The organism is Methanoregula sp. (assembly GCF_050010295.1).
Lineage (GTDB): Archaea > Halobacteriota > Methanomicrobia > Methanomicrobiales > Methanospirillaceae > Methanoregula.
Genome location: NZ_JBEKLH010000003.1, coordinates 115344 through 171445, shown reverse-complemented (window position 1 = coordinate 171445; position 56102 = coordinate 115344). Strand labels below are relative to the sequence as shown.

The 56102-nt window shown below is 57.7% G+C and carries 61 protein-coding genes (2 of these 61 cut by a window edge); 42 read left to right on the top strand and 19 right to left on the bottom strand.

Annotated features, from left to right (window positions below; all coding sequences use genetic code 11):
* The 8 genes in view from mmp11 to ABSB80_RS05860 are tightly spaced (each overlapping or abutting the next) and all read left to right on the top strand, a layout consistent with a single transcriptional unit that may run on beyond the window.
* Nucleotides 1-150, top strand: partial view of a methanogenesis marker protein 11 gene (gene mmp11 / locus ABSB80_RS05895; RefSeq protein ID WP_428369107.1) — the final stretch only. The gene continues 747 nt to the left of window position 1, outside the view; the window shows 150 of its 897 coding nt (coding positions 748-897); the start codon falls outside the window, past its left edge; it ends in the stop codon at nucleotides 148-150.
* A complete protein-coding gene (locus ABSB80_RS05890; RefSeq protein WP_428369105.1) occupies nucleotides 132-1100 on the top strand; it encodes a radical SAM protein in 969 nt (322 codons plus the stop codon). Before mmp11 ends, ABSB80_RS05890 begins: the two co-directional genes overlap by 19 nt.
* Nucleotides 1097-2368 carry a thiamine pyrophosphate-dependent enzyme gene (locus ABSB80_RS05885; protein ID WP_428369103.1) on the top strand — a complete coding sequence of 424 codons (1272 nt, stop codon included), beginning with the start codon at nucleotides 1097-1099 and terminating at the stop codon, nucleotides 2366-2368. The genes ABSB80_RS05890 and ABSB80_RS05885 overlap by 4 nt, the downstream gene beginning before the upstream one ends.
* Nucleotides 2349-3482: a homocitrate synthase family protein gene (locus ABSB80_RS05880; protein WP_428369101.1), complete on the top strand. Its 1134-nt coding sequence runs from the start codon at nucleotides 2349-2351 to the stop codon at nucleotides 3480-3482. The genes ABSB80_RS05885 and ABSB80_RS05880 overlap by 20 nt, the downstream gene beginning before the upstream one ends.
* Entirely contained in the window at nucleotides 3483-4694 is a 1212-nt protein-coding gene (locus tag ABSB80_RS05875; protein WP_428369099.1) for an aconitase/3-isopropylmalate dehydratase large subunit family protein, read from the top strand.
* On the top strand, nucleotides 4694-5164 hold the full coding sequence (locus ABSB80_RS05870; RefSeq protein WP_428369098.1) for a LeuD/DmdB family oxidoreductase small subunit: 471 nt from the start codon (nucleotides 4694-4696) through the stop codon (nucleotides 5162-5164). The genes ABSB80_RS05875 and ABSB80_RS05870 overlap by 1 nt, the downstream gene beginning before the upstream one ends.
* Nucleotides 5161-5961 carry a DUF7714 family protein gene (locus ABSB80_RS05865; protein WP_428369096.1) on the top strand — a complete coding sequence of 267 codons (801 nt, stop codon included), beginning with the start codon at nucleotides 5161-5163 and terminating at the stop codon, nucleotides 5959-5961. Before ABSB80_RS05870 ends, ABSB80_RS05865 begins: the two co-directional genes overlap by 4 nt.
* Entirely contained in the window at nucleotides 5958-6926 is a 969-nt protein-coding gene (locus tag ABSB80_RS05860) for an isocitrate/isopropylmalate dehydrogenase family protein (protein WP_428369094.1), read from the top strand. Before ABSB80_RS05865 ends, ABSB80_RS05860 begins: the two co-directional genes overlap by 4 nt.
* Nucleotides 6927-7001: 75 nt before the next feature.
* Here ABSB80_RS05860 and ABSB80_RS05855 read toward each other — a convergent pair whose 3' ends face one another.
* Entirely contained in the window at nucleotides 7002-7556 is a 555-nt protein-coding gene (locus ABSB80_RS05855) for a hypothetical protein (protein WP_428369092.1), read from the bottom strand.
* Nucleotides 7557-8054: 498 nt separating this feature from the next.
* On the opposite strand from ABSB80_RS05855, the gene ABSB80_RS05850 reads away from it, so the two are divergent.
* The 8 genes from ABSB80_RS05850 (at nucleotide 8055) to dinB (ending at nucleotide 14593) form a co-directional block, all read left to right on the top strand.
* Nucleotides 8055-8597, top strand: a complete 543-nt coding sequence (locus ABSB80_RS05850; RefSeq protein ID WP_428369090.1) for a DUF2179 domain-containing protein — start codon at nucleotides 8055-8057, stop codon at nucleotides 8595-8597.
* Nucleotides 8598-8674: 77 nt separating this feature from the next.
* Nucleotides 8675-9145, top strand: coding sequence for a peptide-methionine (R)-S-oxide reductase MsrB (gene msrB, locus ABSB80_RS05845; RefSeq protein WP_428369088.1), 471 nt, complete (start codon nucleotides 8675-8677; stop codon nucleotides 9143-9145).
* A gap of 17 nt (nucleotides 9146-9162) precedes the next feature.
* On the top strand, nucleotides 9163-9318 hold the full coding sequence (locus ABSB80_RS05840) for a hypothetical protein (RefSeq protein WP_428369086.1): 156 nt from the start codon (nucleotides 9163-9165) through the stop codon (nucleotides 9316-9318).
* A gap of 89 nt (nucleotides 9319-9407) precedes the next feature.
* Nucleotides 9408-10367 (top strand): PEGA domain-containing protein, encoded by a 960-nt coding sequence (locus ABSB80_RS05835; RefSeq protein ID WP_428369084.1) that lies wholly within the window; start codon nucleotides 9408-9410, stop codon nucleotides 10365-10367.
* A 215-nt stretch (nucleotides 10368-10582) separates the two neighbouring features.
* A complete protein-coding gene (locus tag ABSB80_RS05830) occupies nucleotides 10583-11644 on the top strand; it encodes an RMD1 family protein (protein ID WP_428369082.1) in 1062 nt (353 codons plus the stop codon).
* A 9-nt stretch (nucleotides 11645-11653) separates the two neighbouring features.
* Complete coding sequence (locus tag ABSB80_RS05825; protein ID WP_428369197.1) at nucleotides 11654-12139, top strand: YkgJ family cysteine cluster protein; 486 nt, start codon at nucleotides 11654-11656, stop codon at nucleotides 12137-12139.
* A gap of 143 nt (nucleotides 12140-12282) precedes the next feature.
* Entirely contained in the window at nucleotides 12283-13458 is a 1176-nt protein-coding gene (locus ABSB80_RS05820; RefSeq protein WP_428369080.1) for an Nre family DNA repair protein, read from the top strand.
* A 1-nt stretch (nucleotide 13459) separates the two neighbouring features.
* The gene (gene dinB, locus ABSB80_RS05815; RefSeq protein ID WP_428369078.1) at nucleotides 13460-14593 is read left to right on the top strand and encodes a DNA polymerase IV; all 1134 of its coding nucleotides are present in this window, start codon (nucleotides 13460-13462) and stop codon (nucleotides 14591-14593) included.
* Between the two features lie 7 nt (nucleotides 14594-14600).
* Here dinB and ABSB80_RS05810 read toward each other — a convergent pair whose 3' ends face one another.
* Nucleotides 14601-14918 (bottom strand): hypothetical protein, encoded by a 318-nt coding sequence (locus ABSB80_RS05810; RefSeq protein ID WP_428369076.1) that lies wholly within the window; start codon nucleotides 14916-14918, stop codon nucleotides 14601-14603.
* A gap of 265 nt (nucleotides 14919-15183) precedes the next feature.
* On the opposite strand from ABSB80_RS05810, the gene ABSB80_RS05805 reads away from it, so the two are divergent.
* From ABSB80_RS05805 to ABSB80_RS05795, 3 genes are all read left to right on the top strand, one after another.
* Nucleotides 15184-15705: a DUF6125 family protein gene (locus ABSB80_RS05805; protein ID WP_428369074.1), complete on the top strand. Its 522-nt coding sequence runs from the start codon at nucleotides 15184-15186 to the stop codon at nucleotides 15703-15705.
* 42 nt (nucleotides 15706-15747) lie between these two features.
* Entirely contained in the window at nucleotides 15748-16029 is a 282-nt protein-coding gene (locus tag ABSB80_RS05800; RefSeq protein WP_428369072.1) for a DUF1294 domain-containing protein, read from the top strand.
* Between the two features lie 65 nt (nucleotides 16030-16094).
* On the top strand, nucleotides 16095-16580 hold the full coding sequence (locus ABSB80_RS05795) for a deoxycytidylate deaminase (RefSeq protein ID WP_428369070.1): 486 nt from the start codon (nucleotides 16095-16097) through the stop codon (nucleotides 16578-16580).
* Between the two features lie 62 nt (nucleotides 16581-16642).
* Here ABSB80_RS05795 and ABSB80_RS05790 read toward each other — a convergent pair whose 3' ends face one another.
* Together ABSB80_RS05790 and ABSB80_RS05785 are read right to left on the bottom strand one after the other, a co-directional pair.
* Nucleotides 16643-17143 carry a hypothetical protein gene (locus ABSB80_RS05790; protein WP_428369068.1) on the bottom strand — a complete coding sequence of 167 codons (501 nt, stop codon included), beginning with the start codon at nucleotides 17141-17143 and terminating at the stop codon, nucleotides 16643-16645.
* Nucleotides 17144-17298: 155 nt separating this feature from the next.
* A complete protein-coding gene (locus ABSB80_RS05785) occupies nucleotides 17299-18009 on the bottom strand; it encodes a superantigen-like protein SSL4 (RefSeq protein WP_428369066.1) in 711 nt (236 codons plus the stop codon).
* A gap of 153 nt (nucleotides 18010-18162) precedes the next feature.
* On the opposite strand from ABSB80_RS05785, the gene ABSB80_RS05780 reads away from it, so the two are divergent.
* From ABSB80_RS05780 to ABSB80_RS05740, 9 genes are all read left to right on the top strand, one after another.
* Complete coding sequence (locus tag ABSB80_RS05780) at nucleotides 18163-18444, top strand: hypothetical protein (RefSeq protein WP_428369064.1); 282 nt, start codon at nucleotides 18163-18165, stop codon at nucleotides 18442-18444.
* 250 nt (nucleotides 18445-18694) lie between these two features.
* The gene (locus ABSB80_RS05775; RefSeq protein ID WP_428369062.1) at nucleotides 18695-19204 is read left to right on the top strand and encodes a hypothetical protein; all 510 of its coding nucleotides are present in this window, start codon (nucleotides 18695-18697) and stop codon (nucleotides 19202-19204) included.
* Between the two features lie 57 nt (nucleotides 19205-19261).
* The gene (locus ABSB80_RS05770; protein WP_428369060.1) at nucleotides 19262-19663 is read left to right on the top strand and encodes a hypothetical protein; all 402 of its coding nucleotides are present in this window, start codon (nucleotides 19262-19264) and stop codon (nucleotides 19661-19663) included.
* Nucleotides 19664-19666: 3 nt separating this feature from the next.
* The gene (locus tag ABSB80_RS05765) at nucleotides 19667-19984 is read left to right on the top strand and encodes a hypothetical protein (protein WP_428369058.1); all 318 of its coding nucleotides are present in this window, start codon (nucleotides 19667-19669) and stop codon (nucleotides 19982-19984) included.
* Nucleotides 19981-20202: a hypothetical protein gene (locus tag ABSB80_RS05760; protein ID WP_428369056.1), complete on the top strand. Its 222-nt coding sequence runs from the start codon at nucleotides 19981-19983 to the stop codon at nucleotides 20200-20202. Before ABSB80_RS05765 ends, ABSB80_RS05760 begins: the two co-directional genes overlap by 4 nt.
* A gap of 1 nt (nucleotide 20203) precedes the next feature.
* The gene (locus ABSB80_RS05755) at nucleotides 20204-20560 is read left to right on the top strand and encodes a hypothetical protein (RefSeq protein WP_428369054.1); all 357 of its coding nucleotides are present in this window, start codon (nucleotides 20204-20206) and stop codon (nucleotides 20558-20560) included.
* Nucleotides 20511-20813 (top strand): hypothetical protein, encoded by a 303-nt coding sequence (locus ABSB80_RS05750; RefSeq protein ID WP_428369052.1) that lies wholly within the window; start codon nucleotides 20511-20513, stop codon nucleotides 20811-20813. Before ABSB80_RS05755 ends, ABSB80_RS05750 begins: the two co-directional genes overlap by 50 nt.
* An 836-nt stretch (nucleotides 20814-21649) precedes the next feature.
* Entirely contained in the window at nucleotides 21650-21916 is a 267-nt protein-coding gene (locus ABSB80_RS05745; RefSeq protein ID WP_428369195.1) for a DUF504 domain-containing protein, read from the top strand.
* Between the two features lie 35 nt (nucleotides 21917-21951).
* A complete protein-coding gene (locus ABSB80_RS05740) occupies nucleotides 21952-22887 on the top strand; it encodes an N-formylglutamate amidohydrolase (RefSeq protein ID WP_428369050.1) in 936 nt (311 codons plus the stop codon).
* A gap of 251 nt (nucleotides 22888-23138) precedes the next feature.
* Here the strand turns inward: ABSB80_RS05740 and ABSB80_RS05735 are convergent, their stop codons facing one another.
* The 3 genes from ABSB80_RS05735 to ABSB80_RS05725 all read right to left on the bottom strand — a co-directional run bounded on the left by ABSB80_RS05735 (nucleotide 23139) and on the right by ABSB80_RS05725 (nucleotide 26280).
* The gene (locus ABSB80_RS05735) at nucleotides 23139-23855 is read right to left on the bottom strand and encodes a YkgJ family cysteine cluster protein (protein WP_428369049.1); all 717 of its coding nucleotides are present in this window, start codon (nucleotides 23853-23855) and stop codon (nucleotides 23139-23141) included.
* A gap of 190 nt (nucleotides 23856-24045) precedes the next feature.
* On the bottom strand, nucleotides 24046-24546 hold the full coding sequence (locus ABSB80_RS05730; RefSeq protein WP_428369047.1) for a hypothetical protein: 501 nt from the start codon (nucleotides 24544-24546) through the stop codon (nucleotides 24046-24048).
* 135 nt (nucleotides 24547-24681) lie between these two features.
* Entirely contained in the window at nucleotides 24682-26280 is a 1599-nt protein-coding gene (locus ABSB80_RS05725; protein ID WP_428369045.1) for a DEAD/DEAH box helicase, read from the bottom strand.
* A 102-nt stretch (nucleotides 26281-26382) separates the two neighbouring features.
* Between ABSB80_RS05725 and ABSB80_RS05720 the strand changes: the two genes are divergently transcribed.
* A complete protein-coding gene (locus ABSB80_RS05720; protein ID WP_428369043.1) occupies nucleotides 26383-26958 on the top strand; it encodes a flavodoxin family protein in 576 nt (191 codons plus the stop codon).
* A gap of 7 nt (nucleotides 26959-26965) precedes the next feature.
* Here ABSB80_RS05720 and ABSB80_RS05715 read toward each other — a convergent pair whose 3' ends face one another.
* A complete protein-coding gene (locus ABSB80_RS05715) occupies nucleotides 26966-27709 on the bottom strand; it encodes an MBL fold metallo-hydrolase (RefSeq protein WP_428369041.1) in 744 nt (247 codons plus the stop codon).
* A 109-nt stretch (nucleotides 27710-27818) separates the two neighbouring features.
* On the opposite strand from ABSB80_RS05715, the gene ABSB80_RS05710 reads away from it, so the two are divergent.
* The 6 genes from ABSB80_RS05710 (at nucleotide 27819) to ABSB80_RS05685 (ending at nucleotide 36734) form a co-directional block, all read left to right on the top strand.
* On the top strand, nucleotides 27819-28685 hold the full coding sequence (locus ABSB80_RS05710) for a hypothetical protein (protein WP_428369039.1): 867 nt from the start codon (nucleotides 27819-27821) through the stop codon (nucleotides 28683-28685).
* 135 nt (nucleotides 28686-28820) lie between these two features.
* Entirely contained in the window at nucleotides 28821-29048 is a 228-nt protein-coding gene (locus ABSB80_RS05705; RefSeq protein WP_428369037.1) for a hypothetical protein, read from the top strand.
* Entirely contained in the window at nucleotides 29045-29974 is a 930-nt protein-coding gene (locus ABSB80_RS05700) for an MBL fold metallo-hydrolase (protein ID WP_428369035.1), read from the top strand. Before ABSB80_RS05705 ends, ABSB80_RS05700 begins: the two co-directional genes overlap by 4 nt.
* Before the next feature lie 144 nt (nucleotides 29975-30118).
* Nucleotides 30119-30337 (top strand): hypothetical protein, encoded by a 219-nt coding sequence (locus ABSB80_RS05695; RefSeq protein WP_428369033.1) that lies wholly within the window; start codon nucleotides 30119-30121, stop codon nucleotides 30335-30337.
* Nucleotides 30330-33323, top strand: a complete 2994-nt coding sequence (locus ABSB80_RS05690; RefSeq protein ID WP_428369031.1) for a PAS domain S-box protein — start codon at nucleotides 30330-30332, stop codon at nucleotides 33321-33323. Before ABSB80_RS05695 ends, ABSB80_RS05690 begins: the two co-directional genes overlap by 8 nt.
* A 972-nt stretch (nucleotides 33324-34295) precedes the next feature.
* Nucleotides 34296-36734 carry a PAS domain-containing protein gene (locus tag ABSB80_RS05685; RefSeq protein WP_428369029.1) on the top strand — a complete coding sequence of 813 codons (2439 nt, stop codon included), beginning with the start codon at nucleotides 34296-34298 and terminating at the stop codon, nucleotides 36732-36734.
* Between the two features lie 167 nt (nucleotides 36735-36901).
* On the opposite strand, the gene ABSB80_RS05680 is transcribed toward ABSB80_RS05685, so the two are convergent.
* From ABSB80_RS05680 to ABSB80_RS05670, 3 genes are all read right to left on the bottom strand, one after another.
* On the bottom strand, nucleotides 36902-37261 hold the full coding sequence (locus ABSB80_RS05680) for a metal-dependent hydrolase (protein ID WP_428369027.1): 360 nt from the start codon (nucleotides 37259-37261) through the stop codon (nucleotides 36902-36904).
* 95 nt (nucleotides 37262-37356) lie between these two features.
* Entirely contained in the window at nucleotides 37357-37710 is a 354-nt protein-coding gene (locus ABSB80_RS05675; protein WP_428369025.1) for a GlpM family protein, read from the bottom strand.
* 183 nt (nucleotides 37711-37893) lie between these two features.
* A complete protein-coding gene (locus ABSB80_RS05670; protein WP_428369194.1) occupies nucleotides 37894-38328 on the bottom strand; it encodes a YfcE family phosphodiesterase in 435 nt (144 codons plus the stop codon).
* Nucleotides 38329-38444: 116 nt separating this feature from the next.
* Here ABSB80_RS05670 and ABSB80_RS05665 point away from each other — a divergent pair, with 116 nt between their 5' ends.
* Together ABSB80_RS05665 and ABSB80_RS05660 are read left to right on the top strand one after the other, a co-directional pair.
* Nucleotides 38445-38792, top strand: coding sequence for a hypothetical protein (locus tag ABSB80_RS05665; protein WP_428369023.1), 348 nt, complete (start codon nucleotides 38445-38447; stop codon nucleotides 38790-38792).
* 85 nt (nucleotides 38793-38877) lie between these two features.
* Entirely contained in the window at nucleotides 38878-39717 is an 840-nt protein-coding gene (locus ABSB80_RS05660) for a deoxyribonuclease IV (protein ID WP_428369021.1), read from the top strand.
* 3 nt (nucleotides 39718-39720) lie between these two features.
* On the opposite strand, the gene ABSB80_RS05655 is transcribed toward ABSB80_RS05660, so the two are convergent.
* Genes ABSB80_RS05655 through ABSB80_RS05630 form a run of 6 tightly spaced genes read right to left on the bottom strand, consistent with a single transcriptional unit; the run spans nucleotide 39721 to nucleotide 46988 of the window.
* On the bottom strand, nucleotides 39721-39924 hold the full coding sequence (locus ABSB80_RS05655; RefSeq protein WP_428369019.1) for a DUF2997 domain-containing protein: 204 nt from the start codon (nucleotides 39922-39924) through the stop codon (nucleotides 39721-39723).
* Between the two features lie 19 nt (nucleotides 39925-39943).
* On the bottom strand, nucleotides 39944-41566 hold the full coding sequence (locus tag ABSB80_RS05650; protein WP_428369017.1) for an Hsp70 family protein: 1623 nt from the start codon (nucleotides 41564-41566) through the stop codon (nucleotides 39944-39946).
* Between the two features lie 5 nt (nucleotides 41567-41571).
* Nucleotides 41572-44379, bottom strand: coding sequence for a hypothetical protein (locus ABSB80_RS05645; protein WP_428369015.1), 2808 nt, complete (start codon nucleotides 44377-44379; stop codon nucleotides 41572-41574).
* A gap of 5 nt (nucleotides 44380-44384) precedes the next feature.
* Nucleotides 44385-45944 carry an AAA family ATPase gene (locus ABSB80_RS05640; RefSeq protein WP_428369013.1) on the bottom strand — a complete coding sequence of 520 codons (1560 nt, stop codon included), beginning with the start codon at nucleotides 45942-45944 and terminating at the stop codon, nucleotides 44385-44387.
* 1 nt (nucleotide 45945) lies between these two features.
* Nucleotides 45946-46344, bottom strand: coding sequence for a DUF1257 domain-containing protein (locus ABSB80_RS05635; protein ID WP_428369011.1), 399 nt, complete (start codon nucleotides 46342-46344; stop codon nucleotides 45946-45948).
* A complete protein-coding gene (locus tag ABSB80_RS05630; RefSeq protein WP_428369009.1) occupies nucleotides 46323-46988 on the bottom strand; it encodes a 4Fe-4S single cluster domain-containing protein in 666 nt (221 codons plus the stop codon). Before ABSB80_RS05630 ends, ABSB80_RS05635 begins: the two co-directional genes overlap by 22 nt.
* Before the next feature lie 307 nt (nucleotides 46989-47295).
* On the opposite strand from ABSB80_RS05630, the gene endA reads away from it, so the two are divergent.
* The 4 genes from endA to pheT are packed head-to-tail and all read left to right on the top strand — an operon-like array spanning nucleotide 47296 to nucleotide 52644.
* Complete coding sequence (gene endA / locus ABSB80_RS05625; protein ID WP_428369193.1) at nucleotides 47296-48306, top strand: tRNA-intron lyase; 1011 nt, start codon at nucleotides 47296-47298, stop codon at nucleotides 48304-48306.
* 9 nt (nucleotides 48307-48315) lie between these two features.
* On the top strand, nucleotides 48316-49572 hold the full coding sequence (locus ABSB80_RS05620; protein WP_428369007.1) for a tryptophan--tRNA ligase: 1257 nt from the start codon (nucleotides 48316-48318) through the stop codon (nucleotides 49570-49572).
* 1 nt (nucleotide 49573) lies between these two features.
* Nucleotides 49574-51016, top strand: coding sequence for a phenylalanine--tRNA ligase subunit alpha (gene pheS, locus ABSB80_RS05615; RefSeq protein ID WP_428369005.1), 1443 nt, complete (start codon nucleotides 49574-49576; stop codon nucleotides 51014-51016).
* Nucleotides 51016-52644, top strand: a complete 1629-nt coding sequence (pheT, locus tag ABSB80_RS05610) for a phenylalanine--tRNA ligase subunit beta (RefSeq protein ID WP_428369003.1) — start codon at nucleotides 51016-51018, stop codon at nucleotides 52642-52644. Before pheS ends, pheT begins: the two co-directional genes overlap by 1 nt.
* Here pheT and hisF read toward each other — a convergent pair.
* Entirely contained in the window at nucleotides 52613-53419 is an 807-nt protein-coding gene (gene hisF, locus ABSB80_RS05605) for an imidazole glycerol phosphate synthase subunit HisF (RefSeq protein WP_428369001.1), read from the bottom strand. The two genes, pheT and hisF, sit on opposite strands and share 32 nt — an antisense overlap.
* A gap of 161 nt (nucleotides 53420-53580) precedes the next feature.
* Here hisF and ABSB80_RS05600 point away from each other — a divergent pair, with 161 nt between their 5' ends.
* A complete protein-coding gene (locus tag ABSB80_RS05600) occupies nucleotides 53581-54807 on the top strand; it encodes an adenosylhomocysteinase (protein ID WP_428368999.1) in 1227 nt (408 codons plus the stop codon).
* Nucleotides 54808-55378: 571 nt separating this feature from the next.
* Here ABSB80_RS05600 and ABSB80_RS05595 read toward each other — a convergent pair.
* A protein-coding gene (locus tag ABSB80_RS05595; protein ID WP_428368997.1) for a DNA-3-methyladenine glycosylase family protein crosses the window boundary here: on the bottom strand, nucleotides 55379-56102 show its 3' portion. It continues 125 nt past the right edge of the window; the window shows 724 of its 849 coding nt (coding positions 126-849); its start codon lies off the right edge, out of view; its stop codon occupies nucleotides 55379-55381.

The window sequence follows — 56102 nt, the reverse complement described above, 5'->3', positions numbered from 1 at the left end:
GGGGAAGTAGAGCCCGGACTCTTGGAAAATCTCAGAGATGATAACCTCCGAATCATCATGAAGGGGCGGGGGATCATAGGGGCAGTCGCGGCCATACCCTTCTCCACCAACTATATAGAGGCACTCGAATTATGCAATGGAAGGATGTAAAAGCCCGGCTCCTTGCCGCAGGATCAGCCCGGCTCACCGGAGAACCTGCGGACACGTTTATTGCACGCTCCGCTGCGGGACCGGGCGCCGGCGGAAAGGGATCGGTTTTCTTTGCGATGGGGGGCCACCGGGTAAAATTCGCCCTCGACCCCGCAAGCGGCATTGAGATCGCCCACCGGGGCAATGGCGTGGCGGACCTGTATTTCGAGGGACAGATTTTCCCCGGCCGCCTCCTCGAGCCCGGGTTCCACTGCCCTGACCAGGCCTTCATCACGGTGACGGGCAGCTGCATATTCAGGTGCCGGTACTGTAATGTGCCGGGAATCGGGGGCAGGCGCAAGACGATCGAAGAGATAATGGACATGGTTGAATCGGTGAGGCACCGCATCCATGCGATCTCCATAACAAGTGGAGTCCTTTCAAGCATCGGGGAAGAGGAAGCCTATGTTCTCGAAGTCGTAAAACACCTGACGTTTTTCGGGCTCCCCATCGGTGTTTCCATATATCCGACCGAAAAGACGCCCGATCGCCTGCACCAACTCGGAGTTGCGGAAGTGAAGTTCAACCTTGAGGCGGCAACACCGGAGCTCTTTGAACGGATGTGCCCCGAGCTAGACTACGACAGGCTCTGGCGCGTGCTGGACCGCTCCGTTGAACTCTTTGGCAGGGGACGGGTTTTTTCCAATGTTATCATCGGACTTGGCGAGACTGATGAAGATTTGGAAGCTTGCATCCGTACACTGACCGGCTACGGCGTGATCCCGGTGCTGCGCCCGCTCAACCCGGTCGCGGAATTCAGCGGAACAACCCGCCCATCCGCCGACCGACTGAAGAAAGCCTTTACGATACACAGCAGGGCTCTCGCTGATGCCGGCCTCGATACACGCCAAGCGCTCACGATGTGCACGAACTGTGCTGGCTGTGACTTGGTTCCCGGGAGGGATGAATGAAGGGAGTTACCGGCCTGGCCGATGCCGTCCTCCGGTATACCGACCGCCGGTATACCGTCCCGGGGTTCCCGATCACCAACCTTGGCGATCTGACAAAGGCTGAGATGGTAATCAACGAGAAGACGGCACTTGAGTATGCCCTCGGGGACTCCATTTCCAGACGACGTGCCGCGGTGATCATCAAGAATGTCGGGGTGAATGCCTGTGCCGACCCGCTCCTCCAAGCGACGGCACAGGGCCTCATCGGCGGGGTCGTTCTCGTGGCAGGCGATGACCCTGACTCCATCGGGTCCCAGACCGCCCAGGACTCGCGATATTACGGTGAACTGGCGGAACTCCCGGTGATCGAGCCGGATGAAAACACCTGTTATGCGGCCGTGGAGTCCGCGCTTGAGGCTTCGGAAAAATTCTCCCGCGTAGCAATCCTCCGCCTGACCCCTCAGATACTTGACGCTGAGATCGCTTCGCATATCGTCCCCCGTCGGGACCGGAAGGGCAGGCTTTCAGAGCGCACCTGGACCATGAACGGGCGGATCACGGCGGCAGAACAGCTCTACCGGGAGATGTTTGCCTGGTCGGACAAGTCTCTCCTGAACACCTGGAACGGGGAACCGGCAGGTGCCGGTGCCGCACCGGGCAACACCCGGATCGTGACGGTTCATCCCCTGCCGGGACGGGCAGGAGAGATCCGGGACATTCGCGAGTTCGGCCGTACCTTTGTCCGCGACCACCGCGGTCTCCGGCCCCCCTTTCCAAAGGAACGCCCGGAGGCAATGGAGGACCGGGGTTACTACCGCACATTCTGTGTTGACTGCCCGTTCAGGCCAATGATGAACATTCTCAGGGAGCGGGGGTTGAAGCTCATCTGCGATGCCGGGTGTTCAGTCCTCGGGATGACACCCCCGTACGAACTGGGGGTGGCCAGTTATGGCATGGGTGCGAGCATCGCCGTTGCTGCACAGAGCACCGGGGTCGCCCTTATCGGGGATTATGCGCTGCTCCATTCCGGCCTGAATGCCCTGATCGATGTCTACGAAAAACGCCGGGCTCTCCTGTGCATAGTAATGAAGAACAACTGCACGGCAATGACCGGCAGACAGCCGGTCTGTGACCCCATCCCCTACCTTTCGTGGGCGGACCCGGTCATCTGCCGCGCCGAAGACGAAGGGGTTCTGGAAGAGGAACTCGTGGCCGGGGACGGGCCGCGGACAGTTGTCGTTGAAGGGGAATGTCCGGAGGGAAGCCACCATGAAACCGTGGAATGTTGAGATCTGTGATGTAACGCTGAGGGACGGGGAACAGACGCCGGGAGTCTCGTTCTCGTGCAGGGAGAAGGCGGATATTGCCAGCACGCTGGATGCGATAGGGATTGAAGTCATCGAAGCGGGTTTTCCTGCGGTATCTGCGAACGAAAAGGAGTGCGTGACAACGATCGCCGATCTCGGGCTCGACGCCCGCATCTGTGGTTTTGCCCGGGCCCGGGAAGGTGACATACAGGCGGCGATAGACTGCGGGGTGGACATGGTGAGCATTTTCATCCCGACATCCGAACTTCACGTCCGGCTCAAGTTCAGGAAGCCCCGGGAGCAGGTCCTCCAGGATGCGCTGAAGATGATCGATTATGCGAGGGAACAGGGTGTTCAGGTCCGGTTTGCAGCCGAGGACGCATCCCGGACCGATCTGCCTTTTCTCAGGGAAGTCTACCGCGGTGCGGCGGATCATGGGGCCGTCCTCCTCAGTTTTGCCGACACGGTAGGCTGCCTCATCCCAAGCGAGATGCGGACTGTGATGGCGGACCTCGTAGCATCGGTCGACCGCCCATTCTGCGCCCACTGTCACAATGACATGGGCTGCGCCGTGGCAAACACGATTACAGCGGCTGAGGCCGGGGCCTTCCAACTCCACACCACGGTCAACGGGATCGGGGAACGTGCCGGGAACGCATCCCTTGACGAACTGCTGGTCGCGCTGAGGATGAAAGGAGGTGTTGACCGGTATGACCTCTCGCACCTCAAAGACCTCTCCCTCATGGTAGAGAAGTATTCCGGGATAACCCTCCCCCGGAACAAACCTGTAACCGGGGAACTCGCCTTTTCGCACGAGAGTGGCATCCACATCGCGGCGATTCTCGAAGACCCGCTCGCGTACGAGTACTTCCCGCCCGGACTTGTTGGCGGAGAACGGCACTTCATTCTCGGCAAGCACACCGGAAAAAAGGCGCTCGAGCATGTGGTGGCTTCCATGGGCTGCGAGCTCTCGGAAACACAGATCTGCCGTGTTCTCGACATGGTTAAGGACCATTCGGAGCACAAGTGTAACATTACGCCGGAAGTGCTGAAAAAACTGATCCGGAAAGCACAACATGAACAGGAGAATGCCTGAATGAGTACCCTTTCGGAACGGATCCTTGGTGCATCAGCTGGTGAGTATGTGGACCGGAACGTGGACAGGGCCTATACCCACGATGGTACAGGCGTCCTCGCCCTTGAAGCATGGAAGAACATGAGCGGCAGCCGGCTCGCAAAAGCGACCGAGCTCTACCTGCAGTTTGACCATATCGTCCCGGCAAACAACAGTACCACCGCCACGCTCCAGCACGAGCTCCGTGAATTCGCCCGCAGTTCGTTCATGCACTTCTCCGATATTGGCGGAGGCATCTGTCACCAGCTGATGAGCGAGGGGGTCGTCTTGCCTGGCGAGATAGTGGTCGGTGCCGACTCGCACAGTGTCACCCTTGGGGCATTCGGCGCATTCGCGACCGGGGTCGGAGCTACGGATATGGCAGCGATCTGGCTGACCGGTGAGACCTGGTTCCGGGTGCCGGAATCGGTCGGGATCCACCTCTCAGGAAGGTTTACCGGAGCTGCGGAAGCCAAGGACCTCGCCCTTACCTATGTCGGAAAGCTCGGGACGGACGGTGCAACGTACCAGGCGCTCGAGTTCGTGGGCGAGGGGATGCGGCATCTCTCTATGGACGAGCGGCTCGTGCTCTCCAACCTCTCGGTGGAAGCCGGGGCCAAGGCAGGGCTGTGCTATGCGGACGATATCACCGCCCGCTATCTCAGGGAACAGGGGCACGCGGTGTCAGCCCAGCTCCCTGAATCCTGCACGTACGCACAGGAACTGGAGATCGATCTCTCCGACGTCGTCCCGCTTGTTGCCGTACCCCACCGTGTGGATACGGTGAAACCCGTCTACGATCTTGAAGGGCTCCCGCTTGACCAGGTCTTTGTCGGGACCTGCACGAATGGGAGGTACTCTGATCTTGCCCGGTTCGCCCGGATCGTGAAGGGCCGGAAGGTGGCGGTGCGGACCATCGTTATCCCGGCCTCCGCGGAAACTCTCGAGAAGACTATCCGGACCGGCGTGCTTGCCGATATCATTGGCTCGGGCTGCACCATCGGGACTCCCGGCTGCGGCCCCTGCATCGGCTACCATATGGGCGTCCTTGGTGATGGGGAAGTATGCCTCTCTACGGCGAACCGGAATTTCAGGAACCGGATGGGCGTTGGCGGAGAGATCTACCTCTCTTCTGTGGCCACCGCCGCAACGAGCGCTATTGAGGGTGAGATAACCGCGCCCGAGGTGGTCTGATGCAGGGTGAAGGGCACGCTGTCTGTCTCCCGGCGGATATCGATACCGATCTAATTATTGCCGGGCGGTACCTGAGGACCAGGGACCGGAGCCTCTGGGCAGCCCACGTATTCGAGGACCTCGATCCCGCCCTTGCAGCCCGGCTCAAAGGCGCAGTGATCGTTGCCGGTAAGAATTTTGGCTGCGGGTCGTCGCGTGAGCAGGCCCCGATCGCAATCCGCGAAGCCGGGGTCGCAGCGGTCATTGCCCCCTCGTTTGCACGGATCTTCTTCCGCAACGCGGTCAATATCGGGCTGCCACTCATTGAATCGGATCTGTCCTGTGAAGAAGGGAGTTCTGTCAGGTTCAACGTGGCTGAAGGCTGGGTGGAGAGCGGAGGGAAACGGTGCGGAATCCGTCCCCTCTCACCCCGCATGCGGGAGATTCTTGCGGCAGGAGGACTCGTGGAATACTGGAGAGGACACCAATGATATTCCCGGAACACTGCAAATACGTGGGGATCGCCTCGACAAAACCCTGCGGAGAACGGGTCTATTTCCTGAGCCGATACCTTCTCCGGGAGACGGATGGCGGGTATGAGTTATCGGAAGTGACACTCGACCCTGAAGAGAAAGGGATGATGCGGGACATCGTCTCGTCAAAGGTACTCGCCCGGCCCCATGAAGTGTACCGCTATCTGGAAAAAGTGCAGCTCCACGACCGCACACGGCTTGTCCGGCTGGCCCTTGAATCAGGAAACCGTTGCACGGTATTTACCGGTCTTGACGAGCACCGCACGTTCGTCCTCGACCCCGACCTTTCCGGATTTCTGGAGATCCATGTCTATGACGTGACCCCTCCCCGCCCGAGCCTCTCCCTGTGCCTGCAGGGACTGGAATCCGCGGGGCTCTTCGGTGACCTCTCCGTTGTATTCAGCCACCATGTGCGGGACATCACGGATATCCATGCCGATGTTTACCCGTGCCGGGCAGCAGGATTTGCAAGAACGCTCGATGCCGACCCGATGTGCGGCGGTGAGCGCGTTGCAGGCTGTCTCACCGGCTCGCAGTTTTATACCGAGTCCTATGGGCACAACTTCAGGCTCGAGAACATCTGTCCTCTTGAAAGTGTGAACAAAGAACCTTTCATCGCCAGGTGCTGCCGTGCAGAACGTGAGGGCCCCGGGAGCTGGAACGGGAAGTCAGGATCCATTGTTCACTGGGGGGCAAACCCTGCGCAGATCGCCGGTTCGGTCCGGGAACTGGTCACCCGCTGGAGGGCGAAGTGAAAAAAATTGCGGTTGTCGAGGGAGACGGGATCGGGCACGAAGTGATTCCGGTTGCAAAGCATGTCCTCGAACTCCTGCATCCTGAGTACGAGTATTTTCCGGTTGAGGTCGGCTATGGGAGGTGGGAGCGAACTGGGTGCCCCTGTACCGATCCTGATATTGCGGAACTGAAGACCGCTGATGCAATACTTTTTGGGGCCGTCACCACTCCTCCTATGAAGGACTACCAGAGTGTCGTCCTGCGAATCAGGAAAGCGCTCGATCTCTATGCGAACCTGCGCCCGGTGAAGGATGGCGGGTTCGATATCATGATCGTACGGGAAAATACCGAAGGGCTCTACTCCGGCATCGAGGAGTCCGGTCCTGACCGGGCGACGACCCTCCGGGTCGTGACCCGGAAAGGGTCTGAACGGATCGCGAAAACCGCAGTCCGGCTCGCACGGGAGCGCGGGGGCAGGCTGACGGTCGGGCACAAGGCAAATGTGCTCAAGTCCGATGTCTTCTTCCGGGATATCTGCCTTGCAGAGGCAAAGGCTACCGGAATACCCTGTAATGACAAATTCATTGATGCCCTGTCGCTCGACATCCTCCAGCATCCGGAGTCGTATGACGTGGTCGTGACCACCAATGTTTTCGGGGACATCCTGTCCGACGTGGCTTCGTACCTTGTCGGCGGGCTGGGATTCGTGCCCAGTGCCAATATCGGCGACCGCTACGCCCTTTTTGAGCCGGTGCACGGGAGTGCGCCCGATATTGCCGGGAAAAATATCGCGAACCCAATTGCAGCAATCCGGAGTGGGGCACTGCTGCTTGCATATATGGGGGACAAGAGTGGTGCAGAGCGGACGGAATCTGCCATAAGGGAAGTGGTTGCCCAAGGGATTCGCACCCGGGACCTTGGCGGATCAGCCGGGACCCGCGAGTTCGGCGACGCGGTCATCTGTGCGCTCAGACACGGGCAATGACTAGAAATGTTTGCAGAAAAAAATGGAGGCGGATATGTGCCGTCTGTGACGGGATAACCCGTTTCCTATTGAGGTCTATAAAAACGGTGCATGGTCATCAATCTCCTCGCGCACCCGTGAACCAAGTACGTCCACTAGCGCCTGCTTTATCCCAAGGGAAAACGGTGTCAGGACCGTGTCTACCGTTTCACCCGATTTAACAGCGAGCTGGTAATCGACATGGTATCTGGCGTTTTCCGGTATCCCGACCGTAAACGGGAAGAGGAGCGGATGGTGACGGGATCTCCGTATCCGGGTTAGGGTGATTGACGTGATGTTTTCATACAAAATTTCCCGGGCAGCCTTCACATCTGCAAGGATCTCGGCCGGGTCACTCATCATATACTGGTCTGCCAGCGTCCACGATGAACCGACCTCTCCTGAACCTGAAATGCGGAGCGGCCACCAATTATTGCGTTTCTGTTTTGGGCGATCCTGCATGGTGGATTCAGGAAGAGGGGAGAAGATGAGCCGTACGTTCGTAAGGATCAGCATGCAGTCCCGGTTTTTCTTTCCTGCACCGGTTAGTTTCCGGCACGGGGCTACGTGAAGGACACGATCCTTTATCCCGGGACCGTTCAATTCATCCACGATACTAGTGGATAGTTACTCTCCATAAATAACGTTTTTCTGCAGTTATGGTCTCCTTTTGCATTCAGACGCATCTTCAGGGTCCGGGCATCCGAAGGACAAGAACCCCACTATCTTTTAACGGATACCTGGTACCAAAACATTTCCATCAGATCCGGAAACCGACTGCAGAATGCCTGTCTATCTGAACCCCTGCTCTGGCTGCCAGCACCCGGTCCGGACAGATCCGAATAAGAAGGAAATTCCTGTTTTGGCTCTGGCATTGTCCGCCCGTTATTCTCATCACCCCTATCTCGTTCACGGGAATCCGGCAAAAGACGCAGGTATCCGGTATCTTCCCGTATCACAGATAGAACAATTTCTGAACTGCAAGGTTTGTGACGGGGGGCCGGCTGGGAACGGCGGAATATTTCCGTTAACTATTCAAGATCTACGGGCAGATTAGCTTGTTCAGGAGCGTGTTTATTCATCGAACCGGTCATACTGGGGACAGCCGCGATGGTGCCCGTCCTCATTTTCTTTGCACGTGTAGCCGAGGCGAGCCTAGAGTCGCTCAGGACGATCTATATCAGCAAAGGGCATGCGAACCTTGCAGCCTACGTCGGGATCGTCAAGACCGGCATCTGGCTGATATCGACCGGTCTCGTGCTGACCGACCTTACTGATTTCTGGAACCTGTTTGCCTATCTTGCCGGTTATGGTATCGGGACAGTGCTCGGTATGCAGATCGAGAATATCATATCCATCGGGTACGTGATCGTACGGCTCATAACTCCCGACGACCCGCAGCCGCTCATCGCCCAGCTTTCCACGCTCGGTTATGGGATGACGAGGATCGAAGGTTCGGGCAGTTTCTCCCACACGGTGAATATCATCTTTATGATCGTCCCCCGCACCGAGCTGGCCCGCCTGCTCGGTATCATCTCCCGGGACTACCCGGATCTCCTGTACACTATTGAAGACGTACGGAACATCAAGGACGGGGCACGAATATTCTACAAGGACCCGAAACGGCGGGTCCTAAGCTTCTTTGGGTTATAACTCTCCCTCTCCCTCGTTTTTAGCTCTATCCAAAGGTCTATTTCCCTTCCCTTCCATCCATCATGCAGGAAGTCCCTATGAACACCGGAACTGGCAGGAAAACCGGGGACCGCATCCCCATCTATAATGCCCGAACAGGAAACGTGGACCAGGTCACTCCTGTCATTCGCACAGATGCAGAATGGCAGGCGCTCCTCACGCCGGAGCAGTATCAGGTTGCGAGAAAACAGGGTACGGAATACGCGTTCACCGGCAGGTTCCACAACTGGAAGGAACACGGGATCTATGCCTGCGTCTGTTGCGGTACCGATCTCTTTTTATCGGACACCAAGTTCGATTCCGGGACCGGTTGGCCCAGTTTTTACGCGCCGGTCTCCGGGCTCAATGTCCTCACCCGGACCGATACCTCGCTGGGCATGCCCCGGATCGAAGTCCTCTGTGCCCGGTGCGGTGCCCACCTCGGTCATCTCTTCGATGATGGGCCTCCCCCGAGCGGGAAGCGGTACTGCATGAACTCGGCTGCAATCGATTTTGTAAAGACTCCCTGATCGGGCCGGGCACATTTATGCGTATCGGGAATCGCTGCATCAACTGCTCGATCGGATGCTCGCCATCCAGCACGTTCGGGCTTGGTACCACAACAACCCCTCTTTCGACAGCGACAATCCTCATGGGATTCTGTGTAGCCGGACTCGCTGCTACGCGGCTTGTTCGCCGGTAATCTATTTTTCCCTTATTTTTTCCATCATCTCGAGCGATAGTTTTTATTAACTGTCTCTCAAAGGTGAATTAAACGGAAGGAAGATTTCTATGAAAATCCTGCATCTCATCATAGTTCTTGCGATAATTTTTATTCTGGCTTGTATGCCGTTGGCGTCCGCGGATGAATCCGCAGCAGGGAACCAGGGATGGTATGTCATCCACTGTAATGTGTATGGGGCGGACATCTATTTTGATGACAAATACGTCGGGAGATTCCAGGCAGGAACCATGACCGTTCCGGCATCTATCACCGGGACCCCGTACAAGACGATCAGGGTCCAGAGATATGGATATATAACCTACACCAGTTCCCTCACGCTTGTTCCGGGGACCGACCAGACCGTTGACCTGAATGTAACCCTCGATCCGATCAGCAGCATCACCCCCACGCAGACCCCGGTCGGCAGTGATACGGGCCGGTACGTGGTCCACAGCAACATTGAAGGGGCAACGGTTCTTTTCGATGGAGTGAATATGGGAATAATCTCGGGGGGTAATTTAACGGTGCCTGTCTATTCTACCGGGACCATTTATCAGTCCTATACCGTTCAGAAAGACGGATACACTACGTATTCCGGGGAGATCGGCAGCGTACCGCAGAAGGGAGAAACGATTGATCTCTACTCCTCCCTGAACCCGGTGGCTGCCGTACTAACAACTCCCGCGGGGGCCGGCGGAGCTGTCGGCTGGTTTGTAGTCCACAGCAATATTGACGGTGCCAGCGTCTCGCTGGATAATGATCCAATGGGTGTGATCATGAATGGCAATCTCCTGATACCGGTCTCTGCGAACGGAACTCCCTATAAAACCTTTACGGTGTATAAGAGCGGGTATATCCCATTCACCAGTACCATTGACACGCATCCTGCGCAAAACAGGACTGTTGACCTCTATGCAACCCTGAACCCGCAGACAGCGACGACTCCGAAATCTATGCTCCCTCCTGGGGTCTCAGTCCTTGCCCTGCTTTCCGGTGGAATTGCCGCAGCAGTACTTTCACGAAGATAAATTTTTTCTTCTTTTTATTGGAGCTTCTTTACGTTTAGTAACCGGTATTCCAGCGTCTGCCAGCAGGTGACAATAACGAGAATGAAAATCGCTCCGGATAACCTGTATTTTCTTCCCGTTCCTGCGCCGTCCCCCTCCCGCAAGGATTTATCATGTTCATGGTTGTTCATTATTGCAGACATCCTGCGATGATGCCGGAAGGAGGAAGAGAGAGCATGATTGCACTCCGTTTTTACCGGATCTATGATATAGGAAGGGAGATCGATCTCAACTGGCTGGAGCATGCTCTCGCCAAGAACTATTTCACCGCCCGGACGAGTTTTGTCCGGGTCAAGCCAAAATCCATCATGATCGAGGAGCCTCCGCTCATGATCCAGATGAACCCGATCCGGGTCGAACGGGACGGGCGGCAGTTCGAGTTTTCCGTCGCTGCACGGGTGTACGATATCGGCGTCATCAGTTTCTGTTTCATTTACGAGAACCCGAATGCGGATCTTGCAGCGCTTGAAGAACTGGCGTTCCTGTTTGCTGGCCAGGAAGGACTTACGGAATTCTATGTCCAGTACCTCAAAACTCTCGGGGAGATCATACGCCCCCATATCAAGAACTTTGCAATCAACCCGGATTTTTACGAAGATTACACCATTTATGTGACCGACCGCCGGGACGATTCCATCGATCCGGTCGCCCTCCTGATAGGGGAAAAGACCAGTATTTCCCCTCAGATGCGCGAGGAGATAATCAAGAATTCCCTCAGCTACACGACCGACGATCTGGCGATCCTTTCGTGGGATTCGGCGCTCCTTTGCAACCCGGAGAGCCCGACCGATCTCATCGATCTCATCGAATTTGCCAATGTTCAGGTCTTGGAACTCAGGTATTATGACCGGGAACTGACGAGAGAAATGGAAAAAATGTACGACGACATCGAACATGCCGATCGGATGGCCCCGTTCCGGAGGGGCCGACAGTATCACGCGATCATGGTAAAGCTCATGGAAACCTCGGCAGAAATTTCCGAGATCATCGAAAAAGTCGACAACCTGATCAAGGTTACGGAAGATGTCTATTACGCCCGGGTTTACGCGACGGCACTCAAGGTGCTCAGGAGCAGCCAGTGGAGCGAGAGTGTAAGCCGGAAGATCGAGGTGATCCAGGAGAATTACTCGATGCTCTCGGACGAAGTGCGGATCCAACACTCCAACTTCCTCGAGTGGGTCATCATCATCCTCATCGCCCTCGAATTCGTGCTCGCGATCTGGCAGAGCATACGGTAGCGGGGGGGTATCCTGGCATTCGAATGTTTCCAGTGCGGGGACTGCTGCAGCCACCTCGGCTGGGTCCATATCATAAAGGAAGATTACGGGGAGTACCGTTTCCTGATCCGCAATACGTATACCGGCGAGGAGACCCCGGTAACTGTCGACCCTGACAAGAGGGAACTCTTTGATGACATGAGTATTTTTGAAAAGCTCCCGCACACCTGCCCGTTCTTCCGCCACCGCCCCGGGAGCGAGAAGGCGTACTGTACCGTTCACCTGACACGGCCGGAAATCTGCCGTGACTATGGCTGCTGGAGGCTCCTGATCCTCGACCACCGGGGGAGGCGGGCGGGAAGGGTCAAGTATATCCGCACCCTCTGTTCCGAAGATACCCTCCTCACCCGGCTGTGGGAGAGCTGCATCGAAAATCACCGGGAACCGGATGATAAAAAATGGGAGGACGAGATGATCCGGATCCTCCGGCAGGCCGGGTACAGCGTCCGGAAATAAGGGAGCACCACGATGGAACCGGGACCGGATGACCAGATAATCGTGTATGAGCACTGTTCGAACCAGCTTCCCGGGTAAACCTGTTCACTTTCTCCCCGCGCACCTCCCCATTAAAAAGTCCCGTGTCCTACCCTCACGCAGGAATGATCGGCAAAGGTGCATATCTCAGGCAACTGACGGCAGTGACCATGCCGATGAAGTCTGTTGCTGTGGGAAAGGAGCTGGAGGGAAGTTCTCCCCCGTCCGTTTTTGTCGGAAGCTGGAACTACCCGGATGTGTATGCCGGACCCATGGTGACGCCCGTGCACGGGGACACCGCCGTCATGGATATGCCCGAGTCATGGATTCCGGCAAACAGGACGCAGGAAGAGATCATCGGGTACCGCCTCAACCTCGTCCGGGGAAAACAGCGGGTGCATACCAGCGATCTCACGAACCGGTTTGTGGAGAAACTGCAGGAGATCTCCCTTTCGGCATCGTCCATAGAGAGCGAAGTCTCCTTCACGGATACGCCGACTGGGCAGTCGTTTTCCGAGGAGCATACCCCGTTCGGGCCCAGCGCCCCTGTGGAACGTTTTGAGATCCAGGGGGGGAAATGGGACCGGGACCTCGAAAAGGTTTTTTATGATACCGACCTGAGAGCTGCTGATGCTGTCATCGACCTGCACCGGAATGGTCTGCCATTTTCAAGTATCCAGAAAGCCTTTTCCGTCGGCACGATGGGGCAGGAACGGGGGCGGCACCTGGTCCCCACCCGCTGGTCGATAACTGCGTGCGATACCCTAATCGGTGATCGGCTCCTTTTCCAGGTGAAAAAAAACCCGGTAATCGACAACTGGCGGGTTCACGAGTTCTCCAGCCTGCACAACAACTATGCGGTCATCCTCATGCCGACCGGCTGGCAGTACGAATGGTCGGAAGCGTTTCTCCGAGTACTGGGGAATGAGGAACTGGTATTTTCGGATCATGAAGGAAACAGGAAAAAAACCGAGTACTCATCCCTTGGCGGGTGCTACTATTCCTGCAAGATGGCAGTACTGGAAGCCCTTGCCCGGGAAGGGAAACAGGCCGGTGCGATAATTCTCCGGGAAGCGCTGAAGGGATATGTCCCAATGGGCGTATTCAACGTCAGGGAAAACGTGAGGAATGCAATGCAGCAACCGGCATCCGAGTTCGAGGACATCAGGGCTGCGCTCTCGCACATCTCGGAAAAGTTTACGCTCCCGGTCCAAAGGTTCATCGAAGAAGGAGAGCTTCTCAGGAGGATGATCCGGGAACGGCAGTGCACCTTGAAAGAGTTCATGCAGCCAGTGAATTGACATGCCCCCCGGCTCCATACCTGAAGATACTGCACGATTCCTCAGGGAAGCCTGTCCAGCGCACGATCCCGCCGGCAGGATTATCCTCCATCTTGACATGGACAGTTTTTACGCTTCGGTAGAGGTACGGCACCGCCCGGAACTTGCAGGGAAACCGGTGGTTATCGGTGCTGACCCGAAACAGGGTCATGGGCGGGGGGTAGTCTCTACGTGCTCATATGAGGCCCGGGCATTCGGTATACGGTCCGCAATGCCCATCTCGCAGGCATTCGTCCTGTGCCCCCACGCTATCTATCTTCCCCCTGACTTTGCCCGGTATTCCCGGGCCTCCGCGGAGGTCATGGGAATCCTCGGGTCGTTCGGGTTCCGGCTCCAGCAGGTCAGTATCGATGAGGCATTCCTTGACCTGACTCCTGTCGGGGGTTTTGAATCTGCCCGGTCCGTTGCAACCGGGATCAAGGATGCAATAAAAAACCAGCTCGGCCTCTCCTGCTCGGTGGGCCTTTCAAGCTCACGGGTCGTTGCCAAGATCGCTTCAGATGTTATAAAACCTGACGGCCTTACAATAGTCAGGCCTCATGACCTTCAGGAGTTCCTAGACCCGTTGCCTATCAGAAAGATCCCCGGGATCGGGAAAAAGTCCGAGGCCGGACTCTCCGCGCTGGGGATCCGGACCATCGGTGACCTTGCACGATATAACGTCCAGGTACTTATCGGGAGGTTCGGGCGGGGGGCACTGGTGCTGCACCAGCTCGCGCAGGGAATTGACGACACTGAGGTGGAGGAATACGGGGGAGTGAAATCCGTATCCCGGGAGATGACCTTCGAAGCAGATACGGACGATGCCGGTGTCATCGTATCGACCATCGATGACCTTGCCGGAGGGGTTCATGAAGGTCTCGTACAGGAGCAGCTCCGGTTCAGGACCGTGACGGTCAAGGTGCGGTACCAGGGATTTGTTACGAGGACAAAGAGCTGCAGCCTGTCCCATTTTTCCGGTGACAGGGCCGTGCTTCAATCTGTTGCCCATACCCTGTTGCGCGAGATGTACGATGGCCGGAAGATCCGCCTTCTCGGCATCCGGCTCTCTTCGTTTGAACAACGAGATGAACAGCAGATGGTTCTCCCGTTGTAACCCCAGGTCAGGCCCTTCTCCGTGAATGCGTGCGGAGCCAGTCTTCAACATCGTCCATCCCGATCGCGAACGATCCGATACCTTCCGTCAATTGCAAGATGGCTTTGCCCTCAAAGTCGGTCTCGTATCCTTCGGATGCAAGAACAATGCCGGTCGCGAGCAGGGCAGTCTGCCGGTTCCCCTCCCGGAAGACCGGGTATGAACAGAGCCAGTACAGCACGCACGCTGCACGGCGGAATGCTGTATCCATCAGGTTTGCCTGGAAGACCATCTGGTGCAGGCTTGCTTCTGACAACAGCCGTGCATCACCCCCGTCCTGGTCCATGATACTCCTGTGGAGTGCGATTAGTGATTCCGCGGTCAGCTCGTCCATGCGTGAATGTACTGGGAAGGGGATACATGCAAAGGTTGCGGTGTATTTTTCCGGGCGCAGAGGAGGCCGGGTTATGAGGTTCCGGATGTGGTAAAACCCGGCTGGTCGATGCTTCCTGTAGATCACCTCCACAAGGTACCCGGCGGGAAACGGAAAAGATCGTTTCAGTATCTTCATATCAACCCCAAAAGAATCCTGATCATAGCCGGGTGACCCGATGAGCTCGATGGACCTTGACCTGTTTGACCGGATGTCTGATGCAGAAAAACACCAGTACCTGGAGTTCCTCCTCTGGCATTACCGCGTGGTGGACGCCTTCTGGTTCATTTCGGTTGCCGATACCTATGGCCAGCCGGTTGCAGAGGTGATCAACGAACAGGTCTGGGGTCGGGTAGCCGGCATGGCGGCACGGGACATCGTCCGCCGGTTCGGTATCACGGAAAAAGGCCTTGCCGGGTTTGTCCGGGCTCTGCGCCATTTCCCCTGGGCCATGATCGTGGGCTACACGATCGATGAGCAGAAGGATGAGGTCATCATCTCGGTGCCGTCGTGCCCGTCCCAGGAAGACCGGCTCCGGAGGGGCCAGGGCGAATATGTCTGCCGCGAGATGCACCGGGCCGAGTTCACCGGCTTTGCCCGGGAGATCGATGATCGCATCCGCGTGAAGTGCATCTTTGCCCCGCCGGACCCGCACCCGCCGGAAATGTTCTGCACCTGGCGGTTCTATCTGAAAGAATAGCGCCTCAGGGAAATCTTATGCATGCGGGGTTCACGAGAGAAAATGACAGCCACATCCCTTCCCCTCGATATCCTCATCTTTTACTCTGCAGTGAATATCGCAGCATTCCTGACCTTCGGGTACGACAAGAGAAATGCATCGGGGAACAGGTGGAGGATCGGCGAGGGCATGCTTCTTGTTCTGGCGTTTTTCGGGCCGTTCGGCGCCCTTTCCGCGATGAAGGGGTTCCGGCATAAAACCCGGAAGATGAAATTTTACCTTGTACCGCTGTTCGCTGCCATTCATCTGGTTATCATCCTGTACGGAATTTCGACAATCACCTGATCCCGTGAACCACTCTGTTTCCGGACCGTACCTCTTTAATATTGGGCTCTGCCATAATTTCTTGAATGCGGACCAACAGGCACCAGTATTTTCTCGACCTTGCCACGCGGTGTGCCCATCAGGGCACCTGCCTGCGGCGCAACTTCGGCGCCATCATCGTAGATGAGTTCAACACCATCGTGTCCACCGGCTATACCGGGGCCCCGAGGAAGCAGATGGACTGCACGGAACTGAACCGCTGCTGGAGAAAGGATCACAACATCCCGTCGGGATCCAACTACGAGCGGTGCAGGAGCGTCCACGCTGAGATGAACGCGCTCCTGCAGGCAGGAAAACTCGCCCGGGGCTGTACCCTGTACCTTGCCGGGTTCGATGTCGAGACCGACGAGACCACCCGGATCTGGCCCTGTTTTCTCTGTTCGAAGATGATCGTCAACAGCGGCGTGGCAAATATCATCATGCGGACGGGTAAGGACACGCACAAGGAAATGGACCCCATGGTGCTATACCAGATGAGGAGCCGGGAGGCACTCGGCGAAGACACGAAATAACGGGTGCCGGGCCACGCCTATAAATCGTTCTTCTTTTTCCTATATGGGTCTCCCGAGATCTCTCAAATCAGATGGATCTCGTTGTAGATCGAAACCAGCGAGAGGCTGATCAGGTTCATCGTGGTTGCGGCGTACCACAGGTATGATTCTCCCGCAGGCAGGTGGGCAATCCAGCCCGACCAGAGCATCGCGCAGATGATGGAAAAAGTCAGCAGGGTGTCAATCGCAAGAAAAACCATGGGCATGTGGACGATGCGGCCCGCCTGTGCGATCGTGCAGTACTCGAACGGTGCAGGGAGATGGAGGAGATCGAGGAGGGATCGGCCGATATTCATAAGGAGATCGGCCATCGCCCAGACAATGATGATAAATCCCAAAACCATGAGGTACAGCCCGGTCCGCGTCCCTTCCCTTACCGCGTTCAGGCCGAACAATAGCTTGAATGCGCAGAAGGGGATACCTATCGTGAAACTGAGAAAGAAAGGCCGCCGGAAAAACCGCTGGATTGCGTCAGCTTCCTTCTCACCTGGCGGTTTCTGGATTTCGGATGCATCGTTCGACATAACTGGCAACCCGGGAGTCTGATAAAGGATCAATGAGCCGTTCGCTCTTAATGGATACGATGCTCCTGCTCTCAGGAACGACGTATCCGTTTTTTGATACTGTTTTGGGCCGGATTATCTGGCTGGCATTCCGCGCTTCTTCCCCGCTCCGGAAATTAAGATCGTTTTATTGCCGCGAGCAGACCCGCTCCTGTAGCAAGAGCAACAAGCCCGCTCTCAAGGGGAGCTGAACGGGTCGTTGCCCGGGTTGACGGGGGAATTGTTGTCGGCTGAACGGTTATCACAGGGGTTGCCGGTGTCGGAGACGGCGGAACAAGGGTTGTCTGGGTCATGGTCGGCGTGATGATGACTGGCGTAGGGGGCGTTGTGCGTGAAAAAACCGTTTCCTGCAGGTTAACACCTGCAGTCGATGTGGGGTTTTCGGCTCTCACGGAGAACGATCTCGTGGCAGTTGCGGAGGATGTAAGGAAGGTGACTATGGCCTGCCCGCTGGAATCCGTGGTGACAAGCCCGTAATAATTCGTGTTCGACATCGACTGCGATGAGGGGGCGACGTCATCGAGGATTGTCCGGCCCCCGCCATTGGAGTATGCATAGGAACCGATTGTGTAGGGCCCGCCGGCCGGGTCCTGCTGGATATTTGCTTGGTTGGCCATGACGATCGGTGGCTGGTCGCCCGGTTCCCCGCTCATCGTGAAGGTGCGTGTCAGCCAGAAATAATATTGGGTGTTGGGCAGGCCGGTGAATTTGACCGAGAAGCTCCCCCCGCGTGTCAGCGTTCCGGAATTATCTGCCGATACCGGAATACCCGAGATAAGAATGCATGCGATGATGACCGAAACCGTCACCGTGCCGAGGTGTTTCATACTCCAACTCCATGGAACCGAAAATATTGTCCTGAAATGTCCTTGGAACGTATATGGATAAAAGGATGCACCATAGGTGCACTGCACTGAGTAACGGGCACCCGCACAATACCCCCTTCGGTGCTTTTATCTCCCGGGAGCAGATTACTGATTATGTCACCCAGGCAACAGCCACCCCCCGAAAAAACCAGGAAGGGAGTTGTCCCAAAGACCGGGCCGAGCAAGGACCGTGAGCGTCAGCTGGAGGACGCCAGGCACCACCCGCTTGACCATCCCCTGCCGCATCCTGCCCACAAGACACTGAAAAAACCCCCGCTCCCTCCAAAACACACCCCTCATTCCCATCCACATGGAGACGAGCTTCCTGCCCATACGAACCCCCCGGGGCCGATCAAGCCTTCAAAGAAAGTGACCCGGACCGGTTCAAAGACCTAGCCGGATCTTTCCTGCAGCGCCCGTATTGGGGGCCCGAAGCGGGCAGGGGCAAATATACCCCTCTGGTGGGGATGAACCCGGTAAAAACGGATTTTCTTTGAGGAAAAGGACTGCAACCACCTTATTCATCCTGCCCTGATTTTTTTGCAACGGTTACAATCTTCTCCCCGCCGGATTGGCATTCGGGTTCCCGCTCCCAAAAATGGCGAATTCAGGAAGATATTTACCCTTACGGGATAGTTTATCCTCTATGCAGGAAGTCCGGTTAACCATCAAAAAGCGGGCATTCCCGAGCCAGGGGCGGGTGCGTTTCAATGTTGCACACCTGCCCGATCTGGGAATACTTGAAGGGGAACACGTGGATCTCATCAACGAAGCCACCAAAAAAACGGTCACAACCTCGGTTATCGCTGATACCATGGTACGGGAAGGGCAGATCCGTGTGAGCGAGGAAGATCTCAAGGCGCTCGGTCTCCAGGATGAGGAGGAAGTCCTTGTCAGAAAAACTCCGCCAATGGAAGAAAAGATCAAAAAGGCAGCAGCAGATGCCAGCAAATCGTTCTCAAAGGGTCTTGACAAACTTGATGAGAAGGTAAAAAAGACCACCGGCGATGTAAAGGCCGGCACCGCAAAAGCTGCGGACACCGTTAAAAAAGAGACGAAGAAGGCATCCGGTAAAATCGGAAAGACTGCTGCAAAAACCGCCAATACCGTGAAAAAAACGGTGAAGAAGGCAACAGGATCCGGGGAAGACCTGTGATACGGTCTGCTCGTATGCAGGCCGTGTGGAAGAAACCCGTAATGTGGTGAAGTAACTATGGCAGCAGAAGCAATTGTGGCACAGGGAGCAGTAATCACCGATACTGTTCTCATGGGAATCCTTGTTGTCCTCGCAATGGTGATCGTGTATTTCATCATCCGTGAGATACGGATTATGAAGACGGCCAACCGCACAATTGAACTGGAACTGGAAAAGGACAAGCTCAAGCTCCTCCAGCAGCATGAAGCATCAAAGGCGTTCCCGTTCACCCGGTTCTCCCAGGAACAGACCGGGGAGATCAGACAGGTTGAAGATGAGAACATGATCCTTGAAACGAATATCTTCGCAAAGGAAAGACTTATTGAAACGCGGTTGACCCGGCTCGAAAACCTGGTTAAAACAAGGAAACTGGATGATCTTCTGGGAAATATCCAGGAACAGGAAAAGACGGTGAAGTAAACCATGTACCCGGTTATCAATCCGAATCCTGAACAGAATGCGATCGGAGATTCGTTCTGGGATCAGTTCTCGCATATCTCCGAAACGATTGAATCCCGTATCCCGACGTTCGATAAATCGCTTGACGCGTACTTCGATCACAACTTTGCCGCCATCATTGAGGAATGGGATCTTGTGACCGACAGCGATCTCCACCGGCTTGAAAGCAGGCTTGCACGCGTGAGTGATGAAATCAATAGCCTCTACGCGGGAAAAGCGACCATCGAATCGCGGGCAAAACTGTTGGATGACGTGATCTCCTCCCTGGAGAAATCGTTATGATCGGCATGAACACGTACCTCAACGCCTATGTGGACCGCCGGATGAAATACATCGTTGACGAATGGGATCTTTCCACAAAGACGGATCTATCAGATCTTGTAAGCCGGCTTGAAGCACTGGAACAGGAAATCCCCCGCCTCAAAGCCTTTGAGCATGCAGCTTCGGACAAACTGACTGAACTTGAAGCCCGTGCCAGTAAACTGAAAGGGAGGGTCTGAAATGGACGTACTGGAATTCATTATCATCGTCATCATCCTGTGCGCCCTCATCTTCCTGATCTATTACTTCATACGGGGTGCGAAAGGCGATGTATCACTTACCCGCCCGGTGGAGAGCCGGGTGGACGAGTACCTTGACCGCAGGTTCCAGAGCATGGTGGAGGAGTGGCAGCTGGTTTCCCACCCGAAACTCCAGAAGTTTAAGGAACAGCGCTCCAAAGGGATCGAACAGGATGAAGCACGTCTTGCTGAACTGAAGAACTACGAGTCCGCGATGCAGGCCACGCTGGTATCGCTGGAGGCACGACTTGACGCTCTGGAAAAAGAACTGGCCCAGAAAGGAAGCACCAAAAAGTAAGGATACGCCGGATCGCCTCCGCGAGCTGAGAAAAGAGATCACCGTGATGCGCAAGCAGGGGGAGCCTCCTGTAAAGGATCCCGGCAGTTTCGCGCAGTACACGTGTGATCTCTGCAGCACGCCTCATCCGGTATCGGAGCTCCGTCAGTGCGTCCTCTGCGGGCGCTGGGCGTGCGATGCCTGCTGGAAGGACGAGTATTATACCTGCAAGTCCTGTTCCGGACTCATAAAAATTCACATGATGAAGGGCTGACGGACAGTTCATATTCATACCCGTTTTTTCAGACTGTCTTAGTATGGAACAATCGAAGCTAAGCCATCGTAAAAAGAATTTAAATCTACTTTCGGATCTCCTACGAGCACAGAATGCAGTTTTATAAATTTACCGGCAGTTTATGCCGATCTTCCAATGTCTGTTTCTGTCCCCCCGCTGTCGCTTGAAATGAGTTGCTGGACACCTATTCGTATAACCGGGCTGCCGCCAATCCGAAAGGCGCGTGTCCCGGACGTTCCGGAAAGTGCCCGACACCGGATCCGTGATAAGAGCATTGGTAGTGAATGTTGTCACGGCAGCAGGTCTATGCACCCCGCGAATTTCCGCGAAAAACGGGGACTGTATCGGGGAGATAATTCTGCCCGCGGCAGACTGATTTCTGTATTTTAATATATTCTGTGGTGTATTCTGCCAATCCGGCAAATTGATAATGCTTTTATACCCCTTTTCTTCCACTGGAGGGGGCCAATAAAAAGCCCCGATCATGTAAAAAAGTCTTTACATCGATTTTTATATCAGTTGGTTTTGTCTGGTTCCTGCGTATCTGTACGGACAGGAAATTGTGGCATATCGCATCCACGAAAAAATCTGTCACCTTATTTATCAATGCCGGATACACAATCCATGAAAATATATTGGTATTTCCCATGGAAAAGAAGCTGATATCGGATCACCCGATTGCCCGGATCCATCTCCCCGGGGGGGAGAAGCAGACGGGGGGATGACGACATAACAATTCCGGAACCGGGAAATGAGCGGTACCATCATGGGGTATCTCCCGGTGAAGGGGAAATCCTGATGCGGACCGGGGACCCATTGTTTGGAGGAGATGGTCCAGGACGCTCAAATCCCATGAACTTCTCCTGAAATACCGGCATGATCCCCGCTCTACGTTCTCAAAAGTCGTTGTCTGGTATGTCGACCGCGGGGCGCCGGGCGACCGCTCGTGCGTGAAAGGTGATGATATTCTCGTGCTGGACGCGTATTATTTTGAGATCGTGTCATCACATGGCACCAAATATATTCCCTACCACCGCATCAGGAAAATTGCCTATGACGGCAGCACCGCGTGGGAACGGTGAAAGAATTTTCTGGCGAGTGTTTTCCTGTCGGATGGTTGATCTCCGACTTTCTTTCTGCCAAGCGCCGCCACCTCCGTATTGCCATTTTCTGCCGCTCTCCCAACCCAAACCTTAACAAAGACACGACCGAATGTCCTTGTACGGTGACCGTGCGCTACCCTTTCCTGATCTCGGTTCCTCATGGAGGCGTCGAAGTCCCCCCGGAGGTCTCCGGCCGGCTCGTACTCGGGCCCGGAGAGTTGTCCTGGTACTGCGATCCGGGTACACGGACCCTGTTCGATTTCGGTACGGCCGTTGAAGCGTTCATCGATACCCCCGTCTCCCGCATGGTGGTCGATCTCAACCGCCCACCGCTTCCCCTCCCCCCCCGTGATCCGGATGGTATCATCAAGGTGCGGACCATCGATGGCAGGAGTGTCTATCTCCCGGGGCAGTTCCCGGATATCGATTTGATCCACCGTCTCCTCATGCAATGGTACTTCCCCTTCCACCAGCAGGTTGACGAGCTCATCGATCATAACGGGGTTGCCATCGCATTCGACTGCCACTCGATGCTGCCGGTCGGGTCACGCGAGCAGAAGGATGCCGGCAGGCCGCGCCCGCTGATATGCCTCGGGAACAACGGCGACTCCCGCGGCCGCCCGCGAAAGAACAGCATTGCGACCTGCCCGGAGTCCTGGGTGACCTCTCTTGCAGACGCGTTCCGGGAGGAGTTCTCGCTTGACCGTGAAGTGGCGATCAATGACCCGTTCTCCGGGGGATTCATCTCCAACGCCCATTACTGGCGCAAAGGCGTTCCCTGGGTTCAGGTCGAGATCAACCGCTCGCTCTATGAACCCGGAGAAGAAACCGTTAACCGCGAGGAGGAGAGCCACAGGAATATACTCCGGTTACGGGAGAACCTCTGGAAGGCACTTACCCGGTTCTGGGAAGATGCCAAACGTGAGGCTCTCCCTCATCAGGCTGCCTGAGCCCGCATCACGGCCTCTTCTTCAGTTTTTCGGAAACCCTGGCTTATATTTCCCCGAGTTGACCGTCCGGGCTGATCCCTGCACCGGACGGCAACGATCGTTTCGTTCCGGGCCGGGTCTCCCCATCCTGAAGATGCTCATCGAGGCCTATTGCGGCAGGGTACTGGCGGACGACCGCGTACCCGGCGATACCGGCCAAGGTACAGCGAACGGTTTACCCTAAAAAGAGCCGGTCCCGAACCCGGGGCCAATCAGCCTTTCCTGAGGATCCGGTGTTCTTCGAGGCGCCCGTCATAAAATACCTGTATACGGATCTCTTCGCCACGTGCAAAACCCCGCATCCGGTCATCGTAGACCTTCTGCACGTGCCTGAGCCGGTGCAAGGTGAAATAGTCCTGCATGAACTCAAGGAATGAGATCTGCTGGTCGAGAAACGCATCTTCGTACTCCTTGGTCTCACGGGCGAGATCGAGGCACAGGCAGGCCGGTATCGCTTCATCGTATTCGCCGTGCTGGTCGGGACCGGAGATCTGGCGCCAGTCCACGTTTCCCCGTTCATCGGGTTCGCGATGGAGCATATACGGATAGATCCGGCAGATGGCAAACCGCCGGTCGTAGATCCGGCACCTGCCCTCATCGAGGAAATGACAGGATCCGGATTCATCGTCTTTTGCCCGGAGCGCGTATCCCGAGACGTAAAAAGTGCCGTTCTGGTCGCAGAACTCCGGTTCAGGGGCCGGTTCACATGCATCGGGATCTATCGTCTTCAGGGCGGTTACATCACGGTCAAGCAAAAAGACATGCCCGTTGAATACACGGGTGCAGCACTTCGCGCATCCCGTACACCGGAACCCGATCTCTTTTATTACGCCGGCAAGATCTTCCAGCGGATAAGCCAGGAGGCTGTTGCGTTCCTGCGTCAGGGCGGCAATACGGAAAGGAATGGGCACGAGGGAAACAGTTACCACCGCGGTCTGATCTACTGGAATGTATGACGGTACTCGGTATTGTTTTTTTGTAACACGCCGGTTTCCGGCAGTTCAGGCTGAATACTGGGCGCTATCATCAGAGCCGGGCTTGCTTACATGCACCTGCACTGTAGGTTGCCCGGAAAGACGAGGAATCAGAAGCCTGATACCTGCCGTAAAAAAAGAAAAATCAGTTGTACGACCGGAACGGGACGTATGCATCGTAAATTTTCAACTTATCACCCTGAGGCGTGTATGCCCAGACTTCGACACGGTCCTTGTTCTGGGTCGTGCCCTTAAGCGTCAACGCCTTACCGATCGAGAAGGGCTGGACCATCTTTCCCTCTTCGACAACCCCGTCTGAACGGGTAATCGTGACGTCAATCTCCGGTATGACGTTCATTCCCTTGCCCCCGCTGATCGTTGTGGTGATCTCCGGGTCGATCGCCTCGCCATTGTTTGCTACCTGGAGCTGGATCCCCCAGATATCGGAGAGCGTCTGGGTAGGCCCGGGGGTGATCGAGACGGTCGTGGGTACCGCCGTTGGCGTTGGTACGGGTGTTGCCTCGGTGGTCTGGACCGTTGTCGGTGCAGGTGTGGCAGGAGGGGTTGCCGGCTGCGAGCACCCGGCAGCAAGCGCAAGCACCAGACACAGCATGAGTGAGAGGATAATGATCAATTTCCTGTTCATACGGGTAGGTTTCACCGGAGGGTATTTGAGTGTTGTGCCTTCCGGCAGAAAGGGATCTTTCCCGGTTACCGGAACGGGACAAAAGAACCGTACCTGTCGCGGAGCAGTGAAAAATGATTTTTGTATAAACGGGAATTACGCCCGGTTGCCGGATGCCGGCTCGATCCCCGTCGGCTGGTTGCGGATCGTCCGCTCCTTCATGATGGTGTAGACATCGGCCGCATGCTCTTTTGGCACTTCCACAAAAGAGTAGGAATCAAGGATCCGGATCGCACCGATCGCCTTTCCCGGTATCCCGGTCTCCCCTGCGATTGCGCCGACGATATCCTTGGGGGCGACCTTGTGCTGCCTGCCGACAGCAAGGAAGAACCTGACCATCCCGTGCTCGGCGCCGGTGTCGCCGAAGTCCGCCACTGCCGGTTTTTGCTCTGCCTCCCCGCTGCCCTGTTCCATCTGCAGTTTCAGGAGGGCTGCTGCAATCTCGACGGAGGACAGGTCCCCCTCACTCTCGTTCTCGACAATACGGACGTAACCTTCGATACCGCCCGCCTTAATCGTCTCGCGCACCTTTTCGATCACTGACCGGGTCCGGGTCTCGGCCACGTCGCTCTCGGTCGGGACCGGTATCCGGGGGATCTGGACTTTTGCATACTTCTGGATCTCGTGGAGCTTGGTGTAGTCCCGCGGCGAGACAAAGGTGACCGCCCTGCCGCTCTTGCCTGCCCTGCCCGTCCGCCCGATGCGGTGAACGTAATACTCAACGTCCTGCGGGACATCAAAATTGATGACAATATCCACGTCATCAACGTCAATTCCCCGCGCCGCCACATCGGTCGCGATCAGGATATCGATCGAACCCTTGCGGAACCCGCCCATAACCCGGTCGCGCTGGGACTGCTTCATGTCGCCGTGGAGCTCGTCTGCACGGTATCCCCTTGCCCGGACTTTCCCGGATAGTTCCTCTGCCCGGCGCTTGGTGTTACAGAAGACGATGGCCAGCTGCGGGTCTGCAAGGTCGATGAGCCGGCAGAGGACGTCGAGCTTGTCCCGGTCTTTCACTTCAATATAGGACTGCTCGGTCTGCGGCACGGTCAGCTCGGCGTACTGGACCCGCACGAACTCCGGCTTGTTCTGGAACCGTTTTGAGATATCGATGATCGGCTGGGGCATGGTCGCGGAGAAGAGCAGGGTCTGGCGGGCCTGCGGGACGTTCTTCAGGATCAGTTCGATGTCGTCGCGGAACCCCATGTCCAGCATCTGGTCGGCCTCGTCCAGCACGACGGTCGTGACATCCCGGAGGGAGAGCGTACGGCGCCGGAGGTGATCCATGACACGCCCCGGCGTGCCGATCACGATATGCACGCCTGAATGCAGTGCACGCAGCTGGCGTTCGATGGGCTGGCCCCCGTAGACCGGGAGCACGGTGATCCGCGGGAGGTGAGCGAGGAGGCTGGAGAACTCTTCTGCGATCTGGATCGCGAGTTCCCGGGTCGGGCAGAGGACGATGGCCTGCACGGCGCGGTTTGCGGGATCGATCTTCTCGATGACGGGAATGCCGAACGCGGCGGTCTTGCCGGTGCCGGTCTGTGCCTGGGCGGTTACATCGCGCCCGGACTGGATGAGGGGAATGGCGAGTGCCTGGATGGGCGTGGGCTCTTCAAAGCCCATATCTTCTATTGCTTTCCCGACTTCCTTTGACAGGTTAAAGTCGGAAAACTGTATACGGGAATTCATATCGCACCACCATTTGGCGCGAGGAGTCTTAAGATGGCGCACTGAGGGAGGGCGGTTTTCACCGCCTTTTTATTCCGGCAGGTGAACATGGGTGTGAGGACTATGAAAGTCGTAGCATTCAACGGCAGCGCACGGAAGGACGGCAACACGGCCATCCTTGTCAATGCGCTCTTCAGGGAATTGAAAAAGGCCGGGATCGAGACCGAGCTCGTACAGCTCGCGGGAAAGAAGATCCCCGGGTGCATCGCCTGCATGAAGTGTTTTGAGAAGAAAGACCGGCAGTGTGCGATCAAGGGCGACATCGTGAACGGGTGCATAGAGAAGATGGCAAAAGCCGACGGGATCGTCCTTGCGTCCCCGACCTACTATGCCGATATCTCGGCAGGCATGAAGGCGCTGATCGAGCGGGCCGGTTTCGTGGCGCGGGCCAACGACGACCTGTTCCGGCGCAAGATCGGGGCATCGGTGGTCGCCGTCAGGAGGGGCGGGGCCATCCACGCGTTTGACTCGATGAATCATTTCTTCTTCATCAACCAGATGGTGGTCCCGGGCTCGTCCTACTGGAATGTCGGGATCGGGCTTGCCCCCGGGGACGTGAAGCACGATGAAGAGGGGTTGGCCACGATGAGGACGCTCGGCCAGAATATGGCGTGGCTCCTGGAAAAATGCAATAAATAATTTTTATTCAGATCTCGATGGTCAGGTCGTCGGTCGAGACGATGAGGCCGGGGAATTCTTCCTCAAACTGCTCCTGCACGGCCCTTCGGTCGTCGAGCGTCCGGTATACTTCCGCGCCGAAGTGCACGAGGGCGAGCCGCCGGGCGTGTGCCTCCCGGGCGATCCGGATCGCGTCCTGCGGGTTGAGGTGGGGCCATAAAGGGCTCTCCTCACCGGGTTTCAGCCCGCATTCGGTGATGAGCAGGTCGGCGTCCCGCCCGAGCCTGACGGCGTTGTCGCAGACGCCGGTATCCGTGCAGTACGTGACCACCTTCCCGTCCAGCTCGACCCGGTACCCGAAACAGGGCGCCGGGTGGACGAGAGGGCGGCACTCGACCGGGAACGGGAGCTGGTGGATCCCTTCTTCGAGTTCGGCAGCTTCCGCCGGGAACGGGAGCTGGGCAAGCGGTACGGTGAACGGCTCGTTCACGAAGGTGTCAAGGAGGGCCGAACTTCCCGGCAGGCTGAAGATCTTCAGCCCTTTTCTGAGCCGGAACTTGCAGAGCGTGTGCAGCCCGGCGATGTGATCGATATGGAAATGGCTGAGGAAGAGGTACACGGGCTTCTTCTGGGTGATGTACCGGTCTGCCTTGGCAATGCCGTTGCCGGCGTCAAAGACGATATCGTATTCCGCCGATTGGACGAGGACGGAACAGGTATTGCCGGTGACGGTGTCGTACCAGCCGTTGGTCCCAAGGAATGTCACCTTCATGAGAGAGGATTGGGCTTTCATGAACAAAGAAGTTTCAGGTCGGGTGCGCTGCCTTTTTATTTGTCCGCGTCGATGCTCGTTATATCTGATATCCTGTGGAGGAAGAACCATGAACCCGTTGTCGTCTCTGTCTGTTCTTGTTGCGATCGTTGTACTATGCCTGTGTAGTATGCCGGCGAGTGGTATTATTCAGGAAGTCACCATCAGGGGCTCGGTTACCGCCCTCGACCAGACGAATAACACCCTGACCATCGGGTACCCCCAGCAGTACGGGTGCAGTTACCCGGCGACCGGCTCCCCGGTCTGTTCCTACACGTCCCTGAACATCCCGGCCCTGACCGGGACAGTACCCGGTTCCATTGCATACTCCATCTTCAAATCCGGAGACCCGGTTGTTGCAACAAGCCTCGGCGGGGCCGGGGGAAGCTGGATCGGCCTTGCAAAGCTCTATGGAGCAAACCCGGGCGAGGAGTACGTGACTGATATCGTGGGAGACACGGGCACGATCCCGACACCGCTGATCGGCGATTACGCGCTTGACGTGACGACAACTCCCGACTGTTCGGCATGTTCCGGGACGACCTGCACCGCACTATCGTCAGATGTGAAGATCATGAGCAGCGGCACGCTGGTCCATGAAGAGACCCTCCTGCCCCGGCAGATGCTGACGTACAACGGCAGGAATGACGGTTCGAGCGTTGCAGTTACCTTCGTGAAAGGGGAGGCATCGTCCACGACCTGCGCGGGCAGGACCGGCATGACCGGGCCGCAGGCGGTCTCGGTGTATATTGTCAATATCGTCCCGCCGATCGGCTATGGACAGAACACCCCCAGTCCAGGTGAAGCGCTGACACCTCTTCCGCCGACCATTGTTACCACGGCGCCGGTGACCACGGCAAAGTCAGGCGGCCTTCCGATTGCCGTGATTGGTGCGCTTGGAGTGCTGGCCCTGGTAGTGGCGGAGCGGAAGAGGTAGACCCGCAGGCTGTGGAACGGTTTCTTCAGTTTCCGGAAAGGACTGCTAGGGATCGTATGCCTGTCGGTACCTGTTTTTTTGCCCGTACCAGTACATGAGCGAAGGAATCTTTTTTGGAATCTGACGGAAAATCTGTTGGGCGTTTTTCAGAGAGGGACCTGTGTCCACGCGGCCATAGCCGGGATGACGGAACATGCCGTGGGGGTCACCATGAAAATGACCCCCGGAATCGCGGGGATGCCCATACCCTTCCCGGCACCCGTGCACTATCACCCGAAGGTCCTCTTCCTGATCGATTTGCCTATCCTGGCAGAAAGGTTCATCATCAGACCCCATCAGACAGGATCGCAGGAATATGCATGACAGAAAACCTGAGAGAATCAGAGCGGGTCGATGTGACCGTACTTGTCGACAATTACATCGACCTGTTCGTCCCGCCCGCTATGGCAGGAGATCACCGCCCGCCGTTCTCCCCCGCCCGTTCCCTGCTCGCAGAACATGGCCTGTCCTGCCTTGTCACCGTTTTCTCCGGGGGCAGGGAACACCGTATCCTGATGGATGCCGGGTTGTCTCCGGTCTGCCTTTTCCATAATGCCCGGAACCTTAACTGTGACCTCGGGGACGTCGAATCGGTTGTCCTGAGTCACGGGCATTTCGATCACACCGGCGGGCTTTGCGATCTTTTCCGGGGAGGGAAAAAGCAGATTCCACTCGTGCTTCACCCGGACGCCTTTTTGCAGAGGCGCATGAACAATCCGGCGCACGGGCCGGTCGAGCTCCCCCGGCTCGATGCGGTCGCCCTCAAAAAAGCCGGGGCCGCGGTCAAGCCAAGGAAAGATGCCTCGACCCTTGCAGCCGGGCACCTGCTCGTCACGGGAGAGATCGAGCGGAAGACCGGTTTTGAGAAAGGGCTTCCGTGGGCGGAAGCATACATCGGTGACCGCTGGGTTGCGGACCCGATCAACGATGACCAGGGCTTCGTGATCAACGTGAAAGGAAAGGGGCTGGTGGTCATCAGCGGCTGCGCCCATGCCGGTATCATCAACACGGTGGAGTTCGCACGAAAGATCGCGGGGGTCGATACGGTGCACGCGATCATCGGCGGCTTCCACCTGACCGGGCCGTCCTTCGAGCCCGTTATCCAGCCCACCATCGACGCGATGAAGGAGATAGGACCGGCGTATGTCATTCCTCTCCACTGCACAGGCTGGAAGGCGATGCACCGGTTTGCCGGAGAGATGCCCGGGCAGTTCATCCTCAATACCGTAGGTACGAGGTACACGTTCTGAGCGGGGGCCTGGCGACCAGTGCATCCGGAATTTTTTTAAAACAAAGTCTTTTGTGTTCGGGAATTCAGTCACTATTAAAGGAAACGGATGAATCTCCCATCTACCTGTACACCTTCGGCCGCCGAGGACGTCACCGGACGGAAAATGGCAGATGATGAACACCGGAGATCCGGGGATTTTCCGGGCCAGATCCAGTGGGCGGACATCCCTGCAGAATGCGACTATTTCACTGAGGGATGGCCCGCGTTCCCCGGCTGCATTCCCGTGCAGGAGATGGTGCGGGACGAAGGCTCTGTCCATACGATCCCGGTAAAACCGGGAAACAGGATCGAGGGAGAACAGACGAAGGAGAACCATGGCTGAACCCTCATCTCCTGAACCGCAAAAAGCAGCCCCACGATCAAACGCCCGGATCGTTGCCGGCAGCATGCCTGAAGAGATCCTCTCTGAGAGGAGATGGCAGGCTCTCATCATTGCAAGCACGGCAGCTGTCCTGCTCTTTTCCGTCTACTGCCTCTCGCACGGTATCACGGTCGTCTTCATGCATCTGTACTATTTCCCGATCGTGCTGCTCGCTTATCGCTACCGGTACCGGGGCTTTTCGCCTGCTGCGCTCCTTGCCATCACCTATGTCGGGCTTGTGTACTTCTATGATGCTGGACAAGCGAATATCATCACCGAGGCCTGGTACCGGGTCATCGTATTTATCGGAATTGCTGCGGTCATTGCGTACCTTTCGGAGCAATTGGCGTCCGCCCAAAAAGCTACGTGGGAAGCCTGTGAAGTCAGGGAACGGTACCTCACCCTCGCACCGGCAATTGTTATCGCACTGGATTCCCGTGGCGCAATAACTTACCTCAACGAGCAGGGCTGCAACGTCCTCGGATGCAAGCCTGAAGATGTGATCGGAAAATCGTGGTCCGACCTGTTCGTACCGGAAAAAGACCGTGACCGAGCCAAGGAGATTTTCCGGCAGATCATGGCCGGGCAGGCCGGACCGGACCGGGCTGTTGATAACCCGGTGCTGACCCGCGGCGGTGCTGAAAAGATCTTCCGGTGGCACAACAGCGTCCTACACGATGAAGATGGGACAATTGCCGGGACGCTCGGGTTTGGCGAGGAGGTTACCGGGCAGATCCAGGCCGAGGAGAAGATCCGCAAGCTCCAGCAGTTCCAGGAGAGCGTGATAACGAATGCGAATGTCTGGATAACGGTCCTGGACCCCCGGGGGAATATCCTGCTCTGGAACGACGCTGCCGAGGCAATCAGCGGGTATCCAAAATCAGACGTGCTGGCGACCGCCACGGTCTGGAAACGCCTCTATCCCGATAAGAAGTACCGGGGAAAGGTAACGGGGGATATCCGGCGGATCATTGAACGGGACAACTACCTTGAGAACTTCGAGACCGAAATCCAGTGTGGCGACAGCTCAAAAAAGGCAATCGTCTGGAACACCCGGGGTCTGAAAAACACCCAGGGCATGGTCACGAGCTACATCGCGATCGGGCGGGATATCACGGCACAGAAAATCGCGGAGGAAGAGGCCCGCAGGAGCAGCGAGCTCTATCGCGAATTTTTCACAACCTCCCGTGACTGTATTTTCATAACATCGCCGCAGGGGCAGTGGATTGACTTCAACGAAAGCGCACTGGAGCTGTTCGGGTATGGCACCCGCGAGGAGCTTGCCCGGGTACCGCTGGCACAGCTCTATCGCAAAGCGGAAGACCGCGGGGCATTTCTCGATTATATCGAGAGGGAAGGGTATGCGAAGGAATATCCCGTGCAGTTGCAGCGCAGGGACGGGACGGTCATCGATACCCTCATTACAACCGAACCCATCCGGTACGCGAATGGCTCTGTACGGGCGTATGTCGGCACTATCCGGGATATCACCGAACGCAGACAGGCTGAACAGCAGATTGAGGAATCTTCCCGGTTCCTCGCAACTCTTATGGACACCCTGCCGGTACCGATCTTTTACAAGGATGTCTCCGGGAAGTATCTCGGGTGCAACCCGCCGTTTGAGGAATATATCGGGATACCCAGAAACGAGCTGATCGGGAAGACCGCGTATGATATTTCCCCCAAAGACCTTGCGGACAGGTACACTGCTGCCGACCGCGAAATCTTTGACAACCCGGAGCCCCAGAGGTACGAGACGCAGGTCAGGTTTGCCGACGGTTCACGGCATGACGTGATCTTTTACAAGGCCCCGTTCTTCAACACGGACGGATCGGTTGCCGGCCTGATCGGGACATTCCTGGATATCACCGAGAGGAAGCGGGTAGAGGAGGCGCTAAAAGAGAGCGAGGAGAAATTCCGTGATATATTCAACAACGCCAATGATGCGATCGAGATACATGCGATAAACGCTGACGGCCTCCCCGGGAAGTACATCGATGTTAATGACGTCGGATGCCGGATGCTGCAGTATACCCGCGGGGAGCTGCTCGCACTCAGCCCGCTCGACGTCTCGACAGATTACTACAACCGTCCTCTTGAGGAGATCGGGCAGGAACTGCGGACGAAGGGCAGTTCGAGGTTCGAGACATACCACCGGAGAAAGGATGGTACGATTGTACCGGTCGAGATCAATGCCCATGTCGTCAGTCTCCGCAAAAAGGAGGAGGTAATTGCGGTTGTCCGGGATATTACCGAACGCAAACAGGCAGAGGAAGCACTGCAGAAGGCAAGTAAAAAGATCAGCATGCTTTCCTCGATCACCCGCCATGACATCCGGAACCAGCTGATGGCACTGCGCACCTATATCGAACTCTTAAAGGATTCTGTGAAGGATGCAGAACTCCTCGAGTTTATCATCATGGAGGACCGCATCGCAGAAGCGATCGGCACCCAGATCGAGTTCACGAAGTACTACGAAGATATCGGTGTGAATGCGCCGAAATGGCAGGACATTCCTGGACTTATCCTGTCAGCAAAATCCCAGCTGAGGGAGTATGAGCATATTGAGGTGGCAATCGAAATTCCTCCCGTGCAGGTCTATGCTGACGCCCTCATCGAAAAAGTATTCTACAACCTCATGGAAAATTCGGTCCGGCACGGCGTTCATGTGACCCGGGTCGTTTTCTCGTTCCGGGAAACCGGTGACGGTGCGGTGATCATCTACGAGGACAACGGGGCCGGGATATCACCCGAAGACCGGCAGCATCTCTTCGAGAAAGGGTTTGGCAGGCACACCGGTTTGGGCCTGTTCCTGTCACGGGAGATCCTCACGATTACCGGCCTGACAATCCGGGAGAGCGGTGAGCCCGGGAAAGGAGCCCGGTTCGAGATCGCGGTACCGGAAGGGATGTACCGCTTCCCGGGCGGGGACAAGGAACATGCGTGAGGGCGGGGGGATATTCCCTCCCGCCGTTCATGCCGTACCCGCTCCGTTTTTCAACCGGACCCTGACTGAAAATTTTCAGGCAGACTTTGATTGCGATTTTTTCACCAAAGTGCAGCAGGAGAGTGTGAAATGGAGGGAGGCGTTGATGCATGGGTCTGGCCCGGAATAGTACTGGTACGCTCTTCACTCCAGCCCGTTCGACCACAGTACCAGCACTGCCAGGACCCGATGGTCTCCTCCTGCGTCTGGTCTTATCACCATCAGCATTCTCAAGCCCCTATCCTGATGGAAAGGGGCTCATTTTAGCCTCCGATTGCCTGATCCGGTACCTTTTTTCGGCTGAATTCGCCAAAAAATCGGTCGCCTGTTTTGGGAGGAGGCTATTTCAGGCTCTGATTGGCGGGATTCCCATGATTTTTGTGCCAAAAATATGCCGGTACAGATCAATTACAGGTGGAAAAGTGGGGGGTGGGACATGGATTGGACTGCGGGCCGGGGAGGGGGAACAGGATTCGGGAGATGGATGTAGAATGTGGTGAAGGATGATGGAAAAATGCAGGAAAATTATTTTTCCTTCTTCACTGACTTCCGGACACTCTCCTCAAGTTGTTGATAATGCCAGGATTAAATTTTTTATGCAACTCTGTAAATCTGTTTCAGGGATTGAAGAATCTCGTTGCCGTCAATTTTAAATTCCGGAATTTCGGTAATGAACTGTTGAACTTTTCAACCGGACTTTGATTTTACCTTTTCAATCAAGCTTCGATTTAAAAAAAAAAAGACGAACGTGAAAGACTAAAAAGACTTTCGCGGGGGACCGCCCCCCGGGGTTGCGGAGATGAAGATACCTGATCATCACCCGAGCGCACCGGAAAACGCGCATTCGAGGAAACGAGATTGCCCCCCTCCTGATAATTTCTGCCGCTTTTCCTGAAGTGAAGTATATAACAACTCCCTTCACACATACTCCTGATGGGAAATAGCCCGGGTATAACTCCCTTCTACCAGAGGCTGTTCGTTGTTTTCATCGCGACCTTTGCCATTATGTCCGTGTACGAGCTTGGGGGCGGGTATCTTGTACCGACCAACCCTGACTGGCGGTCGGGCACGGTAACCATCCTGTTCACGAGCATCATGGCGGTCGTCATCGTCTATTTCCCGCTCCGCGCCACCTACCGCGAGAACGAAAGGACGCAGTCCGAGATGGAAAGGCGGGTGGCTATCGAGGACGAGCTGCGGAAGAGCGAGACAAAATTCCGCGAGATATTCAACAGTGCAAACGACGCGGTCTTCATCCACGAGCTCTCCCCCGAAGGTCCCGGGAAATTCCTTGACGTGAACGATCAGCTCTGCACGCTGCTCGGGTACACCCGGGAGGAGATGCTCGCTATGAGCATACCGGATATCGATGCACCCGGCCAGGATGTCAACTTTCCCGGGATCGTTTCAAAACTTTTTACGGAAGGAAAAGTGGTCTTCCAGATCGAACACCTGGCAAAGGACGGTCGGCGTATCCCTGTGGAAGTCAGCGACCGCCTCATCCGCTCCGACGGCAACCCGGTCGTCCTCGCCATCGTCCGGGATATCAGTGAACGAAGACGGTTCGAACAGGACCTGAGCTTCCGGAACACCCTCCTGGCAGCCCAGCAGGAAGCTACGCTCGACGCTATCCTCATTGTCGATGAGAACCAGAAGATCTTCTCCTTCAACAACAGGTTTCTTGAAATGGCAGCCATCCCGCGAGACATTGCTGAAAAAGGCGATGATGCTGCCATGATGGAACTGACCCTCAAAAAGGTCGCCGACCCCGTGCAGTTCCTCGCCAAGGTACGGTACCTCGAGAACGACCACCCCGGTGAGACGAGCCGGGACGAGATCGTCTTCCGTGACGGGAGGATCTTCGATCGCTACTCGGCGCCGATGTTCGGGCCCGGTCACCGGTATTACGGGCGGATATGGTATTTCCGGGACATAACTGACGTAAAAACGGCAGAGAAAACCCTCCGCGAGAGCCAGGAAAAGTACAAGGAACTCTTCGAGCTCGGGAACGAGGCGATCTTCCTGATCGAGACAGATTCCCTGCATCTGGTGGAGGCAAATGCTGAAGCCTCTGCGATGTACGGGTACACCCACGATGAACTGCTCTCCATGCTCATCACCGACCTGTCCGCCGAGCCCGACGAGACCCGCGGGGTAATTCAGAATTGCCTGCCGTATGGGAGCAAGTTCACCCCCCTCCGCTATCACCGGAAGAAAGACGGGACTGTCTTCCCGGTCGAGATCATGGGCCGTTCCTTTACGCTGAAAGGGAAAGATGTCCATGTGGCGGCGATACGCGACATAACCGACCGCAGGGCTGCAGAAGAGGCACTCCAGGACAGCGAGCTGAAGTTCCGGGGGATCTTCCATGCAGCCAACGACGCCATTCACTTCCACGAAGTCGGGGATGACTGGACGCCCGGCAGGTTCATCGATCTCAACGAAGCCGCGTGCCGGCTGGTCGGGTACACCCGGGAGGAGTTCCTCGGGAAGGGGCCTCTCGACTTCAGTACCGGGTATCACAGCCGCCCGTTCGCCGATATCCTCAGGGATTACGAAACCGTCGGGCGGTCAACCTTTGAGACCGAGCAGCGGCGAAAAGACGGGTCCGTCGTCCCCGTAGAGATCAATGCCAACGTGATTACCTACCGGGGGAAGAAGAGCATCCTCGCCATTCTCCGGGATATTACCGAGCGGAAACAGATCCTGATGGCGCTCCAGCGGGCGAACGAGAAACTCAACCTGATGAACAGCATCACGCGCCATGATATCCTCAACAAGCTGACCGCCGTCCGGGGGTACCTCGGGCTGATAGAACCGGTAATAACCGATGCAAAACATGCCGGATACCTCCGGAATGTGGACGACGCGGTCTCCGCCATCGAAAGCCAGATCGAATTTACCCGCATCTACCAGGATCTCGGGGTCCAGGGCCCCCGCTGGCAGAACGTGGAGAAGACCATCCGGCAGGCGGTCATCCAGCTCGATCTCGGGAAGGTCACCATCAGCTGCTCGGTTGCCGATCTTGAGCTCTACGCCGACCCGCTTCTCGAGCGCGCCTTCTACAACCTCGCCGATAATGCAGTGCGGTATGGCGGGACCATCCATGAGATCCGGGTGCGGTCTGAGACCCCGGACGAATCCCTTGTCCTGATCTTGGAGGATGACGGCATCGGCATTCCGGCCCATGAGAAGTCCGTTATCTTCAACCGGGGTTTCGGGAAGAATACGGGCCTTGGCCTCTTCCTCGTCCGCGAGATCCTCGCCCTCACCGGCATGACGATCAGCGAGACAGGCGAACCGGGTAAAGGCGCACGGTTCGAGATCGTCGTGCCGAAGGAGGCGTACCGGTTCGACGGAATCGCTGGTTGAATGGGGGTGGGAGATACACGAGTCCTCACCGTCCCACCTTTTTCCGGATCTTCCGTTTACCGGACTGCCCCTGCCTCCTGGTGTGCTCTGCCGCTTTTGCCCATCAGGTGAACGACCAATGGGGCGGGACTCATCGGAATTATCATTCAACAACCACGGTAGCCGGCTCACCGCGGAAGCCCGGCCCGGGTCGTGGAGTCTGCGAGAAGATGTGCCGAATACCCTAGGAAAAAACAGGAGGAGCCGGACACGACCAAGAAATGGGAAATGCCGGGAGCGAATATGACCAGCATAGCGGTGAGCAGAAACATCACCATAGAGAACTTCAGCGCCCGCCAGCTATGGAATATGCGCCGGTGCCTCCCGCTGCTCGGGGGTTCGAGGATATCCGGGAAAAGGGATCCGACGACCACTGCAACAATCCCGTAGACAAAGAATCCTCCGGTGGCGGTGTGAAGGTTGCCTGTGAAATACGCATACGCGAGAAACAGGACTACGCCGATCCCAATATGCACCTGCCGGTTCATGTCCGGTATGCAGCTTGCACAGGCCGCTATTAAAACCCGGGAGGACGGCGGGTGAAAGTATCGGCCCGGAAACCTGCGTCCTGAACCGTGTCACCTCACGCACCGGTAAGAATACGGTTCATGACGAGGAGCGCCCCGATCCAGATCCCGTACGCCCCGCCGATGCTTATGAGAATACTGAACCGGTACATCAGGTACCAGAATGCCAGCAGGAACAGGAGAGTGGGGATCGCGAACCAGAATGCCGAGATGACCAGCTGCCGGGTAGTCTCCCGCCCTGCCTCGGAGTAGGTAAAGAGGAACGCGATAGTCGTGATTATGGGCGCTGCCGCAAGCATGCCGCCATATTTGGGATCTGCATGCTCGGCAAGGAGGGTCACCCCCACTATAACACTTCCGCCGACAACGAATTTCAGGAGCGTGTAGAGATAGTCCATCCTTTGGATCATTTCTCCGGCAGGATTAAAAAGCCGGTCGTAACCGGGGGCAGTATTTCCCGGCAGTTATCCGAACCATGGTCCGGTGCCGCAGGGCAGGTCCTCGTATCATGGTTGCACACCCGATCTCAGATATCAACGATCTCCCCCCCTCGTGCCTGACCGTATCGACGATTGCTACCGTGCTCCTGCCGGTCAGGTGCCCGTACACTTCACCGGGGTTGACGATCTCAGGAGGAAACCCTGCTTCCTGACCTCCGTGCGGTGGGTATGCCCGTATACCGGAAGGTCAAGGGAGCTGCATCCCGCGAGTGTTTCCAGCAGCTCCCGGTCATTGCCATGCAGGAGCGTGATCTTCATCCCTCCCGCATCGAGGCGGGCAAACGTCCCCGCGATCTTCAGGTGCGGGTAGGCAGCAGACTTCTTCTCCAGCAGGAACCGGTCACCGTCGTTGTTCCCGAATACTCCGGTCATGTGTGCGGACAGGTCTTTCAGTATGTCGATCATGAAGGGCGCCACATAGTCTCCCGCATGCAGCACGTGCTCCACCCCCTCGCGGTTCAGGCAGGACACGGCCTTTATCGTCATTTCGGTATTGTCATGGGTATCAGAGAGTATCCCGATAAGCATGGTTTTCACCAGTGTTCAGTTGCCCTGATCGCGGATAAGGGTTTTTCACCCCGGCAGGCCACCCTGCCGGGAAATCTTCTTATCCTTCCTTCCGGTATCACCTCTTTGGTGATCGCATGAAGACGGGATTTGGATGGATCGAGCGCGGGGGCACCCGGTTCGAGCATGATATCGTCATCCATACCGACGGTACGGTCTCAAAACGCAGGAAGAAACTCTCGAAACCCCGGAAGGGGGAATACGGGCATACGCCGCTCTCGGCTGAAGAACTGGCATTCCTGGAGAAGGAACGCCCCATAGCAGTCTACATCGGCACCGGCCAGTACGGCGACCTCCCGCTGACCCCGGACGCCATCGCAGTGCTCGACGCGTATGCACCGGTTGTCAGGCCGACTCCGGATATCCTGCCCCTGCTCGAACAGGAACAGCGGAAGTATGCCGCGGTGCTGCACGTGACCTGCTGAGATGAGGGAGTATCAGAATATCCTAATAGTCAGCGAGCCCGATTGATGATAAGAGGATCCTGCTCTTGCAGGACAGTATGGTATCATGGTGAAAGTCGGAGTCCATGTCTCGATTGCCGGATCACTCGACCTCGCGGTGGACCGGGCAAAGGATGCAGGGTGTGACGTCTTCCAGATGTTCTCCCGCAACCCGCGGGGCTGGGGGTACCAGCCCCTGTCTGACGAGGTATGCGACGAATTCAGGGCGAAAATACGGACGACCGGCATCGTCCCGGTCGACCATATGCCCTACCTCCCCAACCTTGCGTCCCCCAAGGACGAGATCTGGGAAAAATCGGTGGCCACCCTCATCGCGGAACTCGGCCGCTGCGGCAGGCTTGGCATCCCCTACCTGGTGACCCACCTCGGGCACCACCTAGGGGACGGAATGGCAGGGGGAAGGGCGCGGGTCATCAGGGCCATCAATACTGCGCTCGGGGGATCGGATGATGATGTCATGCTCCTCCTTGAGAATACTGCCGGCGAGAAGAACAGCGTGGGCAGCAGTTTCGAACACATCCGCGGGATCATGGACGGCATCCAGAAAAAGGGCAGGCTCGGGGTATGTTTCGATACCTGCCACGCGTTCGGGGCCGGGTACGAGCTGAGGACCGAAGAGGGTCTCCGGGAGACGCTTGCCCGGTTCGACGAAGAGGTGGGCCTGAAAAACCTCCGGGTCATCCACCTCAATGACAGCAAGGGCGACCGCGGGAGCGGGCTCGACCGTCACGAGCACATCGGGATGGGGTTCATCGGTGAGGACGGGTTCCGGCGCATCCTGCACGCACCCGTGTTTTCAGCGCTCCCGCTGGTCTGCGAGACTCCCGTGGACGAACGGCGGGACGACCGCGGCAACATTGCGAAGGTCCGGGAACTCGCGCGGTAACGGTCAGTACCTGCGGAGCGTTTCCCCGGTGTGCACGTCCGCAGCCTGCTCATAGTATTCCGGGAGCAGTGCCCGCTCCTCGACGACGCCGACAGCCTCTTCGATCTTCCTGGTAAGGTCGATGCAGTCTTCCCCGTGGCCTCCCCTGACAGCAACCCGGACCCTTCCTTCCCGGTCAATCGTGATATCCAGTTCTTTCATATCCATGAATTCTTCTCCTGTTCCTTCATGTCAGCCGGTGCACCGGCTCATTCGTCTTTACCATCGTTCCCGTCATGAGGTCCCGTGCAGTGATGCAGAGGTTCCGGTCGGCATCGAGCGTGAACGTGCATTCAAACCGCGGCTCTCCTTTCTTCGCGGGCGGTGTGGCTTCAAGAAGCGTAAGATCCTTTCCGTTGACCAGGACCGGCTCCCGGCTGCCGCCCGGTGCAGGAGCGGGACTGGCAAGCCTCATCCGCCCGCCCGCATCGGAAACCAGTTCGATGCCTTCCGAAGGGTCACCCGGAGACCCGCTGCTTTCGCAGAGCGGGATGCCCAGGTATGCCTGCCCGTCATACGCCGCGCTGATGATGATGCGGGCCACCTGGCCGGCGCTGGGATACCGGGTCCCGCTGCGTACGAGGAAGCGGTACCGGTGCTCACGGCTCTCCGGATCCCAGTAGCGGAGCATGTAATTGTTCCGGATCCGGTCCGGGGTGCGTGACGGGGAACAGTAGAGCGCTGCACCGCGTGCTACTGCCTCGAGCGGGCGATCGCAATAGATTGAGACAGTCGGGAACCGGCGTTTTGCTATCTCCTGCACGGCAGGCATGGCGCACCCTTCACCAATCATGACCACGGCGACGACCGGCATCTCCTCATGCCCACTTATGCGAAGCGACGACTGGATGCGGTCGAATACTCGGTCCATGGCGGCCGCCAGCCCCTGGTCATGGAGGATGCGCCGGAGGTCGGCCTGTCCCACCCGGGCGCGAAAAGCGTACCCGGATACCGGGTCGGTAAGCTCAAAAGGCACCCCATCCATGACCGGGACGAGCTCCCGCACCCGTTTTGCTTCCCGGAGAAGGTCGGGATACATCCGGATTACTCGTGGGTCGGTCCCCGAAAGCCGCTGCTGCCGGAGCAGGTCGCGCACTATCCAGCCGTCGACCACGGCACACCCGGCAGGCTCCCCGGAACCTGCGAGGGTGCGCATGCCCCCGTCTTCCGCCCCGGTACCCTCGTGCGCGGGGGTGACGGCTGCACCAGCAAGGTCCGTCCCGTCCATGCGGACCACAATGACTACCTCTCCGTTTTCCACGGATACCCCGTACCCGGCAATCGCAGCCCGGTATTCGCTGACAAAGGAGCATGACCCCCGTCCTGCCATGCGGGCGACCCGGCCAAGCCACTCCGGATAATCCGCAGGGGCACCGGAAGGCAGGGAAAAAACAATTCCTGTCCATTCATCGCAGTCAGTGGCTGCATGCGACAGGACCCGGGAGAGAAAATCGGTTGCAGCTTCGCAATACCCGGTCCTGCGATCCCCTCCTGCCGGGATACGGACCATGCTCTTCTCGCTCAGGTATTTCCTCATCCAGCGGGCAGTGGCGGGATGGTTTTCACACCGGTTCCGGACAACTTCTTCGCCAACGAGTACCCCTCGGTCCTCTGTATAGTGGACCAGCGAGGGCACATAAAAAATCTTCCCTTCATTTGTCCGGGCGGGAAATTCCGCGGAGAACCCGTTGAGCCCGATGGTTCGTGCCTCATAGCCGGCCTCTTTAGTGATGGCAAGGACCGTGTTGCTCATCCCGAAGTCCACTCCGAGCCGCGTTCTTTCGTTCTTCTGGTCTCCCCCCCGGTCCACCATGTTCACCCGCAGATCTGGATATCATAGGCCCCGGGGACCTGCCGGCAGTCGCAGAGTTCGATCTCGGCCTGGAACCGATATGAGAGCATGCGGTCAAGGAATGCCCAGGAGCATCCATCATTCTTACTTACGGCCGCTGCCGCATGATCCCGCACAACGGGGATATCAGTCAGGTCCGTTTCCGAGAGAGCCCTTGTCCACGGGAATTTCCAGGACCGGACCATCCCGTCAAGCCCGCTTGTGGTCAGTTCCGTCCCGCCCCCGGTCAGCGCAATCCCGCTGATGGCTGCGGAATGGGCGGGGACTGTCCGGATGAGTTTGTTCTCCTGCAGGGAAAAGAATGCGAGGGTTCCGCTGTCATATCCCGCAGCGAGCACCAGCCCGTCTGGTGTAATCGAAAGCGCGGTCACTTTAGCCGGGAGCCCGGCAAGTGTGCCGTCGGGGGTGCCATCCGGTAGCCGGTAGAGCCGGATGACCGCATCGGCCCCTCCTGTGGCAAGAAGGGACCCATCGTGACTGAGAGCAAGGGCGCTCACTTCGCTCCGGGAATCACGGAGGACGGTGTACGGTTTCTGTTCTCCTGTTCTCCAGAGGCAGACCGTGGTGTCATTGCTCCCCGTTACAAGCAGTGCACCGTCGCGTGAGAGTGCCAGGCAGGTGACGATACTTGCATGTCCCCGGCAGGTCCTGACCAGCTGGCAGTCCGGGATGCTCCATGTCCTGACCTTCCCGTCCCAGCCCCCTGACAGGAGCGCGGACCCGTCCGGTGTCCATGCCAGGCACCGAAGGGTTGTGGAGAGCCTGTCCGCGCCTGCCACAAGGCTGCCATCATCAAGGTCCCAGATCCGCAGGGTGGCATTGCTGCCGGCACAGGCAAGGCGGGTACCTCCGGGGCTGGCGGCTACTGCCCGGATCCCGGGGGTATACATGTCGATCACCCGGGCAGGGTTCACGTCCCCGTCCGGGTAAACCCGGGCAAAACCATCTGATGTGGCAGCAATAACCATACGACTGCCCGATGGAGAGGCGAGCGAAATGACGTCACCGGCATGGTGTTCGAATGTCCGCTGGATCTCTCCAGACGGCAGGCGCCAGAATCTGACGGTCCCGTCCCAGCTTGCTGTCGCAAAACCCGAACCGTCAGGGGAGAATGTGCAGCAGGTGACTGCTTTTTTGTGTCCTTTGAACTCCCTTATCAGGTCTGAGGCGGGCATGTTGTACAACCGGATGGTGCCACTGGAAAAACCGGTAATGAGAAGGCTGCCATCGGGGGCCGGGGCAGAGCAGGTGATGTGCCGGCTGTAGAACGGGACGGTGGCAACCGTTTTCTCACCGGACCAGCGCCAGCAGCGGAGAGTATGGTCGCCGCTGCCGCCCGCAAACCATGAACGGGCTGGAGAGACCGCACTGCACACGATGGTATCCCCCCGCCCGGAAAATACCCTTATCTTTGTGCCGGATACCGTGTCCCACAGGGACGGAGGTGTATGTTCGTGGAGCACCAGGACCTGACTGCCATCATCACTGAACGTGAGGGACCTGACAGCGTCCCCGTAATCTTTCGGCGCGGACAGGCAGGTGCGTGAAGAAAGGTCGAGAAGGGAAATGGTGCCGTCCTCATGCCCGGTTACAAGTCTGCTACCTTCCGATGAAAGGGCCAGACAGGTGATTGGGGAGTTGTGGGCCGGGATCACGCCGCCCGTCTTCCCGTCATCCATAAAAAGAATGCAGACAGTCCCCCCGGTGTCTCCGGTGATGGCCGTCAGCCCGTCCCTGGAGAGGACCAATGCCCGGACCTCACTGCCCCTTTTGCCGTGCCATGACCAGCTGTGGTTCCCCTCCTGCAGTTCGTGACAGTGGAGTGCGCCATCGTCGCTGCCAAAGATTATGCGGGTGTTGTCCGGCGTTATGGCAAGGAACCTGCCTGACCCAGTACCCGTGTTAAGGGTTACCCGGTTTCGTGCAGAGCTGATCTGCCAGACCGAGATGATCCCGTCGCAGCTGCCGGTGGCGAGCAGCGTGCTGTCCGGTGAGAAAGCCAGGCGCACGACCCTGCTTGCCGGGCGCCCGATACTGCGGGTCAGCAGCCCTGCTGCAGGTACAGGATAGCTCCATTCACCGGGAAGGACTGCGAGAATGTCTGAAAAGATTTTCCCGGCGTCCCCGGGGGGTGCCCATTCGGAAGATTTGATCGCGGCGATGGCAGTAATTGCCAGTTTCGGTGGTGCAAACGGGGCGAGCTGCCAGAGATCCGTCCACCGTCCATCCTGTATGAGCCCGCTCACGACGACCTCCCACTCGACAGGCGACCATCCCCCGGCAGACCTGGTGACCGGGTCCCCGACAAGTGCGGCGGCAAGAAGGTTGCACGTCCCGCTATCACGTGCGCGGCGCAGGGCATTCCTCCGGGCCGCAGGGTCTGCCCGGACATACCCTCCAGCCAGCAGCGGGCAACCAGCAGCCGTATCCGTCCCGGACAAGCGCTCCTTCTGCCCGGTCACAAAAGAGAAGAGTGCCTGATCGGCAGGATCGTGGGGGGTGTATCCGCGTACTATTACGAGGTTCACCAGCTCAGGAATGCCATTCCTGAGAACTTCGCGGCAGAGCAGGTCTTCCTGTTCCCGGGACACGAGAGAACCGAGGCCGTCGATGACAGCGGCGCGGAGGTCCGGCGAGTCCGTTGCGGCGAATAACGATAAAAGTTCCTGCACTGCCAGGATCTCTCCCCTTTTTACTCCCTTTGTATACTTCCTGGCTGCCCGGCTGTAGAGCCAGGTGTTGATGAGAGGGACGCGGCAGGGATCGTTCATGGTGTTCAGGTGCGGACCGGGTCGAAGGTCTCGAGCGCAATCGACCGTCCTGCGTCTGCGCAGGACCGGGCCGGCCGGGAGGCGGAGACCGCCCGGCCTTCTGCGAGGTACTCACGCAGTGCGGCCACCGTCTCGCGCTGTGAGATCGAGAGCGGCACCTGCTTTTTCAGGCACCCGAGGATGTCTTCGGTAGTGACCCGTCGCAATCCCTCGTTGAACGCGAGGTACATGGCATCGATGACTGTCTGCTCGATCTCGGCGCCCACGCACCCCTCGCTCTCTTTTGCAAGAAGGTCGAGGTCGTATTCTACGGGGAGGCATTTGCGTTTCCGCAAATGGACCGAGAAGATCTCCCGCCGCTCCTCGACCGTGGGCAGATCGAGGAAGAAGATCTCGTCGAACCGCCCTTTCCGCAGCAGTTCCGGGGGAAGGGCCGCGATGTTGTTTGCCGTCGCCACCACAAAACAGGGGGAGGTCTTGTCTTGCATCCAGGTCAGCAGGTGGGCAAACACGCGCTGGCTGGTGCCCGCGTCCCCGCTTCCGAACGCAAACGCCTTCTCTATCTCGTCCACCCAGAGGATGCAGGGGGCGATGGTCTCGGCAAGGGACAGGGCCCGCCGGGTGCGCTCTTCTGACTCTCCGACAAGGCTGCCAAAGAGGGCCCCCACATCAAGCCTCAGGAGCGGGAGGTGCCAGAGGTCGGCGATCATCTTTGCCGTCAGGCTCTTCCCGGTGCCGGGAATGCCGATGAGGGCGATCCCCTTGGGGGCAGGCAGGCCGTACTCTCGTGCTTCTTCCGTGAAGGCCCGTTCCCGGAGGCGGAGCCATTCCTTGAGTACCGAAAGGCCCCCGACATTCTCCGGGGTCTCCGTCAGGCTGTAGAACTCCAGGGCATCCGAACGGCTCAGGACGTCTTTCTTGTCCGCTATGACCTCGTCGATGTCCCGGTCGTCAAGCGTGCCGTGCGTGACGATCGCTTTTGAGAACGAGCGGCGCGCCTGGTTGAGGGTCATGCCGAGTGCGGCCTGGATGATCTTCTCCCGCCCTCCCTTCGAGAGCGAACTCGCAATCCCGCTCGTGGCAAGAAGCATGTCCAGCTCGTTCCCGAGCTCGGCAGCAGCGGGCGGCGGGAAATGGATGACCACTGCATCGTCCCGGATCTCGTCGGGTATTTTATGGACCGGCGTGATGATCACGATGGTCCGCCGGTTGTACCGGAACTTCTGGGAGAGGTTGCGGACCCTGCGCTTCACCTGCGGGTTGTTCCAGAACTCGTGGAAGTCCTTGAGTACGATCACCGCGTTCTCGTCGGTCTTGGTGATGTCCTCCAGTGCCGCGAGGGGGTCGCGGGACTGGGTGAGGAAATTCCTGTTGCCCGAAATGACCGCAAAACCATCGGCGCTGTCCCAGGTGATGCACTGGCGCGCGGGTTCCCACGTTTCGCAGACCTCCCGGATGCGGGAGACAACCCGCTCCTCCTCCGGGCTCATGACCACCACGAGCGTAACCCGTGCCCGGAGCGAGACATTAAGCCGGTGGGAAAAGTCCGGTTCGGGCTGCTGCATCCTAGTCCCATCTCCTCATGACGATCCTGATGGTCCCGTCCGTCTCGCTGGTCTCGGAGACCAGCTCGAAACCGTCTTCCCGGGCCTGCGAAAGGACCATGTTCCGCGCGTATTCCTTCTGGATGGCCCCGGCCTGATCCTTCAGCTGCTGTGCGATCTTCTGTTCGCCGGCCCCGGTAACCCCCCACCAGTCCGCGACCATGTCATAGGTCCCGTCGCAATTCCGGACAAACCCGATCCCGTACCCCTTGGTCCGGGTGACGGCGATATCCACCGTGTGTTCCCCGTGGTGTCCCCTGATGGTAGTATCGGTTTCCACATCATATCCGAGGTTTTTCAGGCAGGTGATGAGCGCCTCCCGGTGCCGGAACAGTGTCTTTACGCGGCTGTAATGCGACATGGTCTTACCCCCCTCCTGCAGCGTGCTGCTACCCGCCGGGTGACCTGCGGTCCCGGGAAGCCGGTCACCGTGATGCTCCCGTCCGGCAGGATGGTATACTCTGCCTGCCTGATGGGAGTCACAGGCACGGCAGTACCGGATGCAAGGTTCCCGTTCAGCGGGAGAATACACTGGTTTCCCGAGCCGGCGAACGGGTGTGCCGGTGCGCATGAAGGGATATAGGGCCCGGCTATCAGGAGATCGGTCATCATCAGGAGGCGGAGGTACGATGGCCGGCCATCCCGCAGGATATGCTCGTGCGTGTATCCCGTGAAGGTAACGATACTCAGTCCCGCGTGTTTCATCTGGCCCCCGAGATCTGCAAGTGCGGCTGCCTGTGCAAACGGCTCGCCGCCGGAGAATGTGACACCGTCGATATCGTCAAGGGCGAGGATCTGCTCTGAAAGCTCATCGACGGCAACCATGTGGGCGGGAGAAAAGGACCATGACTGCGGGTTGAAGCACCCCCTGCACCGGATCGGGCAGCCCTGCACCCAGACGACCGCCCGGATACCCGGGCCGTTCACTTCCGAGCGGGCGAGAAAACCCGCGAGGTTGAGAACGCTCTTAGGTCGGCATCCGGGGTCGCTTGTAACATGCACCATCATTTTTCCGCCATGATGTATTGGCCAGTCAAAATGTTCCGGTGTGGGGGATCGATGTATCTTATAGTATTACCCAATCATCCCGGAATGAAGATCACCCGCGGGGACGTGCAATATCAGCATACTTATGAGATACGATCTGACTATACAGGTTCGATTTCTCCCCTTTTAAACGCATTGCTCTAAAATTTGCGGGTATTTCTTTTGTATTCCTTAAGGATTACAGATTGGCCCGTTCATGCGTATCCAGCCCGATCCCCTTGTATCCACGCGCCATTATAATCCTTCAGCAACAATAGATCAGGCAGTGAAAGCGACATTTGATGGCACGGCAATACGCCTCGGGAAGGAAGGGCATGCACTCTACGAGCAGAGCGGGTACGGGAGGCCGGACCCGCAGGGACTGCGGCTCTCCTCGCAGGAGGCCCTCTACCTCCTCCACCGGCAGAAGATCGCGTTCGATGACTTCACGTTCGACACCCTCTTTGCCGAGTTTGCCGACCAGCGCAATTTCCTCCGGAGTTTCCTCGTCTACCGCGACCTCCGCGAGCGGGGGTATGTGGTCCAGACCGGCCCGCACGATTTCCGCGTATTCCGTCGAGGCGAGAAGCCCGGGACGGGGGAGTCCCTCTACCTCGTCCGCGTCCTCTCGGAGCGCGATCCGATCCGGTTCGAGAAGCTGATCGAGGAAGTTGTCGCTTCGAGGAACATGCGAAAGCAGTACGTCCTTGCCGTCGTCGACGATGAGGACGAGCTCACCTATTACGAGATCAAGCTTCAGAAGCTGGCCGGGGCCGCTGCACCAGTCCCGCCGCTCTCGCACCACGAGGCGATACTGGTCGGTAAATCCGCGATGGTCCGGGTTCCCGCACACTCGGACCTCGAACAGGCAGGTTACGGGAAGCGGCTTGACGCCGAACGCCTCATGCTTTCGCCGGTGGAACTCCTCTACCTGATGGGTGAAGATGTCCTCACGCTCAGGCGCGGTGGAGAGACGATAAGCCCGGCGGATTTCCTCACGCTGGCTCAAGAGGGCGACCGGGAAGTCGTGGAGAAGCACAAGGTCTATACCGAGCTGCGGGGGCACGCCTTCACCCCCCGGACCGGCTACAAGTTCGGCCACCACTTCCGGGTCTACTGCGGCAAGAACGTCCACTCGGACATGCTGGTCCACGCCGTTGAAAAGGAAGCGGTCCTGCCCATGAGCGTCATATCGCGGTCGGTGCGGATGGCGCACAGTGTCAAAAAGAAGATGTTGTTTGGGGCCGTACATACTACCGGAATCCAGTTCGTCGAATTTGCACGGATCAAACTGTGAGCGCTCACCATGCAGGAACCTCAGATCAACCCCTGGTCAAGCACCCCTACCCTTGATATCGGGAAGGCCTTTGCGGATTTTGGCATCGAGCCCATCGCCCCGGTGATCACCGATCTCCCTGACATTCCCTATTTCATGCGGCGGGGGATCGTGGTCGGCCACCGGGATTACCGCCCCATCGTGCAGGCAATCCGCAACCGCACGCCGTTCCATATCCTCACCGGGTTTATGCCGAGCGGTCACCCGCACCTCGGCCACCTCATGGTGATGAAGGAAGTGGTCTGGCACGTGCAGCAGGGCGGCAACGGCTACGTCACCATCGCTGATCGCGAGGCGCACGCGGTCCGGGAGATGCCGTGGGAGAAGTGCCGGGAGTACGGGAAGGAGTACCTCGCCTGCCTTCTTGCGCTCGGGTTCGAGGGGCAGACCTATTTCCAGAGCAGGAACGACCGGCTCAAGGACCTCGCATTCGAGGCTGCCACCAAGGTGAACTTCTCGGAACTCGCGGCGATTTACGGGTTTTCACCGGAAACGGACCTGGCCCATGCCGACAGCGTCATCACGCAGGTGGCCGATATCCTGTTCCCTCAGATCGACAGGGAACCGGCACCAACCGTTGTGCCCGTGGGCGTGGACCAGGACCCGCACATCCGGCTCACCCGGGGGATCGCCCACAAGATGCGGATGTTCACGGTCGAGGAGCGGGACGGCTACATCAGCGTCCGCTCGAAGAATGCACGCAACACGGCGCTGGATGCCGTGAAAAAAGCGTTCCCGCACGCGAAGAAATACGAGGGGCACGTGGACATCAGGGAGGCACGCTGTGCGGACGTGAGTGCAAAAGTCCGGCAGATCGAGCGGGAATGCGGGGGGTTTGCTTTCTATACCCCGTCGTCAACGTACCATATCTTCATGCCCGGCCTGACCGGCGGCAAGATGTCGAGCAGCATCCCGGAGAGCATCATCTCGTTCTACGAGCCCGAGGCCGCGGTCAGGAAGAAGGTGATGAGCGGGATCACCGGAGGGAGGATGACGCTCGAGGAGCAGAAGCAGCTCGGCGGCGAGCCGGACAAGTGCTCCCTCTACCTCCTCAACCTCTTCCACATAGTGACGGACGACAACGAGCTCATGGAGATCCGGCGAAAGTGCACGGCCGGCGAGATCACCTGCGGGCAGTGCAAGAAGGAGACTGCGGAGCGGGTCGTGGCTTTCCTGAAAGACTTCCGGGAGAAGATGGAAGCGGCAGCAGAGACGATCGAGGTATGACATGGCGGAACTGACGCAGAACGAGAAACGGCTGCTGGAGAAGTTGGCTGAGAAAAATAAAGCGGATGTTCAACAACTTGCGGATGAATTGGATGCGACTCCGGAAGCTGTCGTACAGTGGGGGCTGCTCGGAAAGGACCATGGTCTGGCAGATGTCTTACGAGGCGTTAAAAAAACTCTGGAATATACTGAAGAAGGAAGGAACTATTTAGAAAATGGCCTTCCCGAGACGCAGATTCTGACTGCAATAGGTAATTGCACCACTCTATCCGCGTTACAGAAACACCCGGCTTTCAAGATTGGTTTCGGGCAGCTCCGGAAAAAAGGCCTTATTACCGTGACCGAAGGCAATGTCACTAAAGTTTCAGGTGCTTCGACTGAAAAAGATGAATCTGCACTAAAAAACCGAGATAACAATAACCCTCTTATAAAGGATCTTATAAAACGAGGGCTTTTGCAGGAAACTGAAAAGGTTCAGTATACTCTGTCTATCACTGAAGCAGGGACCTTAAAAGTCAAACAAGGTCTCGACCTCCGCGGAGAGACCGGCACTCTCACCCGCGAGCAGATCATATCGGGTGAGTGGAAGAACCTCAGCCTCCGCAAATACGACGTGAACAAGCTCCCGAGAAAAGCATATCCCGGCAAGATCCACCCCTACCAGCGGATCATTGCCGAGATGCGGGAGATCCTGCTCGACATGGGGTTCACCGAACTCTACGGCAACATCGTCCAGCAGTCTTACTGGAACTTCGACGCCCTGTTCCAGCCGCAGGACCACCCCGCCCGTGAGATGCAGGACACCTTCTACCTCAGCGAGACCCTCCCCCTGCCGGAAGGCTACGAGCGGGTCAAGGCCATGCACGAGTCCGGCGGGGAGACGTCCTCGACCGGCTGGGGCGGTTCATGGAAGGAGGCGAAGGCAGAGCAGTGCGTGCTGCGGACACACACGACCAGCCTCTCCATCCAGCACCTTGCTGAGAACCCCAACCCCCCGGTCAAGGCTTTCTGCATCGGCAGAGTTTACCGGCGCGAAACGATCGACACCACCCATCTCGCCGAGTTCGAGCAGCTCGAGGGGATCGTGATGGACGAGGGCGTCCATTTCGGCAACCTGCTCGGGATCCTCCGCGAGTTCTACCACCGCATGGGGTTCGAAGGAGTGCGGTTCAAGCCATCCTATTATCCCTACACCGAACCGAGTCTCGATGCCGAGGTTTATGTCGACGGAATCGGCTGGATCGAGATGGGGGGAGCGGGCGTCTTCCGCGAGGAGGTCACCGCGCCGTTCGCCATCCAGTACCCTGTCCTCGCGTGGGGGCTCGGGGTGAGCCGGATCGCCATGCTCCACCTCGGCCTCAAGGACCTGCGGCACCTCCATCGCAGCGATGTCGCGTTCCTCCGTGAAACCCCGGCATACCGGCGGTCGCAGGGAGGTGCCTGATGGCAGTCATCTCGCTTCCCTACCGCTATCTTGAGCGTCTCACCCGGACCGACCGGAAAACGATCCTCGATAAGGTTGCCCTCATCGGTTCGGACGTGGAGCGGATCGAGGAAGACCATGCCGACGTGGAGTTCTTCCCGGACCGCCCCGACCTCTTCTCGCCAGAAGGCGTGGCGCGCGCCATGCGGGGCTTTCTCGGGATCGAGAGTGGCCTGCCCTCGTACCCGGTCAGGCTCTCGGGGATCTCCTTCACGGTCGACCCGGCCCTTGCGGATATCCGCCCGGTCCTCGGGGCGGCCGTCATCCGCGGGGTCTCGTTCGACGACGAATCGATCCAGAGCATCATGGCCCTGCAGGAATCGCTCCACTGGGCGGTCGGGCGGGGCAGGAGCAAGGTCGCGATCGGGATCCATGACCTCGACACCGTGAAACCCCCGTTCCATTACATCGCGTCGCGCCGCAGCCGGAAGTTCATCCCGCTCGACTTCACCGAAAAGATGAGCCTGGACGAGATCCTCGAAAAGCACCCGAAAGGGAGGGACTACGCAAAGATCGTGAAGGACTTCCCCCTCTTCCCACTGATCGTTGACGACGACGACCATGTCCTGTCGTTCCCCCCGATCATCAACGGCGAGCGGACGCGGGTGACCATAGACACGAAGAACATCCTCCTCGATACGACCGGGACCGACAAGCGGGCAGTCGGCGTTGCCGTGAATATCATCTGCACCGCGATGGCAGAGTCCGGAGCACGGATCGAAAGTGTCGAGATCAACGGAATCCAGACACCCACACTGGCGCCTGCCGAGCGGACGGTGAGCGTGAAGGAGTGCTCCGCCCTCCTCGGCATCGAACTGAGGGCCTCCTCGATGGCAGCACTTCTCGAAAAGATGCGGTTCGGTGCGCAGCCCGCCGGCACCGACCGGCTGAAGATCCAGGTCCCCTGCTACCGTGCGGACATCATGCATGACTGGGACATCTTCGAAGACGTTGCCATCGCGTACGGGTATGAAAACCTCCAGGCAATGCCGCCGGCAACCTTCACGGTCGGGAAGCCCCACCCGGTGCAGACGTACGCGAATATCGCACGGGATATCTTCTGCGGTCTCGGATACCTGGAGGTGATGCCGTTCACCCTGACAAACGAGGACACCCTCTTCAACAGGATGCGCCGGCCTGAGGTCCCCGGTGTCCTCCACGTGCTCCACCCGATCAGCATCGAGAACACGGTCGTCAGGACGGATCTGCTGCCCCTGCTCCTCGAGTTCCTGGCCCTCAACCGCCACCGCGAACTTCCCCAGCGCCTCTTCACGGTCGGCGACGTGGTCGAGTGCTGTGCCACCCACCAGCAGGCGGCCGGTGTCAGCACGCATCCCGATGCGGACTTCTCGGAAGCGTATGCGTGTGCCGATGCAGTCCTGCACGAGCTCTCTATTGCCTACACGGTGAAAGAGTCGGAAGACCCGGCCTTCATCGAAGGCAGGAGAGCGGATATCATCGTCGCCGGCAAAAAAGCAGGGGTTTTCGGGGAGATCCACCCTGCAGTGCTGAACTCCTTCGAACTGGAACACTCCGTGGCAGCGTTCGAGCTCGATCTCAGAGCCGTACCGGGATACCCCGCCCTCTGAGATACTCTTTTACGTCCCTGACCGTGAATTCCCCGTAGTGGAAGACGCTTGCGGCAAGGCATGCATCGGCTTTTCCCTTTACAAAACCGTCGTAGAAATGCCCGAGCGTGCCGACTCCGCCGCTCGCGATCACCGGGATCCCGGCGGCATCGGAAATGGCCGACGTGATCGCGATATCGAAACCGTTCTTCGTGCCGTCGGTCTCCATGCTGGTGAGCAGGATCTCGCCCGCCCCGCGCTCTTCTGCCTCCTGTGCCCAGGCGATGGCATCGATGCCGGTCGGCTTGCTCCCGCCGTAGATCACCACTTCGTACCAGCACTGCGCCCCGTCTTCGAGGAGAACGGGGATCGCTTCCGGGTTGGGCGTGAAGTTTCGGCGGACGTCCATTGCGACGACAATGCACTGCGTCCCGAATGCCTCTGCCCCGCGGGTGATGAGGGCGGGGTCATGGACCGCGCTCGTGTTGACACTCACCTTGTCCGCGCCGGCCCGGAGGATCTGCTGGATATCGTCAAGGGACCTGAGCCCACCGCCGACCGTAAGCGGAAGGAAGAGCTGGTCTGCCGCCCGCTGTATCAGGTCGATGATGATGCCCCGCTTCTCCTTCGACGCGGTGATATCGAGGAAGACCACCTCGTCCGCGCCCTGGTCGTTGTACCTCCCGGCAAGTTCGACCGGGTCGCCGGCGTCCCTGAGCCCGAGGAAATTCGTGCCTTTCACCACCCTGCCGTCCTTGAGGTCGAGGCAGGGAATGATCCGTCGCGTGAGCACCATGGGTACAGAATCTGGGCGTGCAACCCCTATCTATATTTCCACACCGTGATTTTGCACAAGTTCGCAGGAGATATCACGGAGTTTTTATCTGATATGGGATGCCTACTCATAGGGTAATCAGTACGGGGGCCTGCGGGTCGTTCCCGGATACGAGGATGTTCATGAGTTCAGGAATGCTGAAGATCGAATGGGCGGCGCAGTACATGCCGGTGCTTGCCGCGATACGAAAGCAGTTTGAGAAGGAGAAGCCCTTTGCCGGCATGACGATCGGCATGGCCCTCCATGTCGAGGCCAAGACCGCCAATCTCGTTACTACCCTCGCTGCAGGCGGGGCCGTAGTACATATCACCGGGTGCAACCCGCTCTCCACGCAGGACGATGTTGCCGAAGCACTCAATACCGTAAAAAATGTCCACTGTTATGCCAGGCGTGCCTGCACGGTGGAGGAATACTACGAAGCGATCAACAAGGTCCTTGACGCACAACCGGTCATCACCATCGATGACGGGATGGACCTAATCCATTACATCCACACGAAACGGCGTGACCTCATAAAGAAGGTGATCGGTGGTTGCGAAGAGACCACCACCGGCATCCACCGCCTCCGCTCCATGGCCGCAGAAGGTAAGCTTGAGTTCCCGGTGGTCGCGGTGAACGACACCCCGATGAAACGGTTCTTTGACAATGTCCACGGCACCGGGGAGAGCGCTCTCACCTCGATCATGATCACGACCAATACCCTGATCGCCGGGAAGTACGTGGTGATTGCCGGGTACGGGTACTGCGGCAGGGGGCTTGCAAAGAAGGCCCACGGCCTCGGGGCAAAGGTCATCGTCACCGAAGTCGACCCGCGGCGGGCCCTCGAGGCACACATGGACGGGTATTCCGTCATGACGATGGAGAAGGCTGCAGCGCTCGGGGACATCTTCATCACGACCACCGGCAACACCAGCGTCATCAACGGAAAGCACTTCAAAAAGTTAAAAGAAGGGGCCATCCTCTCCAATGCCGGCCATTTCAACGTGGAGATCGACATGGGGTGGCTCCACGACCATGCGGACAATGTTGTCCAGCGCGAGGGTATTGAGACCTTCATGCTGAAAGGAAAAGCAGTCCACGTGCTTGCCGAGGGGAGACTCGTCAACCTAGCGACCCCGAAGGGCATGGGGCATCCCATCGAAGTGATGGACCTGAGTTTTGCGCTCCAGGCGCTCTGCGCCCGCTTTATTGCAAAGTCGGGCAAAAAACTCAAGGGCGGGGTCTACGATGTCCCGCAGGAGATCGACGAAGAGGTCGCAAACCGGAAGCTCTCGTCGCTTGGACTCTCCATCGATTCGATGACACAAGAGCAGAAAAAATATCTCTGCAGCTGGGATATCGGGACGTAAGAGTATTGGAATTTTTAAAAAATCCGCGTGCTCCACTCCTGGGCTGGATCTCCACCAGTTTCAGGAACCACCTCTGCTCGCAAATGTCCGGGGCCCCCTCATATCGGTGACCACGTATTTCTTACCCCTTCCCACGCGATCCGATCGCGATATTCAGCCATTGTCACCTCCGGACCTGACAATTTTTTAAAATCCGCAGTACGGCCAGACCATTCCACAGTCGTAAAATGAAAGAAATTTCCGGATTTTTCCGGCACAATTCCTTCAATCTGATCAGGGAATTTTTCTAAATTGTCACCAACCGATCCGGCAATTATTTTTTATTATCACATCCGGACCCGGCAATTTTTTAAAATTCCCCCTAACCGATCTGACAATTATTTTTTATTGCCGCATCCTGACCTGAATTTTTTTTTAAAAGCTGCACATTGTCAATTTTTGAAAAAGTAGAAAAAGATTGATTTCTGTGAGCCATTATAACAGCCCCGAAGGGGCTCCCCACAGCGGAGTGTCGATAGTCGGCGATCAACATTGCGAGCAGTCTACCCCAAGAGTGGAGTATTTCCATCATTTACCCCTCCCTCGCCGCGTACAGGTATTCCTGTGCATACCCGCAGTATTCCCCGAAATGATCGCGTGCAAAGCGGCGGATGATATCGTATTCCCAGCCGGTGAGAGCAGAACCGGTGCTTAACGTTGGGAGATAATGCTTTTGCATGATCCGGCGGATCCAGACATCTACCGGGAAGGCCTCGTATTTCCGGAACGCGAAGAGGAGGATACAGTCTGCCGCTTTCGGCCCGACGCCGGAAAGTTTCATGAGAGCCCGACGGGCATCCTCGCAGGGCATGGCCGCGATTGAGGTTTCCCAGCTCTTCACGTCATCGATATCGCAGGCAGTACGGAAGACATACGGCTGGCGGTACCCGAGCCGGCAGTCGGCGAGTGCATTGTCACCGGAACAGGACAGGGCGTCCGGTTCCGGGAATGTGTAATAGACCCTGTCTTCGAATGCCACCTCTTTTCCGAACTTTTCGGCGATCGTCGCGATCCGCCGGCGGATCATGGGGATATTGGAGTTGGTGGAGCAGATATACGATATGAGGCATTCCCAGGGAGGCTGCCGGATAAGCCGCAGGCCCCTGCACCGCTCAATCGCAGTATGAATGAACGGGTCGCGGTCGATTGCTGAAAGGATCGACCCGAGGTCCAGGTCAAGAGAGAAATAATCGCGGATAAACTCTCCTGTTGTACCCGCAAACGAGAGATGGGGGCCGTCCTGCCGTATCCGTATG

Excerpts from the sequence above, each read along its gene's own strand:
- ABSB80_RS05890 (WP_428369105.1), top strand. The coding sequence starts at position 132 with ATGCAATGGAAGGATGTAAAAGCCCGGCTCCTTGCCGCAGGATCAGCC.
- ABSB80_RS05885 (WP_428369103.1), top strand. The coding sequence starts at position 1,097 with ATGAAGGGAGTTACCGGCCTGGCCGATGCCGTCCTCCGGTATACCGAC.
- ABSB80_RS05880 (WP_428369101.1), top strand. The coding sequence starts at position 2,349 with ATGAAACCGTGGAATGTTGAGATCTGTGATGTAACGCTGAGGGACGGG.
- ABSB80_RS05875 (WP_428369099.1), top strand. The coding sequence starts at position 3,483 with ATGAGTACCCTTTCGGAACGGATCCTTGGTGCATCAGCTGGTGAGTAT.
- ABSB80_RS05870 (WP_428369098.1), top strand. The coding sequence starts at position 4,694 with ATGCAGGGTGAAGGGCACGCTGTCTGTCTCCCGGCGGATATCGATACC.
- ABSB80_RS05865 (WP_428369096.1), top strand. The coding sequence starts at position 5,161 with ATGATATTCCCGGAACACTGCAAATACGTGGGGATCGCCTCGACAAAA.
- ABSB80_RS05850 (WP_428369090.1), top strand. The coding sequence starts at position 8,055 with ATGGTGCCCGTCCTCATTTTCTTTGCACGTGTAGCCGAGGCGAGCCTA.
- msrB (WP_428369088.1), top strand. The coding sequence starts at position 8,675 with ATGAACACCGGAACTGGCAGGAAAACCGGGGACCGCATCCCCATCTAT.
- ABSB80_RS05840 (WP_428369086.1), top strand. The coding sequence starts at position 9,163 with ATGCGTATCGGGAATCGCTGCATCAACTGCTCGATCGGATGCTCGCCA.
- ABSB80_RS05835 (WP_428369084.1), top strand. The coding sequence starts at position 9,408 with ATGAAAATCCTGCATCTCATCATAGTTCTTGCGATAATTTTTATTCTG.
- ABSB80_RS05830 (WP_428369082.1), top strand. The coding sequence starts at position 10,583 with ATGATTGCACTCCGTTTTTACCGGATCTATGATATAGGAAGGGAGATC.
- ABSB80_RS05820 (WP_428369080.1), top strand. The coding sequence starts at position 12,283 with ATGATCGGCAAAGGTGCATATCTCAGGCAACTGACGGCAGTGACCATG.
- dinB (WP_428369078.1), top strand. The coding sequence starts at position 13,460 with ATGCCCCCCGGCTCCATACCTGAAGATACTGCACGATTCCTCAGGGAA.
- ABSB80_RS05810 (WP_428369076.1), bottom strand. The coding sequence starts at position 14,918 with ATGGACCAGGACGGGGGTGATGCACGGCTGTTGTCAGAAGCAAGCCTG.
- ABSB80_RS05805 (WP_428369074.1), top strand. The coding sequence starts at position 15,184 with ATGAGCTCGATGGACCTTGACCTGTTTGACCGGATGTCTGATGCAGAA.
- ABSB80_RS05800 (WP_428369072.1), top strand. The coding sequence starts at position 15,748 with ATGACAGCCACATCCCTTCCCCTCGATATCCTCATCTTTTACTCTGCA.
- ABSB80_RS05795 (WP_428369070.1), top strand. The coding sequence starts at position 16,095 with ATGCGGACCAACAGGCACCAGTATTTTCTCGACCTTGCCACGCGGTGT.
- ABSB80_RS05790 (WP_428369068.1), bottom strand. The coding sequence starts at position 17,143 with ATGTCGAACGATGCATCCGAAATCCAGAAACCGCCAGGTGAGAAGGAA.
- ABSB80_RS05785 (WP_428369066.1), bottom strand. The coding sequence starts at position 18,009 with ATGAAACACCTCGGCACGGTGACGGTTTCGGTCATCATCGCATGCATT.
- ABSB80_RS05780 (WP_428369064.1), top strand. The coding sequence starts at position 18,163 with ATGTCACCCAGGCAACAGCCACCCCCCGAAAAAACCAGGAAGGGAGTT.
- ABSB80_RS05775 (WP_428369062.1), top strand. The coding sequence starts at position 18,695 with ATGCAGGAAGTCCGGTTAACCATCAAAAAGCGGGCATTCCCGAGCCAG.
- ABSB80_RS05770 (WP_428369060.1), top strand. The coding sequence starts at position 19,262 with ATGGCAGCAGAAGCAATTGTGGCACAGGGAGCAGTAATCACCGATACT.
- ABSB80_RS05765 (WP_428369058.1), top strand. The coding sequence starts at position 19,667 with ATGTACCCGGTTATCAATCCGAATCCTGAACAGAATGCGATCGGAGAT.
- ABSB80_RS05760 (WP_428369056.1), top strand. The coding sequence starts at position 19,981 with ATGATCGGCATGAACACGTACCTCAACGCCTATGTGGACCGCCGGATG.
- ABSB80_RS05755 (WP_428369054.1), top strand. The coding sequence starts at position 20,204 with ATGGACGTACTGGAATTCATTATCATCGTCATCATCCTGTGCGCCCTC.
- ABSB80_RS05730 (WP_428369047.1), bottom strand. The coding sequence starts at position 24,546 with ATGAACAGGAAATTGATCATTATCCTCTCACTCATGCTGTGTCTGGTG.
- ABSB80_RS05725 (WP_428369045.1), bottom strand. The coding sequence starts at position 26,280 with ATGAATTCCCGTATACAGTTTTCCGACTTTAACCTGTCAAAGGAAGTC.
- ABSB80_RS05720 (WP_428369043.1), top strand. The coding sequence starts at position 26,383 with ATGAAAGTCGTAGCATTCAACGGCAGCGCACGGAAGGACGGCAACACG.
- ABSB80_RS05715 (WP_428369041.1), bottom strand. The coding sequence starts at position 27,709 with ATGAAGGTGACATTCCTTGGGACCAACGGCTGGTACGACACCGTCACC.
- ABSB80_RS05710 (WP_428369039.1), top strand. The coding sequence starts at position 27,819 with ATGAACCCGTTGTCGTCTCTGTCTGTTCTTGTTGCGATCGTTGTACTA.
- ABSB80_RS05700 (WP_428369035.1), top strand. The coding sequence starts at position 29,045 with ATGACAGAAAACCTGAGAGAATCAGAGCGGGTCGATGTGACCGTACTT.
- ABSB80_RS05695 (WP_428369033.1), top strand. The coding sequence starts at position 30,119 with ATGGCAGATGATGAACACCGGAGATCCGGGGATTTTCCGGGCCAGATC.
- ABSB80_RS05690 (WP_428369031.1), top strand. The coding sequence starts at position 30,330 with ATGGCTGAACCCTCATCTCCTGAACCGCAAAAAGCAGCCCCACGATCA.
- ABSB80_RS05685 (WP_428369029.1), top strand. The coding sequence starts at position 34,296 with ATGGGAAATAGCCCGGGTATAACTCCCTTCTACCAGAGGCTGTTCGTT.
- ABSB80_RS05680 (WP_428369027.1), bottom strand. The coding sequence starts at position 37,261 with ATGAACCGGCAGGTGCATATTGGGATCGGCGTAGTCCTGTTTCTCGCG.
- ABSB80_RS05675 (WP_428369025.1), bottom strand. The coding sequence starts at position 37,710 with ATGATCCAAAGGATGGACTATCTCTACACGCTCCTGAAATTCGTTGTC.
- ABSB80_RS05670 (WP_428369194.1), bottom strand. The coding sequence starts at position 38,328 with ATGCTTATCGGGATACTCTCTGATACCCATGACAATACCGAAATGACG.
- ABSB80_RS05665 (WP_428369023.1), top strand. The coding sequence starts at position 38,445 with ATGAAGACGGGATTTGGATGGATCGAGCGCGGGGGCACCCGGTTCGAG.
- ABSB80_RS05660 (WP_428369021.1), top strand. The coding sequence starts at position 38,878 with ATGGTGAAAGTCGGAGTCCATGTCTCGATTGCCGGATCACTCGACCTC.
- ABSB80_RS05655 (WP_428369019.1), bottom strand. The coding sequence starts at position 39,924 with ATGGATATGAAAGAACTGGATATCACGATTGACCGGGAAGGAAGGGTC.
- ABSB80_RS05645 (WP_428369015.1), bottom strand. The coding sequence starts at position 44,379 with ATGAACGATCCCTGCCGCGTCCCTCTCATCAACACCTGGCTCTACAGC.
- ABSB80_RS05640 (WP_428369013.1), bottom strand. The coding sequence starts at position 45,944 with ATGCAGCAGCCCGAACCGGACTTTTCCCACCGGCTTAATGTCTCGCTC.
- ABSB80_RS05635 (WP_428369011.1), bottom strand. The coding sequence starts at position 46,344 with ATGTCGCATTACAGCCGCGTAAAGACACTGTTCCGGCACCGGGAGGCG.
- ABSB80_RS05630 (WP_428369009.1), bottom strand. The coding sequence starts at position 46,988 with ATGGTGCATGTTACAAGCGACCCCGGATGCCGACCTAAGAGCGTTCTC.
- ABSB80_RS05620 (WP_428369007.1), top strand. The coding sequence starts at position 48,316 with ATGCAGGAACCTCAGATCAACCCCTGGTCAAGCACCCCTACCCTTGAT.
- pheS (WP_428369005.1), top strand. The coding sequence starts at position 49,574 with ATGGCGGAACTGACGCAGAACGAGAAACGGCTGCTGGAGAAGTTGGCT.
- pheT (WP_428369003.1), top strand. The coding sequence starts at position 51,016 with ATGGCAGTCATCTCGCTTCCCTACCGCTATCTTGAGCGTCTCACCCGG.
- hisF (WP_428369001.1), bottom strand. The coding sequence starts at position 53,419 with ATGGTGCTCACGCGACGGATCATTCCCTGCCTCGACCTCAAGGACGGC.
- ABSB80_RS05600 (WP_428368999.1), top strand. The coding sequence starts at position 53,581 with ATGAGTTCAGGAATGCTGAAGATCGAATGGGCGGCGCAGTACATGCCG.